Genomic DNA, 55732 nt, shown 5'->3' on the forward strand with positions numbered 1-55732 from the left:
CTCAACGACGACGGCTCGTTCAACCGCAATCGGCCGGCCAGCGAACTGCTTTTGGAACAGCCGGTGACGCTGTACCCCGGCGCGCCGACGCTGGAACGCTACCGCTCCGCCAAGCTGGTCCGGCTGCGCTCCTTCACCATCGACGCGCAGGTGGAGCTAGCAGCCGGCGACGGCGGCGTGCTGGTGGCGCACGGAGACCAGGGCGGCGGCTATGTGCTGTTCATCGAGCACGGCAAGCTGGTCCTGGCCTACAACGAGTACGGCGAGGTCAAGCGCATCGGCGCCCCGATCGAACCCGGGCTCCGCGATATCCGGGTGGAGTTTGCCGCGCTGCCGGACTTCAAGTGGGCCATCAGCCTGCATATCGATGGGCGCCAGCTGGCCGTCCTGCCGGACGTCTTCCAGCTGACCGGGATGGCACCGTTCGCCGGAATCAGCGTGGGGCTGGACCGCGGCGGCCCGGTGGACTGGGAGCTGTCCCGGCGCCACGGCTGCTACCGGTACACCGGACGGCTGCGCCACGTCCGCTACACCCCCGGCGACAAAGCCGACTACAACCCGGAACAGATCGTGGAACTGGACCGCGCCATGGCCGCTGCCTTCGAATAACGACGGCGATGCGCACCCTTCGGAGCGCGTCACCTGCCGGCTCGCTCAAACTGCGACGGTGCGGAAGCCGATGTTGCTGGCCGCGGAGTCCGGGGTGTTCTTGGAACGGGCCGCCACCCGGTAGCGGTTGCAGTACGAATCGTGGCAGAGGAACGAGCCGCCGCGCATGACCCGGCCCTGCCCGATGGTGGGGCCGGGCGGGTTGTCCGCCGGGGACTTGCGGTAGTACTTCGGCAGGAACCAGTCCGCGCACCATTCCCACACGTTGCCGCTGGTCTCGTAAAGCCCAAAGCCGTTCGGCGGGAAACTGCGCACCGGGGCCGGGCCGAGGAAACCATCGTCCAGCGTATTGTCCGTGGGGAAGATGCCCTGCCAGATGTTGCAGCGGTGCGTTCCGCCCGGTTCCACCAGCTCGTTGCCCCAGGGGTAGCGCGCCTGCGCCAGGCCCCCGCGGGCGGCGTACTCCCACTGCGCCTCGGTCGGCAGCGCCCGGCCTGCCCACCGGCAGTAGGCCACGGCGTCGTTCCACGAGACCTGGACCACGGGGTGGTCCGGAACGTCCTGCCACGAGGATTTGGGTCCATGGGGATGGGCCCAATCGGCACCCCGGACCGTGACCCACCACTGCAGCGATTCGGGCCGGCCCAAAATGTCAGCGGCATCGGCGGCGATCAGCAGGTGGAACACACCCGAGTAGCCGTAGACCTCGGACTCGGTTCGGTAGCCGGTGGCGGCGACGAAACGCTGGAACTCTGCGTTGGTCACTGCCGTGGTGTCCACCGTGAACGGGGACAGTGCCACCTCGTGCACCGGCCCTTCGCCGTCCTCCGGATAGCCCTCGTCGAACGCGTCGCCCATCAGGAAGCTACCGCCCGGCAGGGAGACCTGCTCGATAACACGGTCCTGGGCGGCAGGACTGACAGCCGGCGCGGCACCGTTAGCCGGGCCAGTTTCGGTTCCGGCAACAGTTGCAGGCGTGGTGGCAGAGGTGGCGGCGCCTTCACGCTCCGGCCCATGGCAGCAAGACATACGACTCCTTCGCGGGCACTGTCCTTTCAGGATAGTGCGGTGCCGGGCCGGGCAAGCACACGGCGGATACGATCGCAGCATGAGTTTCAGGCCGACCACGAAGGGGCACCTGACGCCGGGCTCCGGGTCCGTGGTGACCAGGTTTCCGGCGCGGGCGGATGTGGCTGCGTTTGTCCGCCAGGTGTGGATCCCGGAGTGGGTTCTGGTGGCGGGGGAGCGGGCTGAGCAGTTGGTGCTTGGCTATCCGGCGAGCAATGTGGTGGTGGAGCCCAACGGCGTCGCGATCTATGGGCCGACCAGCCGGGCGTCCACCAAGGTGCTGTCCGGCAGCGGGTGGGCGGTTGGCGCATTGCTGAAGCCCGCCGGCGTGTGGTTGTTCACCGAACGGCCGGCGGAACTGTTGGACGCGGAAGCCCCGGTGGAGGCTACTGCCCTGCACGAGTCGATCTGCGAGGTGATGGGAAGGTCTGGGGTGACGGACCGCTCCGGGGCCGCAGATTCCGGGCCGGCGGATCCCGGGTCGTCCGATGCCATTGCTGCGGATCGTGCCCGCGCCGCCGATCTGCTCCAAGATTACGTGCAGGCGCTCGCCGCTCAACGGTCCGACGGCGGAATGTCGAGTGACGCCGCCCTTGCCAATCAGATGGTGGACCTGATCGATGAGGGCGACATCCGGTCAGTGCCGCAGCTGGCCGGAGCGCTGCACTTGTCCGAGCGCACCCTGCAGCGGTTGGCGGCCCGCTACGTGGGGATGTCGCCGGTGCTGATGTTGCGCCGCCGTCGGTTGCAGGACGCCGCCGAGCGCGTCCGGGCCGAGCCCGCAACGAACCTCGGCGAACTCGCTGCCGAGCTGGGTTTTTCCGATCAGGCACATCTGACCCGGGAGTTCCGCCAGGTGCTTGGCTTTACCCCGCGCCAGTACCCGGGCGCGCCCGGGGATAAGGCGATGCAGGGTTAGGCCTCTCCGGACGCCATCGAATCCGCCCACTCGGCCACGCGGCGGCTGCTCTCTTCCGGCGACAGGTCCTCCACACGGGTCATGATGGACCACCGGACGCCGAAGGGATCGCGGATGCTGCCGTACCGGTCGCCGGACACGAAGGTGTTCACGTCTTCGCGCACGCTGGCGCCCGCAGCCACGGCACGCTCCACGGTGGCATCTACATCCGGCACATAGAGGCCCAGCGAGTAGCAGTCGTCGTCGCCCTCGGGCGGGCTGACCAGGTGGTAGGCCGGGTTGACCTCACCCAACTGCAGGCAGCCCGCGCCGAAATCGAGCGTCGCATGGACGACGACGGGGCTGCCGTCCGGGCCAGGCATGTCGGTCCGGTCCAGCAGTTTGGCCCCGAGGACCCGGGTGTAGAAGTCGATGGCGCCCGCGGCGTCGGTGAGCGCAATGAACGGTGTCAAGGACGTCATGCCGTGCGGGACTCCGCGGTCGGTGTATTCGCCGTGGGCTGGCTGGGTGGTATTAGTCATCATGCCTCCAAGCTAGGTGCGCGGCCGGCGTCCGGTCTTGAAGATTTCCGCCAAGGCGCGGCAATCGGTAGCCGGGCACCGCCGTCGTTATTGAAAGCAGTGGCTGTAGGGGCAGCGGTGCCCGGCTGGGTGGCTGGCCGGATTACTGCCGCGGCATGGCCTGGGCGACCAGGAACGTGGCGCCGGTCGGGTCGGTCAGCGTGGCCATGCGGCCGAACGGCGTGTCGTCGGCGGGCTGGGCCACGCTGCCGCCCAGGGCGGTGGCTTTCTCGACGGTGGCATCGGTGTTCTCCACCGTGAAGTAGACGCGCCAGTGCGCGGGGACGCCCTCGGGCAGCCAGGCTGTGGCGTCCATGATGCCGGCCGTGGCGTTTTCGCCGGAGCCGAGCGTGGTGTAGCGGAAGTCGTCGGTGTCGCTCATGACCTCGGTGTCCCAGCCGAAGACGTCCTGGTAGAACTTCACGGTGGCGGGGTAGTCACGGGTGAAGAGCTCGTGCCAGGCGGGGGAGCCGGGCTCGGCGGCTAGTTGGTAGCCGGTGTGCCCGGCGAACTCCCACAGGCCGACGGCGGCTCCGCCGGGATCGCCGATCATGGCCATCTTGCCCTGCTCCGGAACCTCCATCGGCGGCATATGGACCTGGCCACCGTTGGCTGCGGCCGCACGGGTAGCGGCGTCAATGTCCTCCACCCGCAGATAGGTGCTCCAGACGTCAGGGTAGCCGGAGTGCTGGCTCTGCATGATGCCGGCAACAGACTGGCCGTCCTTCAGTGCGGTGGTGTATCCGCCGTACTTTTCCTGGTCCCCGACCTCATACGTCCAGCCGAAAAGTTCGGTGTAGAACTGCTTGGCCTTCTCCGGGTCGGAGGTCATTAAGTCGACCCAGCAGGGTGCGCCGGGGCTGAAGGTGGGCTTGGGCATGGCGTGCTCCTATTCGGTGGGCGGGCGGTGGAGACATGCGCGAGCCTACTCGTGGCCAACCGCGGCGGCAATGGAAACCGGATGCCTCAGTCTTTGTGTTCCTGCCCGGCCAGGAAACGCTCCACCCTCCGGTCCGGAATCAGCCACAGGGACGCCACCACCGTGTAGGCCGCGATGCTGATCAAGGGCTGCAGCAACGCCGCCGCGATTCCGAAAACGTAGATGGGAGGGGAGATCTTTGCTTTCCAGTCCCGGCCCAGCGCCTGCGCCAGCGCGCCGTCGGGGCCCTGCTGGCGGATGAGGCAGGTTTCCAGAACGAAATAGGCGACCGCGGCCAGGAGCAGATTCACGCCATAAACAAGGACCGGCACGGTAACGAAGCCCGTTTCATCCATCCACCGGGTGGAAAACGGGAACAGGGACAGCCAGAAGAGCAGGTGCAGATTGGCCCAGAGGATGGTGCCGTTGATTTTCCCGGCCAGGTGAAGCATGTGGTGATGGTTGTTCCAGTAGATGCCCACGTAGACAAAGCTCAAAAGATAGCTGAAGAATCCGGGAGCCTGGCTGAACAGGGCCTGCCAGGTTGGCTCTTCGGGCGCATGCAGTTCCAGCACCATGATGGTGATGATGATGGCCATCACGCCGTCACTGAAGGCTTCCAGTCGGCCCTTGTTCATGACGAAACTTCCATGTTCTTCATGACCGAACATCCATGCACGAAATCATCGTCCTGCCGTCCGCCGATGGGAAGGGCCCGGCTTCGGCGGCTTCGCCGGGGTGACGAGTGTCTTGGGTCGGCGAGTTCGCTGGGGTTCTACCGTCACGGCAGTCTCGGGTTGGAGTGATCCGCCGCCCCGCTGTGCTCCCGAAGCCGACTCGCATTGCCACCGTGCAGCACCCTCCTCGCTCTGCTCCCCGAAGCCCCTTCGCGTTGCCACCGCGCAGCACCCTCACAGCCGGAGACATCTGAAACCAGAATTGTTGACAATCTGAGCGCGCCAGTGATTGACTTCACTCAGAACGGTCCGAGCCAAGGAGATTTCGTGAACAACACCGAACCGGCACTGCTGGTGGTCAGCGCCCACGCCGGCGACTTCGTCTGGCGGGCGGGCGGAGCGATCGCCGCCGCGGCGCAGCGGGGAGAGCGCGCCGTCGTCGTCTGCCTGTCCTATGGCGAGCGCGGTGAATCCGCCAAGGCCTGGCGCGAAGGCAAGGGGCTGGAGGAGATCAAGGCGATCCGCCGCGAGGAGGCGGAGAATGCGGCCGCGGCGCTGGGCGCGGAGGTCCGGTTCTTGGATGCCGGCGACTATCCGTTGGTACCCACCCGCGAACTGGTGGACCAACTGGTGCAGATCTACCGCGAGGTCAAGCCCACCGTGGTGCTGACCCATCCGCTGCTGGACCCCTACAACGGGGACCATCCGGCCGCCGCCCGGATGGCGCTGGACGCGCGGGTGCTGGCGCAGGCCATCGGCTACGACGCGCCGGGCGATCCGCTAGGCGCCCCGCCGGTGTTCTTTTTCGAACCGCACCAGCCCGAACAGTGCGACTTCAAGCCGAACGTGTTGCTGGACATCACCGAGGCCTTCGCCGCCAAACGCAAGGCGATGGAGTGCCTGGCGGCGCAGCAGCACATGTGGGACTACTACACGGACCTGGCCACCCGCCGCGGCGTGCAGGTCAAGCGCAACGCCGGCCCCAACCTCGGCTTCACCACTGACACCAAGGGCGAGGCCTATATGCGCTACTACCCGCAAGTGACCACCTCGCTGGCATGAAAAACGTCATTGTCACCAACCCGCCCCGGGCCGAGCTGGCCCACGTCGACGCGCTCGCCGGCTTCGGGGTGGCCACGGTGCACGAGGCTATGGGCCGCACCGGCCTGGCCGGCCCACAGTTCCGGCCCATCCAGTCCGGCGCCCGGGTGGCCGGCACCGCCGTGACGGTGCTCTGCTGGCCAGGCGACAACCTGATGATCCACGCGGCCATCGAACAGTGCCGCCCCGGGGACATCCTGGTGGTCACCACCACCTCCGAGTGCACCGACGGGCTGTTTGGCGAGCTGTTCGCCACCGCGCTGCGGTACCGCGGCGTGCGCGGCGTGGTCACCAGCACCGGCATCCGGGACCTCGCCGAACTTCAGGCGATGGGCTTCCCGGCTTGGTCGGCGGCTGTGCACGCGCAGGGCACGGTGAAGGCCACCGCCGGCGCCGTCAACATTCCCATCACGCTGGGTCGGATTACGGTGCGGCCCGGCGACGTGGTGGTGGCCGACGACGACGGCGTGGTCTGCGTGCCGCGGCTGGAGGTCCCGGCCGCGATCGAGGCATCGGAGGCGCGCGAGGCCAAGGAAGCGAAGACCCGGTCGCTGTTCCAGGAGGGCACGCTGGGCCTGGACTACTACGGCCTGCGCCCGCTGCTGGAAAAGCTCGGGGTGCAGTATGTGGCGGCCGAGGACTATGACAGCTGAGCGCGGCGGTGCCCGGGTTCCGGCCGCGGGGGCGGCTTCCGGCGGGGCGGGGAACTACGACGACGGCGTGCGCTGCCTGCTGATGCGCGGCGGCACCTCCAAGGGCGCCTACTTCCTGGCCGGCGACCTGCCGTCCGATCCGGCCGAACGCGACGACTTGCTGCTGCGCATCATGGGCAGCCCGGATGCCCGGCAAATCGACGGCGTTGGCGGCGCACATCCGCTGACCAGCAAGGTGGCGGTTGTCTCGCGCTCGGCCGACGGCGCCAGCGACGTGGACTACCTGTTCCTGCAGGTGGCCGTCGACGAGGCCGTGGTCTCAGACAGCCAGAACTGCGGCAACATCCTCGCCGGGATCGGGCCCTTCGCCGTCGAGCGCGGCCTGGTCCCGGCGCAGGAAAGCACGACGTCGGTGCGCATCCGGATGGTGAATTCGGACAGCATTGCAACGGCTACTTTCGCGACGCCCGGCGGCCGCGTGGACTACCGCGGTGACGCGGCGATCGACGGCGTGCCCGGTACGGCAGCGCCGATCACGCTGGACTTTGCGGACACCGCGGGCTCCTCGACCGGCGCCCTGCTGCCCACCGGCAACACCAAGGACGTGGTGGACAGTGTGGAGGTCACCTGCGTGGACAACGGCATGCCGTCGGTGCTGATGCGGGCCGCGGAGCTCGGAGTCAGCGGCTATGAGGAGCCTGCCGAACTGGAAGCCAACGCTGAACTGGCGGCCCGGCTGGCCCGGATCAGGCTGGCAGCCGCGGAGCTGATGGGCATGGGCGACGTCTCCGGCAAGACGGTGCCCAAGCTGGTGCTGCTCGCCCCGCCGCGCAACGGCGGGGCGGTGACCACCCGCAGCTTCCTGCCGGTGCGCTGCCACACCTCCATCGGCGTGCTCGGCGGCACCACAGTGGCGGCCGGCATCCAGCTTCCGGACGCCGTCGGGCATGAATTCGCGCAGTTGCCCGCGGACGGTGGGCCGCTGCGGCTGGAACATCCCACCGGCTACCTAGATGTTGGCGCCGCCCTGGAACAGGGGCCAACCGGCATGACCACCACGTCCTCCACGGTGCTGCGGACAGCGCGGAAGCTGCTCGACGGCACTGTCTTTCCCCGCGAACAAACACCAGCAACCACCTAAAGGATGAGCATGACACCCCATCACCGCGATATCGCCCATCTCGGCAACATCGAGCTCTTTACGGACAAATTCGACGAGAGCTACTGGTTCTTCAACGACCTGCTGGCCATGCGGGAAGTCGGCCGCGCCGGCGATTCGGTCTTCCTCCGCACCTGGGACGACTACGAGAACTGGAGCATCAAGCTCACCCCGCGGGCGGCCTCCGGGGCCGGGCTCGTCGCGCACCGGGCAGCGTCACCCGAGGCACTGGAACGGCTTGTCGCCTCGATCCAGGCGGCCGGACTCGGTGGAGGCTGGCGGGACGGTGAATTCGGCGTCGGCCCGTCGTTCCACTTCACCGACCCGGACGGGCACCCGATGTCCGTCTACTACGAAACCGAGTGGTACCAGGCCTCGGACGACAAGCCGGCGCTGAAGAACCAGGCCTCCCGCTTCCCGGGCCACGGCGTCAACGCGCGCCGGCTGGACCACATCAACTACCTGGCGGCCAACGTGGAGGAGAATGCCCAGTTCTCCGCCGAGGTGCTGGGGCTGAAGGACAGCGAACTCATCCGGCTGGACAACGGACGCACCGCGGCCCACTGGTTCCGGTTCGGTCAGAAGTCCTACGATCTGGTCTACTCCGCGGACAATCTGGGCGCCTCCGGGCGGCTGCACCACATCGCCTTCGCGCCGGACACTCGGGAAGACATCCTCAAGGCCGCGGACATCTTTTTGGAGAACGGCATCCACATCGAGTCCGGCCCGCACAAGCACGCCATCAACCAGACCTTCTTCCTCTACGTCTACGAGCCGGGCGGCAACCGCATCGAGTTCGCCAACGCCGGGGCACGGTTGCTGCTGGCGCCGGACTGGGAGCCGGTGGTGTGGAGCGAGGCGGAACGCAAGAAGGGCCAGGCCTGGGGAATGCAGACCATCTCCACCTTTCACACCCACGGCACGCCGCCCATCGATGCTCCCGACGAGCACTGAGCCCGACTGGGCTAGGTTATTGGCAACAACTTTGTCAGCACACGATTCAGCATGGAGCAGCCTCCCGTGAGCACCACCCCAACCGCCGTTCCGAAGTCCACCGACTCAGCCGCCGTCGTCGCCGGGCTGAAGAAGGCGATTGACCGCGGCGAACTGGTCCCCAACCAGCGGTTGGTGGAGGCGGACATCAGTGCGGAGTTCAATGCCAGCCGCGCCACCGTCCGGGCCGCGCTGGCGGAACTGACGCTGGAGGGCCTGGTAGAGCGGATCCAAAACCGGGGCGCCCGGGTGCGGGCCGTTTCGGTGGAGGAAGCCGTGGAGATCACCGAAGTCCGCGCCGCGCTGGAGGCCATCTGCGCCGCGAAGGCAGCAGAACACGTCACCGACGAGGACGTGCAGGAACTGCAGGCTTTGGGCCGGACCATGAGCCAGGCAGTGGAGACCGGGGACCTGCTGAAGTACTCGGACTGCAACAAGACGCTGCACCGCCGGGTCATCGAACTGGGCGGGCACCACACGGCGGCAGCCCTGATCGCGCGGCTGCGCGGCCAGAGCGTCCGGTTCCAGTTCCGGCTGGCCATGCAGCCGGGGCGGCCCTCGGTCTCCCTGCCCGAACACCTGGAGATTGTGGACGCGGTCTGCGCCAAGGATCCGGAACGGGCCGCGGCAGCCATGGAGAAGCATCTGAAGAGCGTTGCCACGGCCATCATGCGGGCAGCCGAGGATCCCGGCAGCTGACACACGCCGGTTCCCCTGCCACCCGCAATCGAACAGCATGCCCCGGGAACGGAGCATGGAGAAGATACGCCGGCTGCGGCCGGCGGGGAGAGGGGAATCATGAGTGCACAGAACCTGCAGCAGGTCCTGGACCAGGCCGGCAATACCGTCGAACTGCTGCGCAATTCGCAGATCGGCGCCTATATCTATCCGGTGGTGGCGCCGGAATTCACCAACTGGCGCAGCGAGGTGCGGGCCTGGCGGGACACCGCGGTGCTGTACGACCAGACGCACCACATGGACAACCTGTTCATCAAGGGCCCGGACGCGCTAAAGCTCATCTCCGACACCGCGGTCAACTCGGTGGCCAATTTCCCGGTGAACAGGGCAAAGCAGTATGTGCCGACGACGCCGTCCGGGCACGTGATCGGCGACGGCATCCTGTTCCACGAAGCCGAGGACCAGTTCGTCTACGTGGGGCGCTCGCCGGCGGCCAACTGGCTGCTCTTCCACGGGCAGACCGGCGGGTACAACGTGGAACTGGAGGTGGACCGCCGGTCGCCGTCGCGGCCGATGGGCAAGCCGGTGCAGCGCAAGTACTGGCGCTTCCAGATCCAAGGGCCGAACGCCTGGCAGATCATCGAAAAGATCAACGGCGGCCCGGTGGAGCAGTTGAAGTTCTTCAGCATGGACCACATGCAGGTGGCCGGAGCGCAGGTGCGCACGTTGCGGCACGGCATGGCGGGAGCTCCGGGGCTGGAACTGTGGGGGCCGTACGAATCCTACGACCGGGTCCGCGAAGCCATCTTGGCGGCCGGGCAGGAGTTCGGCATGCTCGCCGTCGGCGCCCGGGCCTATTCGTCCAACACGCTGGAATCCGGCTGGATCCCGTCGCCGTTGCCGGCCATCTACACCGGCGAGGAGCTCCGCCCCTACCGGGAATGGCTCGGCGCCGACAGCTACGAAGCCGTCAATGCCGTGGCCGGCAGTTTCGTTTCCGACAAGATCGAGGACTACTACCTGAATCCGTGGGAGCTGGGTTATGGCTCCTTCGTCAAATTCGACCACGACTTCATTGGCCGCGAGGCGCTGGAGAAGATCGACCCGGCTGAGCAGCGGAAGAAGGTGACGCTGGCCTGGAACGCGGAAGACATGACCAAGATCTTCGCCTCGCTGTTCGACGTCGAAGGCACGCCGTACAAATACTTCGACCTGCCCAACGCCAACTACGGGTCCTCGAACTACGACTCAATCGTGGACGCCGGCGGCACGAACGTGGGCCTGTCCCTGTTCACCGGCTACAGCGCCAACGAGAAGCGGGCGCTGTCCCTGGCCACCGTCAACCCGGACGTGGAAATCGGCACCGAGGTGAAGGTGGTGTGGGGAGAGCCCGACGGCGGCACGCGCAAGACCACCGTTGAGCCGCACCAACAGCTTGAGGTCCGCGCGGTGGTCAGCCCGGCACCCTACTCGGTCACCGCCCGGAACGAATACCGGGGCGGCTGGCGGACGGCGCAGGCGGTCTGACCCGCAGCGCTGAGCGCACGGGCCGGTTCCCTGCTGAGGGGATCCGGCCTGTTCCATTCATAGGGGCAGGTGAGGCAGGTCAGACGGTCGAGACGGCTGAAACGGCGTGTGGCCGGACTCTGAGAAAGGCCGACCACACGCCGTCGTCGTTGTTATTAGTGGCCCGCTGCCGCCGCCGCTTCGTCCAAGTGCGCGACGGAGCGGGTGTCCTGGAACGCACGGACGCCTTCGATGCCCTGCTCGCGGCCGAAGCCGGAGTGCTTCATGCCGCCGAACGGTGCGCGCAGGTCCAGCCGGGTGGCGCCGTGGTCGTTGACCCAGACGTAGCCGCAGACCAGCTGCGCTGCGAGAGCGTTGGCCTTGTCCTTGTCCGCGGTCCATACCGATCCGCAGAGGCCCGCCCAGGTGTCGTTCGCGGCCGCCACCGCTTCCTCTTCGGTATCAAAGGGGATGATCGGGATGACCGGGCCGAACTGTTCCTGGGTGACCACGCGCAGGGACGGATCGGGGTCCACGACCAGTGCGGGCTTGAGGAAGTTGCCGCTCTGCAGTTCGGGGTCGGAGGGCAGTTCGCCGAACTCGCGGACGTCGGCGCCGGCGGCCTTGGCTTCCGCGATGAGCTCCTCGACGAACTTCTTCTGGGCGGGCTGGTGCAACGGGCCCATGGTGGTGCCCTCGTCCAGGCCGTAGCCGATCACGGCTTTCTCCAACCGGGTGGACAGCCCGGCCACCAGTTCGTCCATCCTCGACCGGTGCACGTAGACCCGTTTGGCGTTCATGCAGATCTGCCCGGTGGTATCGAAGATCGCCGCATACAGCCGGTCCAGATGCGTGTCGTCCAGAATGGCGTCGTCGAGGAAGACGGCGGGGTCGTTGCCGCCGAGTTCAAGCGTGACGCGGGTCAGGCTCTTGGACGCCATCTCCATCATCTTCTTGCCGCCGCCGACGCTGCCGGTGAAGCAGACTTTGGCCACGTCGTCGTTCTGGATCAGGCCGCCCATCTCGGTGTCGTGGCCGGTGACGATGTTCAGCACGCCCGGCGGCAGTTTCTCCGCCACGCGCTGCACTACCCGGGTAATGGCCAGCGGGGTGGTGGGCGGCGGCTTCACGATGGCGGTGTTGCCGGCCAGCAGGGCGTGCGGCAGCGAGGCGCCGAGGATGGCGATGGGCCAGTTGAAGGGGACGATGACGGTCACCACGCCCAGCGGCTGGTAGGCCACGGAGGTGGTCACAGGAATGCCGGGTGCCGGTTCCAGGACCTTGCCCTGGTCCACTTCGTCGGCGAGCGAAAGCGCCAACTGGAAGCGGATGTCGAAGACCAGGGCGTCGATCCAGGCCTCCATCCGGATCTTGCCGTTTTCCTGCGACAGGATGGCCGCGTCCTCGTCCCGCAGATCCGCGAGGCCTTCGATCGCTGCGGCAAGCTGGGCCGCCCGCTCTTTCGCGCCGAGGGCAGCCCAAGCCGGGAAGGCGGATTTCGCGGCAGCTACGGCGTCGGCCACATCCTGTTTGGACGCGGCAGCGGCATAGCCCACCACGGCGTCCGGCTTGCCCGGGTCCGCCACGGCGTACCTCTCGCCGCTGTCCCGGACTTCACCCCCAATGTAGAGCCCCGTAGTGATTTCGGTGGTTTGGCCTGTGCTTGCCAAATCAGTCATCTCACAACACCTCTCTGTGTTTGTCATCCGGTCCCATGCCGGAAGCAGGAGCTGGTCAGGCCGAGGCCGTCCCGGGCGCCGTCGGAGAACAGCTTGGCATCGGGTGGGCAAGGCCCTGACTCCCCTCCCGTCAGCTTTACCTATATCCGGAGGGAGTGCTAGGGGTTGGAGCCGCTGAATCCGCTGCCTTCGTGACGCCGGCAGACCATTTCTGAGTGGATCACCCAGATTGGCTCGGTAGGATGGGCCGCAGGCAACAACTACCGCCGCCTTGGAAGGGTGATCCCTTGCTGAAAGCCATTAGCTACAACCTCCGGAAGCACAGTGCGAGCGAGGAACTCGAAGACCTGACCGACCGCTACGATGTAGACGTCATGTGCCTGCAGGAAGCGGACACTGAGAAGCTCCCGGACAAGGTTGGCCATCTGCAGTTGGCCGATTCGACCAAGGGGAACAGGCTCGGACTGGCCGTCTATTACGACGCAAAAAGATTCTCCGCCGTCGATACCAACACCTTTGAATTGAAGAAATCGCTGCACGATTACGTGTTGGCGCCGGCCCATGAGCGGCTGCTCGGAGTCAAGATGGTGGACAACGAAACCAAGCACGAAGTTGTCATCGGCGACTTCCACGCTGCCCCCTTGACGGCTACCAACTCCTTACGTCGGCATCAGATCAAGGCCGGCCACGAGGCTTTATTGGAAATGGGCGGCGACGGCCTACAGATGACGTTGATGGTGGGAGATTTCAACTACCCGTTCTTCACCAAGAACCTGGTTGAGCACCTGAAAGAAACCGGCTACGCGCTGACCTTGAGCAACCGCAGGACCTACACCCGCTACAAGCTCTTCCGCGGCCACTTCGATTTCGCCACGTCATTGGGGCTGGATATCCAGAGCGTGGAAACGCTGCCGCGCGGCCAGTCGGACCATTTGCCGATCCTGGTGACCGCTGAGTACGTCGACGAGAACTACCACGCCCGCGCCAGCTAGCAGGGCAGCCTGGACGGGAGCTTCACGGGACTGGTGATGACCGAGCCTTTATTGTCCTTGCCTCGATAGGCCCGGCACACCTTGAGGTCGCGGTCGGCCAGTCTGGATTTGATCTTGCTGATGGCATCCGGATTGAAGCCGTTCCACTGCATGTGCATCAGGATGGTGCCGCCCTTGGTGGCAACCTTCGCCACCGTTGAGACCACCTGCGCTTTGGACTTGCCGGTGGTGTCGTAGCTGCCTCTGGTCCACAGCCATGGCTTCATGCCGGCCTTTCGGTAGCCGCAGCGGACCGAGTCATCGATCCGGCCAAACGGCGGGCGGCCGTAATTGGTCACCACACCGGGGGCACGCAGTTCCCGGGCCACCGCAGCGCAGCTGAGCTTTTTCATATCTCCGCGGTGGTTGATGCTGTGGTTGATGACGTACTGGCCGTATGAGCGGGCCAGCTTCGCCAGATCGACGTCGTATTTCTTCTTGTACTTCTGTAAGCATTTGCCGGTAGGCGCGATGACGAGTCCGATGTTTTTCTTTTTGGCGTACTTGACGACCTTCTTGAAGGAGGTCAATGTCTTGGGACAGTCGTCATAGCTCAGCACCACGCGGCTGGTGTGGTTGGGCCCCCGCGCCTCGCTTTGAGTCCAATGAATAGCGGCCTGCGCGCTGGGCACGAACCCGGCGATGCTGAGCCCCAAGACAGTAACCAAGATGATCAGAATCCGGCGGGTACGCATAGCGCCACCGTCCTTCCCCCAAACACCGTACGGCCGGAACTGAGGTGGCCAGTTCGTGGGGCACGCGCGGCTACGCGCCATTTTGGGGCAAATACGCGCGAAGGGGCAAGAGGGTAGACCTACCCTATTTTCCGGGCTTTTCCGGAGGGCTTCCCGCCTGGCTGGTTGACAGCCCGGGAAGAGTCGGCTGGAGTCGTCAGCCGTGCCGCCGGGCGGGAAACTGCCAGCGCCGGCTCCGCCGTCGTCCTTCGGGGCAGGTTGGCGGCGACCAGAGTGCCCAAGATCAGCAGGGCGCCGGCGGTCTGGCCCGGGGAGAGTTGTTGGTGCAGGATCAGCCAGCCCGTGGCGGTGGCGACTACTGGACTCAACAACCCCAGCAGCGATGCGCTGAACGCGGGCAACAGTTGCAGTCCGCGGAACCACAGGGCGTAGGCCAAGGCCGTGCCCACGAGGGAAAGATACGCGTAGCCGGTCAGGTTCAGCGCCGAAAGCTGCGTGGGCAGCGGGCCATCCGCGAACAGCGCCAGCGGGACCAGCAGCAGCCCACCAGCGGTCAGTTGCCAGGAGGTGACTGCCAGCGAGGTGGCCGGCTGGCCCCACTTCTTGGCCAGCACCACACCGGCCGCCATCGAGGCAGTCCCGCCCAAAGCCGCCGCCACACCGACGGCATCCAACCTGGCCTGGGACTGCAGCACCAGCAGGGCCACTCCGGCCAGTCCCACGGCGGCGGCAACAATCTTGGCGGACGTCAGGCGCTCGCCGATCCAGCGCGACGCCATGGCTGCCACAAGCAAAGGCTGCACGGCGCCGATGGTCGCCGCCACACCACCGGGAAGCCGGTGGGCGGCAATGAAGAGCAGGGCGAAAAACATGCCGATATTCAGCGCCCCGAGGAGGGCTGCTTTCCACCACCACGCGCCCTGCGGCAGTTGGCGCGTGACAGCGAACAGCAGCAGCCCGGCCGGCAGCGCGCGGATGGCTGCGGCCAAAAACGGCTTGTCCGGCGGCAGTAGCTCGGTGGTCACCGCGTAGGTGGTGCCCCAGGTCAGCGGGGCGACGGCTGTCATTGTCAGAAGAACCCATTTATTCCTAAGCACTTAGACAATATAGCTAAGCGCTTAGGAATCGTCTATGCTGTGCGGCATGGAAGATCAGGTAACCCGGATTCTTAACCAGTGGGCTGTTGAGCGGCCCGACCTGGACGTCTCGCCGATGGCGGTGGTGGGCCGGATTTCCCGGACGGCCCGAAAAATCGACGCGGTGCTTGCCGCCACTTTCGCCCGGCACGATTTGGATTCGGCGAGTTTCGATGTGCTGGCCACGCTGCGGCGGTCCGGGAAGCCTTACGCGCTCAGCCCCCGTGAACTGACCGAGACCGCCATGGTGACCTCGGCAGCCATCGCCCAGCGCCTGAACCGGCTGGAAGAAAAGCAACTGGTCACGCGCACCAAGGACGTGCAGGACGGCCGAGGGAAACAGGTCACGCTCACCCCGGCCGGACTTGATCTGGTCAACAGGGTGTTGCCGGACCACGTGGAAACCGAGCACTCGCTGCTGGCCGGCCTGAGCAAGCAAGAGCGCGGCCAGCTCGCGGAACTGTTGGCCAAAGTGGAGCAAACCGCCACCGAAATCCGCGGGTAGTGCGGGGGCATTTCGCCGTGGGCTGGCACTGTTGCCGTACCTAGCGGTGATCCACTTCATGCTGCATCTTCAGGCCGCTTGGCGGTCCTTGCGATGGCGCGGGGGTAGTGATGGCACCGCCCGTCTGGCAGTGTTGGGAGCAAGCCGGTCTGGATTATTCCAGCAGTCGAGCATGAAGGAGATGACGCCATGAACGATTCGGTTCCTGGGCCCGAGCCCGTCCTGGACAGCACTACCCTTGACGACGGCGGCGACCCCTCCACCACCGGCGGCGGTGCAGCCGCCAGCGACGGCGGCAGCATCGCCGTCGAGCCCGAGGCCGAACCGCAGGTTCCGGAAATCACGTTCGACGAGCAGTTCTACCCGGCCCGCCCGCGCTCGCTGCGGCCGACCGCCCGGCGCCGGCACTTTATGCCTGGCCGGCCGCCATTCGACCCGGATGCGCGCAACAGCGTTTACGTGGAGTGGCTGCGCAATCAGTCCATGTTGGGTGATGCGAAGGTGCTGGCGCGGCAGCTGTCGGGGCAGGCCAGCATGTGGCAAAACCCCTATGCCTACCCTGACCCGCGGGCCGCGGTGGAGAAGGCGTCGGTCTGGTTCACGGCCTACCCGCTGTCACTGATCACCCGGCCGGGCCAGACGTTCCTGGCGGCGCTGGGGGACTCGGATCTGTGGGAAGCGTTCCAGCAGATCGGGATCAAGGCCATCCACATTGGCCCGGTGAAGCTGGCCGGCGGCGTGACCGGCTGGGACCACACGCCCAGCGTGGACGGGCATTTCGACCGGATCAGCATGGCAATCGACCCGCTGTTCGGCACCGAGGACGAGTTCCGGAGCATGTGCGAAGTCGCCACCGAGCACGGCGGCACCATCGTGGACGACATTGTGCCTGGCCATACCGGCAAGGGCGCCGACTTCCGCTTGGCGGAGATGAACTTCCGCGACTACCCGGGCATTTACCACATGATCGACATTCCCGAATCGGACTGGGACCTGCTGCCCGACGTGCCGGAGGGCGAGGACTCGGTCAATATCGATGTGGCCACCGAGCGCGCCCTCCAGCGGGCCGGCTACATCATCGGCGAGCTGCAGCGGGTCATCTTCTACGAGCCCGGCGTGAAGGAAACCAACTGGAGCGCCACGCCGCCGGTCCTGGACACGCACGGCAAGCCCCATCGCTGGGTGTACCTGCACTATTTCAAGGCGGGCCAGCCGTCCATCAACTGGCTGGACCCCACCTTTTCCGGCATGCGGTTGGTGATGGGCGACGCGCTGCATTCGCTGGTGGATCTGGGCACCGGGGCGCTGCGGCTGGACGCCAACGGGTTCCTGGGCGTGGAGAAAAGCGCGGAGGAAACGCCGGGCTGGTCGGAAGGGCATCCGCTGTCCGCGGCAGCCAACCAGATCATCGGCAGCATGGTCCGCAAGGTCGGCGCCTTCACGTTCCAGGAACTGAACCTCAGCATCGACGACATCAAAGCCACCTCCGAAACCGGCCCGGACCTGTCCTACGACTTTGTCACCCGTCCGGCCTACCACCACTCACTGGTCACCGCGGATACCGAGTTCCTCCGGCTGACGCTGCGGCTGGCGATGGAGATCGGCATCGACCAGGCGTCGCTGGTCCACGCGCTGCAGAATCACGACGAGCTGACCTACGAACTGGTGCACTTCACCACCAAGCACAAAGACGACCTCTACGAGCTCGACGGCGAGGAGCTCACCGGCGCGGAGCTCGCCTCCAAGGTCCAGCAGACGCTGCGGGACGGGATCACCGGGGAGGCCGCGCCGTACAACCTGGTCTTCACCGCCAACGGCATCGCCTGCACCACCGCCAGTGTGATCACCGCGGTACTGGGCATCACCGAGCTGGACTCGATCACCGAGGAACAGGCGGCGGAGGTCCGGCGGGTGCACCTGCTGCTGGCCATGTACAACGCCCTGCAGCCTGGCGTATTTGCGCTCTCCGGCTGGGACCTGTGCGGGATCCTTCCGCTGGATCGCAGCAAGGTGGGGCGGCTGATGTCGCGCGGGGACACCCGCTGGATCAACCGCGGCGCGCACGATCTGATGGGATTCGACCAGTCGGCGCAGACCTCAACGGCGGGCATGCCGATGGCGCGGGCGCTGTACGGCACGCTGCCCGAGCAGCTCAACGACGAGTCTTCCTTCGCGCGGCAGCTGACGCGGATCTTGGAGGTCCGGGATCGGTACGGCATTGCCAAGAGCGCACTCATCGATGTCCCCGACGTCTCCCAGCGCGGCATGCTGGTGATGGTGCACCAGTTGGTCGACGGCGGACAGGAAGTCACGGTGCTGAACTTCTCCGGCCAGGAGATGGCCGGCACGGTCCGCTCCGAAGCGCTGCAACTGGGCTCGGAAGTGACCGACGCGTTCAGCAGCGAGGCCATCGGCACGGTGGACGACCTGCACAGTTTCTACCTGCAGCTGGGGCCTTACGAAGGGACGGCGCTGCTCGTCACCCCGCCGCCTGTGGAGGAGAACGACGACGGCGGCGCCGCCGAGGCGATCGACGCCTCCGACGAGCCGGGGCCGGAGACATACGACTGAGCTATCGGACTGAGCGGCCCGAAACAATTGATGCCCCTGAACCGGTAAGGTTCAGGGGCATCAATCGATCCAAGCGGGATTGGCGGGCTATTTTTCACTGTCGGGGTCGCCGATGTGGCCCTGGGCGTTGACGTCCAGCACCCGTTCCACGAAGGCGCCGTACTCCTCCATGTAGTGGCTCAGGAAGCCCTTGGTCGATTCGTCCTTGACCTCGCCGTCCTCCCCATAGGCCTCCGGTTTGAACGCGATATAGACCTCCGGGGCGTTCAGCTGCGGGGCATCGAGGAAGCTCAGGACACCGCGCATCGAGGACTGCATCACGGCGGTGCCGATGCCGCCGGGGGAGGCGCCGACGATGCCGGTGGGTTTCCGGGCGAAGGAGTTGGTGCCCCAGGGCCGCGACCCCCAGTCGATGGCGTTCTTCAGTGCGCCCGGAATAGAGCGGTTGTACTCGGGGCTGACGAACAAGATGCCGTCGGAGGCCTCGATGGCTTCCTTCAGCGCCCGGCCCTCGGGCGGAAAGTTATTGTCAAAGTCCTGGCTGTACAGCGGCAGGTCCTTGATGGGGATTTCGTTGAACTCCAGGTTGTCCGGGGCGAGTTTGATCAGCGCTTTCGCGAGCGTTCGGTTGATGGATGTGCTGGACAAGCTGCCGACGAAATAGCCGATCTTGTACGTGGGCATGGGATTCTTCCTTCCCGGCGGCCGACGCGCGGGCCGGCCCGTTGCGGTTGATCCATTGGGCGCGGGCGCCGGAGGAGGCAACCCGACACCCGCAAGGCTACTGCGAACCGAAACCCGTGGTAACCCTGCCCGCCCTCAGCGGCCGGTCGACGGCGTAGTTAGATTTCCCAGTCGCCAAGGCCCCCGCCGTCGCCAAAGAAGCCACCGGCGCCATCACCGAAGAGGCCGCCGAGGCCTGCGTTGTCTGCGAAGCCTTCCCCGGCGGACGCAACGCTGTCGCCGATTCCTTCCGCCGCGCCGGTAATCCCGTCGCCGATTCCGGAGAACCCGTCCAGCAGGGGGCCCGCGATGGCCGAACCGACGAAGCCGGCGGCCACTCCGGCCAGCAGACCGGCGCCCAACCCGCCGGCGGCACCGGCCGCTCCTGCTGCCAGCCGGCCACCGCCGCGACCCGATCCGCTCCGGCCGAGGATCTTTTCCATGAAGCCGGGGCGGGCCACCTCGGCGCGGGTGGCGGTCCGGGCCAGGGCTTCCGGCTGATCGGAGGCGGCGTGCTCCGAGGCCGGGAGTTGGCTGTTGAGGTCGTCCCGGAGCATGGCACGCTGCTGCGGGGTCAGCCGGGCGAAGGCCTCGGCATGGGCGCGCTCCATGTCCTGCGGCGGCGCCGTGTGGAGCATGTATTTGTACTTGGCGATGGCCGCCTGGTCGGCGTCACGTCCGGCGGCGTGGCCGGGCCTGTCGCCGTGGGGCCGCGGCGCGGACGGGTACCGCTGCCCGTCGTAACCGCCGCGGTTGTAGCCGCCGTCGTCGTATCCGCGGCGCTGCCCTCCGCGCTCCTGTCCGTATCCGTATTCGGGCTGCTGGCCGTAGCCGGGCCCGGAGTCCTGCGGTCGGTTCTGGCGCTGTTGCCCGGTGCGCTGGGCCAGCTGCTCTTTGGCATACTGGACCGCCATGGTTTTGCCCTTCTTGACCAGCTTGTCGAACATTCCCACGTCGTGCTCCTTGCCTGCCCGGGTTCAAAGCCGGACACGTGACCATCTCTCGCCTTAACAACTGGCGGGCACCGGAGGGAGTTCCGTCGGGTCCGCATAATGGAACGAACGGTACGGGGATCAAGCGCGGAGATCCGTGTACGCGTGGCGGCGTCAGCTGGAGAGCTCGGTGACCGCCTGGAGGTGCTGCGGGCGGATGGGAACGGTGTTCGGCTGGTATTCCGGGTGCTTTTCCACGTAGGACTTGAAATAGGGGCACACGGTGACCACCGCCAAGCCGGCGGCAATGGTGTCGTCGAGCGAGTACCGGGCCAAGCGTCCGGCGAGCCCTTGGCCGGAGTATTCCTCCTTGACGGTGGTGTGGAAGAAGATCCGTTCCGGACCCGTGCTGCCCTCGAATGGCAGCCAGTGGGCCTTGCCGATGACCTTGTCGCCATCAACCAGTTCGTAGCGGTGGCGTTCGGCATTGAGCCGGACGGTAATGGTCGATTCGGATTCCACGCTGGCTCCTAGAGGTGTCGGCCGGGGTCTGGTGATTGTCAGCTGCCGGTGGCTCGCGGGGTCAGCCGCGGGGGCGGAGTTGGACGGTCGGCAGCGTTGGCGCCGGGAGCGGGGCCGGCATCCCGTCCGGGTACGGCCCGAACCGGGGATAAGGGGCGCCGTCCGGGTACGTTCCCCCGACTGGATCCGGGGCCGGTTCGACGTCGATCTCGGCCTGCCAGGCGGCACGGTAGGCAACAATCTCGTCGTGGCTGCGCGCCACGAAGTTCCACCACATGATGATCTGCTCACCCAGCGGCTCGCCGCCGATCAGGAGCACCCGTGCCGGGACGTCGCCCGCCTCCAGCACTACCCGGCCGCGGCCGGGGGAGAGGTAGACGAGGTGGTCTACGGGTACCTCATCCCCGTCCAGCCGAAGGTCCCCGGTATCCAGCAGGATGCCGTGCTCAAAACCAGGGTCCAGCTCGAGTTCCAGCCGCGATCCGGCCCGAAGCAACGCTTCGGCGCCAAGCAACGGCGGGGTGCGCGTATTGATCGGCGAGGTGGAACCGGACAGGGACCCGATGAATACCCGCAGTTCGGTTCCGTCGCCGACGACGGGTTCCGGCACATAGTGCTCGAACGTCGGCGGCATGTGCCGGGTGGAGTCCGGAAGGGCGAACCACAGCTGAGCGCCGTGCAGGAAGGTGGTATCCGGCGTCGAGAATTCCTGATGGGAGATGCCGCGGCCGGCAATCATCAGGTTCACCTCCCCCGGACGCACGATCGCCTCAAACCCGGCGGAGTCACGGTGCGCGATCTTTCCGGAGAAGAGCCAGCTGACCGTGGCCAGGCCGGTGTGCGGGTGGCGGGGGACCTGCATGCCGCCGCTCTGTGAGACAAGATCCGGTCCGTAGTGATCGAGGAAGCACCAGGCGCCGATCAGGCTGCGCCGTTTCTGCGGCAGGGTCCGGCGAACGTTCATGGCGCGAATCCCGCCGAGCGGCACATCCCGTGGAGTCAGGACCTCCACGGTGGCGGTGTCGGCTTCCAACGTGCAGACGACTTCCTCCGGCGCGGTCTCCATGTTGCTCATGGGCTAAGTCTAGGCACGAGGGGCGCCGAATCACCCGTGCAGATACGTCCGAACGTGCACGTCGCGTACTTCGGGCAGGATGGAGGGATGGATGAACTCGGCGAACTGTTGCGCAGCCTGGATTACTGGTGGATCTACCTCGTTGGCACGTTATTCGTGACCGTCTCCGCCATGGTTCCTCCGGTGCCCAGCACCACGCTGTTTGTGGCGCTGGGATCACTATCGGTGCATACGGACCAGCTCAACCCCTACCTGCTGGCGGCGGCCATGCTGGCCGGGGCGGTGGCAGGTGACGCTGCCACCTTCGTGTTGGTGCGCCACTTCAAGCTCGCGGAGCGCAGGATCTTCGCCGGAGAACACCGGCAGTCCGCCTTCCGCGCGGCCCGGACCAGGCTGGGGCGCAAAGGCCTGCCGCTGGTGATGACCTCCCGGTTCGTTCCCTTGGGGCGGTTGACGCTCAATGTGGCTGCTGGGATGATTCCCCAGCCCGGCCGACGGTTCCTGGCGCATTCCGTCATTGCCGGTGTGCTGTGGTCCGCCTACTGCGTGGGCGTCGGCGCGCTCTCCGGTGCCTGGCCCCAGCTGTCCACAGAGTTCGCCGTGCTGCTGGCCATCGCCATGTCACTGGTGCTCGGCTGGCTGATCAATCAAGCGATCAGCTGGTGGGAAGGCCGGAAGCTGCCGGAGTTTGTCCGGAAACGGGCCAGCTAGCCGGCTGCCGCCGACGCCGGCCGCCGACGCCTGCCGCCCACGCCGACGCCGGCCGGAACCGCGGTCCTATCCCCGCTCTTGCACCCCGCACCAGTCGGCGATGAACAGCGCGATGCTTTGGGTGATCCGGCGGACCGATTCAACCGACACCCGCTCGTCGAAGCCATGGATCGCTTCGGAGACCGGCCCGTAGACCAGCGTGGGAGTATCCGCGTAGAGCGTGAAGACGCGTCCGTCGAGGTAGCCGGGGGTGGTGAAGCTGCCCAGCCCGGTGCCGAAGGCCCGCAGGTGCGTGCTCTCCAGCAGGTCTTCGGCCTCGCTTCCGGGTTCCAGGACGTATCCCTCGGAAAAGAATCCGGTCCGGGTGGCGACGGCGTGGATGGCAGCCGGCCCGGTGCCGAGCCGGGCGAGGCATTCCTGCAGTTCGGTCCAAGCTTGTTCGGCCGGAATACCGGGGTAAATGGCCGCCCGGACATCGAATTCGCACCACGCGGGAACGCTGGAGGGCCAGTCGCCGCCGGCAATCTGACCGAAATTGAAGTTGATCGGGTGCTCCAGGTCCTCGAAAAAGCGGTGCTGGCCGCGGTCGGCGTTCCACTTTTCCTCGACCTCGCGCAGTGCGGTCATGGCGGTATAGGCGGCGTCAATGGCGTTGAACCCGGTGCCCATCTCGCGCGGATGGGTGGGGCTGCCGGTGACGCGCACTTTGAACCAGATCACCCCGACGTTGGCCCGGACCAGCATGTCCTCTTCGGGCTCCGGGATGATCACGGCGTCCGCCCGGTAGCCGCGCATGAGAGCGGAGAGGGAACCATTGCCGGTGCATTCTTCCTCGACGACGGACTGGAAGTGGATGCGCCCGGCCGGTTCAAGACCGGCGGCCCGGACGGCGTCGAACGCGAAGAGGTTGGCGGCCAGTCCGGCCTTCATATCGCCGGCACCGCGGCCGTACATCCAGCCGTCGATGATGGGGGCGTCCCAGGGGGAGCGGGACCAGGCCTCTTCCGGCCCCTCCGGAACCACATCGACGTGTCCGTTTAGGATGAGCGAACGGCCGGCCTCGGCGGCGGGGAGGTAGGTGCCGACGACGTTCGTCACGTCTTCGTAGGAGACGGTGACCGGGCCGAAGCCTTCATGCGTGGCGAGCTCCTCGGGATCGAGCTGCCAGCGATCCATCTGCAGCCCGCGTGCGGCCATCGCCGAGTGCAGCAAGTCCTGGGCACTGCCTTCCTGGGTGCGCAGCGACGGATGTTTCACCAGCTCTTGGGTAAAAGCGAGCTGTGCGTCGAAAGCGGCGTCGACTGCCTCAAGGATGCGCCGGGACTGTTCTTCGGTGATCATGCAAAGCTCCTTGGATATGGCGTGGGGGAGCCGCCGGGTTGGGCGGCTCCCCCACGGGTTGTTGGAGAGTGCTGCGTTCGACGGCGGCGCTCGCCGGCCGTCGGGCTCCGCCCCATCAGGGGCGGAGAGCATCGGTTCTAGACGTCCGCCACGATCCGCTTGTCCTGGACGCGCATCCGCTCGCCGAGGAATCCGCCGAGGGCGGTCAGCAGCGCGATGATGGCCAGGATCGTCGCCGCGCCCCAGGACGCGTTGCCGGAGACGCCGAGCATGGCGGTGGCGATCATCGGCATGAAGCCGCTGGTGGCACCGGCGATGTTGTAGCCCAGTGCCACACCGGAGTAGCGCAGCTTCGGGGGGAACAGTTCGGTCAGCAGGGCGCCGTTGACAGCATAGGCCACGGCAATGAGCATGATGCCCAAGGTGATGGCCAGGGTGATCAGCAGCGGCGATTTGGTGTCGATCATCGCGAAGATCGGGAAGGCCAGCACGGCAGTGAGGAGCCCGCCCCAGACGGTGACCTTGCCCGGGCCGACCTTCTCGGCCAGCCGGCCCATCAGGATGGTGACGATGATCTGCGCGACGGCGGCGACCAGGGTGGCGTTGACCATCACGTTGCGGTCCACGCCCAAGGTGTTGGCACCGTAGCTGACAGCAAAGGTGGTGATCATGTAGAACCCGCCCACGCCCAGCAGTGCGGCGAGTACGGCAACCACCAGTCGCCCGCCGGCACTGCGGAAGACCTCGAACGCCGGCACCTTGACGGTGTCTTCCTGGGCAAGCAGGTCCTTGAAGATCGGGGATTCCTCAACCTTGAGCCGGATCCAGAGCGCGACGAGAAGCATCGGAATGGCCAGCAGGAACGGAATGCGCCAGCCCCAGGCATCGAAGCTCTCGGACGGGAGCAGCAGCACCAGGGTGAATGCGGCGGAGGCCAGCAGGGTAGCGACCGGGGAACCAATCTGGACCAAGGCGGCGTAGCGGCCGCGCTTTTCGGCCGGGGCGTGTTCGACGGCCATGGTCACGGCGCCGCCCCATTCGCCGCCGACGGCCAGACCCTGGACCAGACGCAGCACGGCGAGCAGGATCGGTGCGGCCAAGCCAATGGTGGAGAAGTCCGGCAGCAGGCCGATCAGGGCGGTGGCGACGCCAATCAGGACGATCGTCGTCAGCAGGGCCGGACGGCGCCCGTAACGGTCGCCGATGTAGCCGAAAATGATCGCGCCAATCGGGCGGGCAGCGAAGCCGACGCCGAAGGTGGCGAAGGAGGCCAGCAGGGCCGCGGTGGGGTCCAGATCCGTAAAGAAGAGGCGGTTGAACACCAGGGCCGCGGCAGTGCCGAAGAGGTAGTAGTCGTACCACTCCAGGGCAGTCCCGACGAAGGCAGCGCGGGCAATTTTGCCCGCGTCCTTGCCGGAAACTGTCGGCGGGGCGCCGGGAGTATTGAGCGATTGCGGCGTCGTCACGTGGTTGCCTTTCAAGCTGTTCGGGGCCCGCGGCGTTGATGGAGCGGCGGCAGCCCGATAATTTCTATGGCCCTGAACGGAGGACATCCCGCGGTAGAGCTGTGAAGTACCTCTCGACTGTAGAGGAGTGCCAATACCCTAAACAATGACATTACACACCGACTTGACAGCTCATTCTTGTGCATTTTCACAAGACAGTATCGCTTTTGTAGTCGGCCAACGCCACGAGCGCCAGGGCAGCCTGTGCCGGAACCGTCATATCGAGCCCGATGACCTCTTCCAGAGAATGCAGCCGGTTGACCACCGTGTTCCGGTGGCAGTACAGTTCCTCCGCTGTTTCCTTGATGGACCCGGTGCGGCCGTAGCTGCGTGCCACTTGCAGCAGCCGTTGGCGTTCGTGCGGCGTGCAGTGATCCAGGGCGGTGGTTACCGGAAGGGAGAACCCGGGGAGAGTGTTTTCCAGAAGGTCCCGGGCAATCGTCATCCAGGTGCCCGGGATGGTGGCCAGTCCCGTGTCCTCCCCGTGCTTGGCGGCCAGCACCAGGGCAGACGCCGCAGCTTGGGGAATCGCCGCTAGGCCTTCAACGCCGGGGACGTAACCTGCCGGAAATTCGGGCAGCTCATCCTGCCACGTCCGTCCGGCGCGCACTACGCGGAAAAGATACAGTGCCCCTGCACGTTCATAACTGAAGGTCTGGCGGTCCGGCGCAGGCTGGCGCTGAAGCTTGGCCGTGGTCTCCCGGGTGAGCGCCATCAGCTCGAACACGTCCGAGCTCTGAACTTCCAGCCCGGCGGCGATGTCGGAGATCTCGCCAGTGTTTCTTGTGTCGGTATTAAAGAGCCGCGAAAGCAGCCGTTGCCGGTGCAACTGTTTGTCGCGGGCGAGCAGGGCTTCTTCTTCGGAAAAGGCCTGCTGGATGCTGCTGACATAGCTCTCCACCGTGTCCAGGACGCGGTCCATGTTGGCAACGAGGATCTCGGTACCGTGCCCGCGCGCCACCCGCTCGAGCCCTTTCCATAAGACCCGGAAGTCATTGCGGACAGCGCTGAGGAAGGCCTCCATCGGAACCCCCTGGCGCGCCCGGCGCGCGGCGACGTCACGGGGCAGGGACTGAAGATCAGCGGGTAGTTCCAGTCCGGCCAACAGGTAGAGGAACATCTCCATGGTGTCTGCGGCTGTCCGGCGGACATCCTCGTCCGGGACCAACGCTCCCTCGTAGGAGATGGTGGCGAAGCGCTCCAGGAAGTCGTTGACCAGGGAATCACGTTCCTGCCACAGGCGCTCGATTAGTTCCATCCAGTGCGGCTCCCCGGACGGGTCGGGTTTGAAGTCCCGGGGCAGGCCCGCGTCGGGCGGAAGGACGTCTACTCGCGACTCGCTCATGAATCCATCTTAGGCAATCGCCCAATTTTCTCAGAGCTTATGGCGTCATTTAGCCATTGAGTGCGGCAATACTCCAGTGTTGAATGGGGGGATGGCCGCGGGGTCTTTCCCGGTTCGCCATGATCGCTCCGGGCACGCCGCAGCGAAAGCACGAAGAGGACTCATGCTCGTCGATCTCTTGATCCGCAATGCCCGCATCCTGACCCAAGATCCCGGACAGCCGGTGGCCGAAAGCCTGCTGATCCACGACGGCAAGGTGCTGGCGCTCGACATCGATCAGCAAAGCGTTCCCCATGCGCGAAGGGTTGTCGATGCCGAAGGCGCCGTGATTGTCCCCGGTTTCAATGACGTGCACGCCCATAGCGTTTGGTTCGGCCTGGGCCTGATGGAAGCAAACCTTGGAACCGTTGCGAGCCTCGAAGAAGCCTATGCGGTGATAGCCGAAGCCGCCGCCCCGCTGGCGGAGGATGAGTGGGTGGTGGCCTCCGGCTACAGCCCGCTGCTGCACAACGGTGCCCAGCCTGACCGCGACCGGCTCGATGCGGCCTCCGGCGGCCGGCCGGTCTGGATCAAGCACTCGTCCGGCCACGCCTGCAACGTCAACGGCATTGCACTCGACCTGATCGTGGCACGCGGGGCAGACCTCGCCGCACCGATCGACGGCGGCCTCGTGGCCAGAGATGCCGAGGGCCGGCCCACCGGACTGCTGGAAGAGAACGCCATGCGGCTGGTGCAGGACATCATGCTGCCCTACCCGCTGGCCACCATCGAGCGCGCGCTGGATTTGGCCACTTCCCACTACCTGAGCGAGGGCATCACCAGTGTCACCGACGCCGGCATCGCGGGCGGGTGGATCGGCTACTCACCGCGCGAGTTCGGTGCCTACCAGGCGGCGCGCGACAAGGGGCTGTTGAGCGTGCGCATGCAGCCGATGATGGTCTTGGATGCTCTGCATCGGGTTCCCGGGCACGACGCAGACCCGGACTCCCGCGGTCTCGACGCCGGCATCCGCACCGGTTTGGGTGACGATTGGCTCCGGCTGGGCCCGGTGAAGATTTTCAGCGACGGCTCGCTGCTGGGCAGCACCGCGTATGTCACCGAGGAATACGTCGGCTGCCCGCATAACCATGGCTACCTGCAGATGGACGCCCAGGAGCTGCGCTCCTCCGCGCTCGAGGCGTACCGGGCCGGCTGGACCATCGCGATGCACGCGATCGGCGACCATGCCGTGGACCACGCGATCGACATCATCACGGAAGCCCAGGAAACCTACGGCCGCAGGCCGCTGCCCAACCGGATCGAGCACGGCGGCGTCATCCGGCCCGAGCAGCTGGACCGGATTGCTGCGGCCGGGATCGTCCTGGTCCCGCAGCCGCATTTCATCACCGAGTTCGGCGATGGCATGGCCAAGCTGCTTGGTCCGGAACGGACAGCGACGTCCTACCCGGCCAATAGCCTGTTGAAGCGCGGCGCCACGCTGCCGGGAAGCTCGGACCGCCCGGTCTCCAACGGTCGGCCGCTTGATGTAATGCAGTCGTTCGTCCAGCGGCTGACCCCGTCCGGCGAAATTTATGGTCCCGACGAGAGAATCACCGGGGCCGAGGCGCTGTACGCCTACACCGCCGGTTCCGCGGCCGCCACCGGAACCGAAGGGACCAGGGGCCGGCTGGTGCCGGGACTGCTGGCCGATCTGGTGTTCCTGGACCAGGACCCCACCGCCGTCGAGCCCTCGCAGATCGGCGCCACCCAGGTGCTGGCCACCATGGTGGGCGGCGAGATCCGCTTCGGCGCAGATAATTTCCCGGCGCAGGAAGGCCGGGATCCGGCAATGGCATCGACCGGGGAGGAAACCCGATGAGCACCAGCAACCAGGAATTTCTTTCCGACTTCGCCACCATGTCCGGCTTCGGCGCTACCGCCGGCGGCGGCGTGGACCGGCAGGCGGGCACGACGGCGGACCACGCCACCCGCGGCTGGTTCGGCGAGTGGCTGGCCCAGCATGGCTTCACCGAAAAAGTGGATGCGGCGGGAAACCAGTTCGGCACCCTCGACGTTGTTCCCGGCGCCCCGTATGTCCTGCTCGGATCGCACTTGGACTCCCAGCCGCTGGCCGGCCGATACGACGGCGCCTACGGTGTGCTGGCGGGGGCCCATGCGGCGGCCCGTGTAGCGGCCGAGGTTGCTGCCGGCGGGCTCGATCCGATGTACAACCTCGCAGTGGTCAACTGGTTCAACGAGGAAGGCAGTCGCTTCACACCCAGCATGATGGGCAGCTCGGTGTTCACCGGGAAGCTCTCCTTGGAGCAGGCGCTGGCCACCGCTGACCCGGCAGGGATAACGGTTGCCGAGGCCCTGGCTGCAGGCGACCGCGGCGCCGGAGCCGACGCTCCGGTGCTGGCGGATGTGGCACGGTACGCCGAAATCCACATCGAACAGGGCAAAAACCTTGAGGAAACCGGAACCCAGGTCGGAATCGTGGACCGCACCTGGGCGGCCAGCAAGTACCGCGTCACGGTTGACGGAGCGCAGTCGCATACCGGTTCCACCCGGATGGAGGACCGCCGCGACGCCCTCTACGGAGCTGCGCTGGTGATTGCCGCCGCCCGCGACCTGGCCGCAGAGTTTGCACCCGGTCAGCTGCACACGTCGGTGTCCGAAATGTACGTGCTCCCTAACTCGCCGGTGACCATCGCGCGGCAGGCAATGATGAACCTGGACCTGCGTTCGCCGGACGAGGAGGTCCTCGCCCGGGCCATGGATCTGCTGGACAAGCGCATCGCCGACGCCGAGGCCCTCTCCCGGACGGACATCTCGCTGCTGCAGACGCACCGCTGGGGCTTGGTGTCCTACCAGCCCGCGGGAGTCGCATTGGGTGCCGCCAGTGCGGAACAGCTCGGCTTCAGCCACACCGAGATCATGACGGTGGCGGGGCACGACTCCACCAACATGAAGGACGTGGTCCCCACGGTGATGCTCTTTGTGCCCAGCGTCGACGGCGTTTCCCACAACGAAGCGGAATTCACCCACGATGAGGACGCCGTACGAGGCGTGGACCTGCTAACCGAGGTCACCCGGCGGCTGGTCCGCGGCGAGCTCGCCGCCGACTAACAGTCCGCCGGCGACTGCTGGGAGCTGTCCGAGTCGCGGCAGAGGACCCAGACGTTGTCCTCGCCGTGACGCTCGAAGGTGACGGTGCTGACCAGGGCGTGGATCAGGTTCATCCCCCGGCCGGACTCGGATTCGTCATCGATGTCTGACGGATTCGACATCTCGGGGTCGGAGGGGGCCGCGCCGATTTCGGAAATGCGTGCCTCCAGCCGGCGGGACCAGATGGTGATGTCGACGCCGAGCTGGAGCGGCGTCTCGGAAGCCGGGACGGCGTGCTGGACCACGTTGCTGGCGGCCTCGATGACCGCCGTGGAGAAGGCCATGCGGTCCATCTCCGGAACGAAGCCGGCCTCCAGCCACAGAGCCTCGAAATCGTCGTGCAGGGCATCCACAGTGGCCGCCGTCGCCAGGCCCTGGCGCGAGCTCCGGGCCAGGACCTCAGTCATTGGAGAAGGCCGCATCGACGCTCTCATACGGGGTCAACACGCGGTGCATGCTGGTCAGCTCCAGCACCATCTTGACCTGAGGCTGCACGTTCGCAATGCGGAGATCACCGCCGGCCTGGCGGGCTATCTTCAGGCACCCGATCAAGGCCCCGAGGCCGGAGGAGTCCATGAACTCCGTGCCCTCCATGTTCACCACCACATGATGGCTTCCTTCGGCCACGACTGCTGCCACCACCTCGCGGAGCAGGGGAGCCGCGACCATGTTCAGCCTGCCGCTGCCGTTGACTTCGGCATAGGCGGGCGTGGTCTCAACGGTGAACTGCATCAACGTTCCTTTCATCGGGCGTGAACCCTTTGTACCTGACGGCTTTGACCAGCACGCTCAGGATCAACAAATCGAAAATAACCCAAGCCACGTTCACCAGCGTGCCAACCGGTTCGTTAAGGCCTGCGGCGAGTCGCACCGCTCCGGCAATCAGCGCGGCAACCAACAGCGCGATGGCGACCAGTTGGGGCACGATCAGGTTCCAGCTGCTCCCTTCGGAATGGCGGGCCTTGGGGGTGACGGCAAAGCCGAGGGGGCGTCCGAGCCAGACGTTGCGCGCCGCCGTCGTGCACGCCTTGATCCAGGTGGGGAAGAGCGCGAGGCTGTACTGCTGTCCGCGCCACGTGCTCACCCCCTTGCCCACCACAGCGAACAGCAGTTGGTTGACCACCATGAACGGGATGAAACGGATGAAGAAGTCGGTGCTCAGGCTGCTGACCGGCAGGATGCCCAGGGTGAGGTAAATGACCGGGGCGGCGAAGTAGACCACGGCGGCGAAACCGCTGAGGTAGCTCCACATGGTGGAGAAGTACATCAGCCGCTGGCCGAGTTTCAGCCCGCGCTGCACCAGCGGGTTCTCCCGCAGCATGACCTGGATAGTGCCTTGGGCCCAGCGCAAGCGCTGGATGAGCATGGTTTTGAGGTCCTCCGGAGCCAAACCGTAGGCGAGGACCTCGTGGTGGTAGACGCTTTCCCAGCCCATCGAATGCAGCCGCATCGAGGTGGCCATGTCCTCGGTCACCGAGATGGTGGCCAGCGGCATGACCGGCTGGGCCTCGTCCGGCCGTTCCACGGAGACCGCGTCCAGCACCGCCTGCACCGAGCCCAGCGCCCCCAGCGGAGACCAGTCCCGCTGCGCCATCCGTTCCACCGCGCCGTCCAGCTGGTCGGGGTCGGGCGCGCCGGAGGTGCCGCCCAGATCCATGGCGGCGATCTCGGCCAGGTCGGCTTCCAGCGCTGCGAAGTTCTCGGCCACCAGGGACCGCACGGCGCCCTCAACCTTGGTCCGCAGGTCGTAGGTGATCTCGCTCAGCGAACCGCCGCTCCGGAGCTTCTCACGGGCCGTGCCAGTGGCCGCTTCCACGCCGTCGAGCAGGGCCGCCACCTGCGGATCGGCTGCTTCCGGGGAACGGCGGGCCTTGCGGATGGCGCTGCGCGCGCCGGCCAGTGCGCGGTGGACGCCGCTCTCCACCTCGGTCACATAGCCGGCCAGGCCCAGTTGCATCAGGGCCTCGCGCCGGAGCAGCGCGTTGGAGCCGCAGAAGAACGCGGCGTTCCACCCGTCCTTGCCCTGCTGGATGGGCCCGTAGAAAAGCGGCGCCTGGCTGCCCAGCGGATCGTCTGCCGGAACATTGCTGAAGTACTGCGGGGTTTGGACCAGGGCCACCCGGCGCTGGTTGAAGTACCCCAGCGTTTTGTCGAGGATGTCCGGCTGGGGGATCTGGTCGGCGTCGAGGATCAGGAGGAATTCGCCCTGGGTCATCATCAGCGCATTGTTCAAGTTGCCGGCCTTGGCGTGCCGCGGCTTGTCCGCCCAATCGCCGCTGCGGGTCAAGTAGCCCAGCCCGTGGCGGGCGGCCAGTTCGCTTAATTCCGGCCTGGCCCCGTCGTCCAGAATCCAGGTGCTGTGGGGATAACGGATGTCCCTCGCGGCCAGCGCCGTGATCATGACCAGGTCCAGCGGCTCGTCGTAGGTGGTGATGAAGACATCCACCGTGGCGTCCGACGGCGGTGGCGGCGGCGTCTTGCGTTCGCGAATCCTCCACACCGCCAGGCCGAAGAGGCCAACGTCAATCAGGCTGTAGGTCTCGGCCAGCACCAGGGGGACGGCGATCCACCAGGCGGACCAGTTGAGCGAGTCCAGCCACCGCCAGGCCAGGTAGTTGGTCCCCAAGATGACGGTCAGGACGACGAGCAGGCGGATGGCGAAAGGTTTCACAGCGCGCCGTCCTCGGTGATGTCCAGCGGGCAGCGGCGCAGCATCACCGCTGTGACATCGTCCGCCAGAGCGCTGCCGGCCAGATCCAATACGGCCTCGCACACGTCCTGCGCCGAGTCGCGCCCGGCCGCGACGGCGGCCACCGCAGCCATGGCCGCATCCACTGAATCGAAGGCGTCGAGGAGTCCGTCGCTGAGAACCAGGAGGGAGTCCCCGGGAGCCAGCGACAGGCTGCCAGCCGTCCAGCCGCTGCCCGGCACGGCCCCGACGGGCGGACCGCCCGACGGCAGGCGGCGCAGGCCGCCGTCGTACAGGTGCAGCCCCAGCCCGTGCCCGGCATCCACATAGTCAACAGAACCGCTGCCGGCGTCCAGCCGGGCATGGAAGATGGTCACGAAGGAGGACGACTGTGCCAAGTCCCACTCCAGCGCCTGGCTGGCCGCTTCGAAGGCCCGGGTGAGGTCGGTGTGCCGGTTGGAGGAACGCAGCACCGCGCGCACCGTGGCGGCGATGAGCGCGGCGCCCATGCCCTTGCCCATCGCATCCGCGACGGTGATTTGCACGCCGTCTTCGGTGGCGGACCAGTCGAAGAAGTCCCCGCCCACGCTACGGGTGGGGCGGCAGCGGCCGCCGATCTCATAGTCCTGAAGCCTCAGGGGTTCGGCCGGCAGCAGGCTGCGCTGAACCTCGGCCGCGCGTTCCTGGTCGGCGCTGGGAACCGGATCTACCGGCTGGGAGCGTGGACGGCGGAACAGCGCCCCGATTCGTGACTGGAGCTCCCGCGGGCTGAACGGCTTGCTGATGTAGTCGTCGGCGCCGGTGTCCAACCCGCTGAGCCGGTCTACCTCGTCGGCGCGAGCGGTAATCATCAGGATGTAGGCGTCCGAGAACGTCCTGACCTGCCGGCAGATTTCGATGCCGTCCAGATCAGGCAGATTGAGGTCCAAGGTGATCAGGTCGGCGCCGCCGGCCCGGATCAACTCAAGACCTTCCTGCCCGGTTTCCGCCTCCGCCACCGTGAAGCCTTGATCCGAGACGATTTGGGCCAGCAGCCTGCGAATGTCGGCGTTGTCCTCGACTATGACGGCGCGGCGGTTGTTGGGGACTGCAGGCATGCTTTCATTAAGGCGGCAAACCTCCCATTTGTCACATCTGTCACTGCAGAAACCCGTCCGCGACCACCACATTGGAGTTCCGTCGCCGTGGATAAAGTCCTCGACCTGTTCACCTTGAACCGGGTGAAGTTCCACGCCCTTTCACTGCGCGGGCGCGTCGTGATGAGCCAACTGCCGCTGTCGATCACGATGTTGTTCCTGTGCGTGGGAACGTGGATCCTTTATCCACCGCTCGTCTGGGACCCGCAGTTCGGCCTCAGCATGGTGCTCAACGCCGTGCTCCTCGCGGCCTGTTTCCTCGTGCCCTGGGACAAGCTGCCCTACCCGTCCTTCCTGCTCATCCCCCTGTTGGACTTTGTTCCGATCGCCCTGCTGCGCGAAGGTACCGGATCAGTCCTGACCGGGGTGGGGCTGCTGGCTGCCTTCCCGGTGATCTGGCTGGCTGCCTCGGGCCAGTTTCCCCGGCTCTCGGTGATCGCCGGCGCGCTAGCCTCGCTGGCGATGGTCTGGATCCCGGTGTTCCTCGAGGACTCCGCCGTCACGCTCAAAGCGTTGACGCACCCGCTGCTCGTCCCGTTCATGATGCTGGCCATCGGAATCACGGTCCGGGTGATGACCGCGAGCATGATGGAACAGCAGCGGGTGGTCGAGGCCAAGGATGCGGAGCTCCGCACGCTGCTGGAGGCCAGCGGCAGGCGCGAACGGCTGCTGTCCGCGGTGATGAGCGCAGTGGACGTGGGGGTCCTGGCCGTGGATGAAGAGGGCAGTCCGATTCTGCGAAACCGCCGGCAGGAAGAACTCCGCCGGCTGGCGCTCCCGCCGGGCGACGAGGACGCGCCGGAGTCCCGGCTGGAGCTCTATTCCGACGGCGGCAGTACGGTCATGCCGGTCCAGGACCGGCCGATCCGCCGGGCGGTGCGGGGCGAGTCGTTTTCCGAGTACCTCATGTGGATGGGCCGGAAACCCGGGCAACGAGTCCTCTCTACGTCCGCCCAGGCGATGTGTGACGACAGCGGCCGGCGGGAAGGCACGGTGCTGGCCTTTAGCGACGTCACTGAACTGGTGGCCGCGGTGGAGGCCAAGAATGATTTCCTCTCCAGCGTGTCCCACGAGCTGCGGACCCCGCTGACTTCCATTCAGGGGTACGCCGAGCTGCTGGCGATGACGCCGGACCTGTCGCCGAACATGGCCTCGGGTTTGGACACCATCCTCCGGAATTCGGACCAGCTGCTCACCCTGGTCAAGGACCTGCTGGGCACGGCCGCCGGCTTCTCGGAGTTGCAGCCGGTCCAAGCGGATCTGGCGGAGATTGCCGCCCAGGCCGTGGCTGCGGCCGAACCGAGGGCCGCCGCCGGGGGAGTCGCGCTCACCGCGCGCGCACAGGGGGATCTGGGAGTGGTCTGCGACCCGGCGCGTGTCCGGCAGGTGCTGGACAACCTGGTCTCCAACGCCATCAAGTACTCCCCGCAGGGCGGGGACGTCACGGTCAGCTGCACCGGAGGCGGCGGAGTCGTGGAATGCCGGGTAGCGGATCAGGGAATGGGGATGGGTCCCGATGAGATCAGGAACGTGTTCACGCGGTTTTTCCGTAGTCCCGCGGCCCGCCGTAGTTCCATCCCGGGGCTGGGCCTGGGACTTGCCCTGTCCAAGGACATTGTGGAGCGGCACGGCGGCAGCATGAGCTGCGAGAGCGAGCCCGGCGCCGGCAGCGTCTTCACCTTCAGCCTGCCGATGGCGGGGCCGCCCCGGGAAAATGAGGCTGACGGCGCCAGCAACCGGGTTGTCCCGGTCGGTGCACAGCCGAAGCCGTGAAAGCGCGGGACTAACAGCCGCGCTGTTTCCTTCGGCGGGCCCGTTCAGACTTCCCGCACCACCCGGGCCGGGCTGCCCACAGCCACCACATTGGCCGGAATGTTGCCGGTGACCACCGAACCGGCGCCGATCACGCTGTTGTCGCCGATGGTCACGCCGGGGCAGACAATCACGCCGCCGCCCAGCCACACGTTGTCGCCGAGGATGATCGGCGGGGCCGCCTCCAACTTGTCCCTGCGCGGCTGGGATTCGATCGGGTGCGTGGGCGTCAGGAGTTGGACGCCGGGTCCGATCTGGCAGTCGGCACCGATGGTAATGGCCGCGACATCAAGGGCGGTGAAGTTGTAGTTGATGAAGGTGCGGGGACCAATAAAGATGTGTTCTCCGTAGTCGACGAATAAGGGCGGCTTTACGTAGGCATCGTCGCCGAGTCCGCCCAGCAGTTCGGCCAGAATCGACCGCGCATCGTCCGCGCCGGCCACCACCGCGCGGTGGTAGTCGTCGGCCAGTCGGAGGGCACGCTTGGCCCGGCGTTCACTCTCGGGATCGGCAGCAATGTACAGGTCGCCGGCCAGCATCCGTTCGCGGTTGGTGCGGGCGTCCCCGGCGAAGTAGTCAGTTTCCATAGCTTTGACCGTATCGCCGCAGACGCGGCGCGAAAAGGCGTCAACGACGTTGGCTTGTGGTCTTCAGCCCTTGGCGGCCGCCGCGGCAGGAGCGGCGACCTGCTCATCCCCGGGGGAGCCGCCGCCGCTCTCAGCGGCCCAGTGGTGCCGCAGGGCCACGAGGGTTTCCGTCACCAAGGCACTCCGGGCCACGCCCGCCGGCAGAGCGGCCACCACCGAGTTGCTGTGCATCCGTCCCTCCACAGGCCGGAACAGCAGCGGCCTGCCCTCCGGACTGTGCCGGGCCGGCTGCATCAACAGGGAGTAGGCGAGGTTGCGGCCCACCACATTCTGGATCACCTGCACGCTGGCCGACCGCCACCGCACCGTCGGCGTGACGCCGGCACGGTCGAACTCGGCCAGGGTCCGCTGGAGCGCCGGTTCCTCGTTGACCAGTATGGCCGGATACGTTGCCAGGTCGGCCAAACTGATCTTCTCCCTTCCGGCCAGCGGATGTTCCGGGCTGAGTGCCACCTGCCGCATGGTCGGGCGCAGGATCTCGGCCTCGCAGTCCGGCAGCAGCTGTGCCTCGTAGGCAGCGGCGAGTTGCGCCCGGCCTTCCAGCACCGCTTCCTGAACCTCCGGCCCGGCCCCCTCGATGAAGTCGAGTTCCACTTGCGGGTGGCGGCTGGTGAACCAATCGATCAGGGGCGGGATGACGTGCAGGGCCAACGTGCGGAAGACCCCAACAACCAGCCGGCCGGACAGTTCGCCGTGGACCTGGTTGACGGCGGCGGACATCCCATCGATCTGGTCGGCCACTTGCCTGGCCCGGACGGCCACGGCCTGTCCCTCTGCCGTCAGCGCCACGCCCTTGCCCCGGCGCCGGATGGCCAAGGTGGCTCCCAGCGCTTCCTCCAGCTGTCCCAGCGCCAGGCTGACCGCCGCCTGGGAGACGTGGCAGCGTTGCGCGGCCTCGGTGACGGAGCGCGTCTCCGCGATCGCCGCGAAGTACTCCAACTGCCGCAGCGTGGCTTCCTTCATAAGTTCTCCTTGTAGGTCTCCCCAATTATTGTAGTTAGACAAATGTGATGACTGCCACCATGCTCGATGAAAGACCGTTAGATTTTCGGAGAGAGGAGCGGCCGCATGGAACTTTCGGGCCCTCACGTCATCACGTTGGGAACGGCCGGCGGTCCTCGCTGGTGGAAGGACCAGCACGGAACGCCGCGCTTCGGCATCGCCACTGCCGTGGTGGTGAACGGAACGTGGTACATGGTGGACTGCGGCCAGGGAGCCGGGCGTCAAGCCAACGCCGCCGGACTGGACATGGCCGATCTGGGCGGCATCTTCATCACGCACATGCACTCGGATCACACCGTGGACCTGCCCTCGCTGTTGCTCTTTGGGGCCTTCGAGTTGAAGAATTCGTCCCGCGGGCCCATCCCCGTGGTGGGACCGGGGGACCGTGGGAAACTGCCGCCACTCTCACCTCGCGCCACCTCTGTCCCCGTTCCGGTGGCGCCGCACCGGCCCACGCCGGGAGTCGCGGGGCTGGTGGAAGGTCTGTTGGCTGCATACGCCACTGACTGCAACGACCGGATCTTCGATTCGCTGGCCAAGAGCCCGCTGGACCAGTTTGATCCGCGCGAAATTGTGCTGCCGGCCGGCACCGGCTTCGATCCGGACACCAACGTTGCTCCGGACATGGAGCCGTTCGAGATCTTCCGGGACGCCAACGTCACGGTCAGCGCCATCCTCGTTTCACACCACCCGACGGCCCCTGCGTATGCCTTCCGATTCGATACGGACGCCGGATCCGTGACGATTTCAGGCGACACAGCCCCCTGCGCCAATATGGTGCGGCTGGCCACCGGCACGGACCTGCTGCTGCATGAGGCCATCAATCTGGACCTCCTCGCCCGCCAGTACTCTGACGCGCAGATGCTCCAGGCGACCATGGACCACCACCGCCGCGCCCATACCACCGCGGCTGAGGCGGGAAAGATCGCCTACGACGCCGGTGCCCGCCACCTGGCCCTCCACCATCTGGTTCCCACGTACTCACCGCCGGAAGCCTGGTCGGAGGCCCGCAGCACCTACAGCGGTCCGCTGAGCATTCCGGACGATCTAGATGTGATCAGTTTCAGCAGGACTTCCACCTCAGACTCTTTGTCCGTTTCCGTCGCTGGCAACGCCGCCGGATAATCTAACTCAAGGACACCCCCATGAGCACCACTTCCCAGACCGCTGCGTCCGCCGGCGCCTATCACGCCAGTCCGCGCGACATGCGCCGGATCCTGTTCTCCAGCTTCCTCGGAACCGCAGTCGAATATTACGACTTCATTCTGTACGCCACGGCCGCCGGCATCGTCTTCAACCACGTGTTCTTCGCTGGAATGGACCCGAACCTGGCCATCTTCGTCTCCTTCGGCACGCTGGCCATGGGCTACATTGCCCGGCCGCTCGGCGGCTTCCTCTTCGGGCACCTCGGCGACCTGGTGGGTCGCAAGACTATCCTGATCAGCACGGTGCTGATGATGGGCATTGCCTCCACGCTGATCGGCCTGCTTCCCACTACCGACCAGATCGGGGTCTGGGCGCCGATCCTGTTGGTGTCGCTCCGCCTGTTCCAAGGCATCGCCGTCGGCGGTGAATGGGGCGGCGCCATGCTGCTGGCTTTTGAGAACTCCAAGAAGGAATCACGCGGCTTCGCGGCGTCCTTCGCCTACATGGGGGCCCCGGCCGGAACGATCATCGGCACGCTGATGCTCTCGGCCATGACTATGCTTCCCGATGGCCAGTTCCTGGAGTGGGGCTGGCGCGTGCCGTTCATTCTTTCCGCGGTCCTGATGGCCTTGGCGATCTTCATTCGGATGCGTGTTTCGGAATCCCGCGTTTTCAAGGAAATCTCCGCCAAGAGCGAGGCGAAGAAACGGCGTGTTCCCGCAGCCGAGCTGTTCCGCGAGCACCCGAAGTCGCTCCTGATCGCTGTCGCGTCGGGACTGTCCGGCCAGATGGCCCAGGGGCTGATGGGGGCGTGGGCCATCTCTTACGCCGTGCAGCAGGCCGTGCTGGCACAGACCGAGGTGCTGAACCTGAAGGCCTTGGGCGGGGTGGCCACCATCGTGATGATCATCGTCGCGTCGAAGCTGTCCGACCGCTTGGGGCGCCGGAAGGTGCTGATCGCCGGCAATATCGGTGCCATGGTGCTGGCTTTCCCGGTGATGGGGCTGCTGGAGATGGGGTCGACAGTGGCGTTCATGCTGGCGATCTTCCTGGGCCTCTCCACGGTGCAGGGCTTCACATCCGGCCCGTATGGCGCCTTCGTGGGTGAACTGTTCCCGACGTCGGTGCGATACTCCGGCACGTCGATCGGCTATCAACTGGCCTCCACTCTCGGTGCCGGTTTCACTCCGATGATTGCCACCGCGCTGGTGATGGCAGGCGGGGGATCGCTCTGGCTGGTGGCCTGCCTCTGGATCGCGTTCTCCGGCATGAGCCTGGCGTCGCTGCTGGCTGCCAAAGACCGCTCGGACCAGGACATCGAGGAGTTGGATGGCCCGGCTGCGGCCCCGGAGCCGGGCGCGGTTCCGTCCGAGGCCGGACGGGACGCGGTGTCGGCCCGCGCCTAGCGGCAGGATTCCTCGCACCCATCACAACGACGGCGGAGCCCACCTGCGCAGGTTGGCTCCGCCGTCGTACGTGGGCTTGGCAGAGGTGCCGGTTCAGTCCTTGGGTGTCTCCTTGCTGGGATCGAAGAAGGGCTTCTGCACCACCGTGCCGTTGCGGACTCCCTCCGGCGTGTGGATGGACAACGACGTGCCCTCTTCGCTGAGGTCGAACGGCACCATGGCCAGGCCGATGTTGCGTTCCAGCCGAGGGGAGTTGCAGGCGCTGGTGACTTCGCCGATGTGTCCGCCGCCGCCGACCGAGACCGGGAAGGGTTCGATCATGGAGCCGTCGTTGTAGCTGCCCAGCGGTTCGCCGTCGATGTCCACGCCCACCAGCAGCCGGTCGATGCCCTTCTCTCGGATGCGGCCCAGGGCTTCCTTGCCGACGAAGTCCGCCTCCTGGTCCAGATCCACCATCCAGTTGTAGTCGTAGCCGACCTCCAGCGGGTTGGTTTTCAGCGTGATGTCGCAGCCGTAGGCGAGCATACCGGCCTCGATCCGGCGGATGTGGCAGGGGCCGATGACGCGCAGGTCGTGCGGTTGGCCTGCCTCCCAGACGGTGTCCCAGAGGCGGCCGGCGTTCTGGGTGGCGTTGTAGAGGTAGATCTCGTAGCCGATTTCGCCGGTGTAGCCGGTCCGGCTGACCACCACGTCCATGCCGTTCAGCTTGTGGTGCTGCATGTAGTAGTAAGGCATGTCCAGGATCTGCGGGCCGAACAGGTCGGACATCAGTCCCTTGGCCTTGGGGCCCTGGACCTGGACCGGGGCCACGTCCACTTCTTCCACCGTGACGTCCCAGCCGCCGGCGTGCGCCAGGCCCATGGCCCACAGGTGGACGTCGCTGTCCGCCAGCGACAGCCAGAACTTGTTCTCCTCCACGCGCAGGATAATCGGGTCGTTGATGATCCCGCCGTCGGCCGCGGTGATGAAGGCGTATTTGCACTGGCCCACCTCGCACTTGGTCAGGTCGCGCGGGGTCAGCATGTTGGTGAAATCAAAGGCCTGCGGACCGCTGATCTGCAGTTGCCTCTCCACGCCCACATCCCACAGGGTGACGTCGTTCAGCAACGACCAGTACTCGCTGACCGGATCGCCGTAATGGCGCGGATGGTAGGTGTGGTTGTAGACGCTGTAGGCCGCGACGCCGTGCTCCCGCGACTTCCAAAAGTACGGGGACTTGCGCAGCCGAGTATAAAGCGTGACCGCCGGGTGGGGATTGACGCGTGAATCGGTGCCGTTGAACGGGGCGGAGCCCGAATCGAGAATCTCCGACATGGATGCTTCCTCCTTCGAGGTTCTGGCGCCAGCCGGACCTGAAGTAGTTGCGCATGATGCGCAGCTCTGCGCCATGTGAGACATCGTGACAGTTGGGTAACGAAGGAGTCAAGGGTTCCGGCTGGCCGTTGGTGGAGCACCGCTACGGCGGCTCCAGATGGCGCCGGTGATATGTGCTCGCTGCCCCTTGCGGCCCGGTATTCCAGGGAACATAGACCCGCGGGGTGAGATAATGGAGGTAGCCAAGCTCGCGGGCTTCGGGCGTTTCCATCCGTGTGGAGACGATCAGGTCCGCGCGCTCACCGTACCGATTCCGGGCACTTGCACCGGGGTTCCGTTGGTGGGACGACCGTCTGGCGTGAGGGCCCTGGGGCACTCCGTCCACTCATGTCGAGTGTGGCGCTCGTGCAGAATCAGAGGACTCTTGAATGCAGTTTGCTGAAGGTCAAACCCTTGTCCACCCCCACCATGGTCCGACCGTTGTCCGCGGCATCAGGACCCGGCACTCTCGGCAGAACGCCGAATGCCGCTACGTCATACTTGAGGTCAAGGACTCGAACCTGACCGTCGGCGTCCCGGTCGAGAGCGCCGAAGAAGTGGGCCTGCGGACCGTCTTCGACGAGGCGCAGATGGAGGCCCTGTTCGAGGTGCTCCGTGCGCCCTCCATCGAGGAGGACCCGCAGTGGTCCCGGCGTTTCAAGGGCAACCAGGAGCGCTTGCGCACCGGGGACATCTTCGTCATCGCCGGACTGGTCCGCGATCTGTCCCGGCGCCTGCAGGCCAAGGGCAGCATGTCCCACGCCGAGAAGGACATGCTGCAGTACGCCAAGAAGCCGCTGGTGACGGAGATTGCCCTCTCCAAAGGCATAGGCCTGCAGGAGGCGGAAGCGATCCTGGACGCTGAGGCGGCCCCGCCGGCTCCCGCAGACGCGCGGCTGCTCAGCGCCTAGAAAAAGTACGACGGCGGGCCGCACCTGGCCCTTTTCCCTCAACTCCGGGTGCGGCCCACCATCGTCAGCACGGCGCCGGCCGGGAAGATTCAGTTCGCTTCCCGGCCGGCACCGTTCAGGCTCAGGCTGGAGTCAACTGGGACGCCGGGGCCAGATCGCGGCTGTTGTGGTCGTACGCGATGGTGACCGCGCCGCCGTCGTGTTGGAATTCGTGGTTGGCTCCGTCGAGGAGGCCGAAGGCGCCGTAGTTTTCCTCCCACGATCCGTTCAGCGCGAACTTGAAGGCGTAGCGCCCAGCCGGGAGCTCGCCGTCCAACCGCCACAGCCCGTCAGCGGGCTCGAAGCGCATCTGCACCGCGTTGGCGGCCGGATCCCAGTCCCGGTCGGCGCCGAGCAGGACACCGAAGTCGCCGACTACGGCTACGGACGCCGGTTGGTCGCCCGGCTGGCCGTGCTCCGCCACCGGGGAGGCTGCTTCCGCTACCCGGGCGGGCACTTCCGCAACCGACGCCGGCGCTTCCGGCGCAGCGGGATGCTGCGCATCCGGCACCGGGGCCGGCGCTTCCGGCAGCGGGGTTCCTGCGTCGAGCGCTTCTGCCAGCTCGGACGGGCTGGCGAAAGCGGCGATGGCCCGCAGCCCGTCTTCGGTGACGGCCCAACCGCCGCGGCCCTTGGACATCCAGCCAGCCTTGACCAGCCGGGCGGTCGCCGTCGTCAGGTTCTTGAAGCCGCGCGGCACTCCGCCGCTCAGCAGTTCCTGTTCGTGGGCGGTCGGCGGTACCCGCCGCAGCGCTTCGCTAATGACCTCGCGGGCATCCGGGCGAGCGCCGTTGGCGGACGCATCAGCCAGGATCTCGAGGACGGGTCTGAGTCGCAGTTGGGCATTATTGGGCATAGCCGTGGCTCCTTCGCGGTGCAGCCGTAACGGGTGACGCTCCCAGTCTGGGACCCCGGCCGTGGTGTGCGCCACTGTTTGGCGTTGTGTGTCGGGGCACACCGATGCCATTTGTGTGCTGGTCCGGCGAGGAAGCCGGCCACTGGTCTAGACGATGATGACGGCTTTGCCCCGAACCTCTCCGGCGTCCAGGCGGCCGATTGCCACCGGCATCTGCTCCAGCGGGTAGGTCCGGTCGATGCTCGGCGCCACCTTGCCCGAGACGATCAGTTCACCCAGCCGCTCGAACTCCTTGGCGTTCTCGCGTGCCATGAACATGACGAAGCGCTGCCGGCTAAAGAGGGACAGGAGCATGCCGCCAATCGGCCTGAACAAGCCACCCGTCCAGCGGTCGCCGCCCTCGCCGCCAACTATGACTGCCGTACCGCCAGGGGCCAGCGCCCGGCGCAGGCGCTTCAAGGACGGGTTGCCGGCCACGTCGATGATCACGTCGTAGCGGCGGCCGCCGGCGGCGAAGTCCTCGCGGGCGTAGTCGATGACGGTTTCGGCGCCGAGTCCGCGCACCAGGTCCGCCTTGGCGGCACTGCACACGCCAGTGACGGTCGCGCCCATGGCGGTGGCGATCTGCACGGCGTAGGTGCCCACGCCTCCGGAGGCGCCGGTGATCAGCACCTGCTGGCCGGCCTGAAGTTTGCCGGCGTCGCGCAGGGCCTGCAGGGCAGTCGTGCCGGACACCGGCACCGCGGCCGCCTGCTCGAAGGTCAAAGCGGCCGGCTTCAGGGCCAGCATTTTCTCCGAGGCCACCGCGTATTCCGCGAAGGAGCCCTTGCCGTAGCCGAAGACCTCATCTCCGACGGCAAACCGCGTGACGGCAGCGCCCACCGCGGCTACGGTTCCCGCAACGTCAAGCCCCAAAATCGGATTCTTGGGAGTGCGCCAGCCCGACACTGCGCGGACCGGGTAGGGCAGCCCGGTGGCCATGTGCCATGCCCCGCGATCCAACCCGGCCGCGCGGACTCGGATGAGCACCTGGTTGTCGGCGATGTGCGGCACTGCGACGGTGTCCAACTGCAGCGCATCGGTTAATCCGTACTTGTACTGCACAATGGCGCGCATCGTTCGTCCCGCTGGGGCCGCGCTGCGCTCCGCTGGGGTCTCTTTTACCGCGGGGAATTCTTTGGGTTCCATGGTGGCTTCCTTCTCGAGCTTTTGTGCGTCGGGTCTCTCGTACTTTGTACGAACATATCGTACAAAGTACGAGAATGCTATAGTCGCGGGAAGAATGAATGAAAAATCCTCCGGCCGCTCCGCAGAACGCGTTCCCCTCAGCCGCGAACGCGTACTCCAGTCCGCCATGGCCATCGCCGATGACGGCGGGCTTGCCGGGCTGACCATCCGCTCGCTGGCCAGGTCCCTGGAAACCAAGCCGATGTCCCTGTACCACTACGTGCGCAACAAGGACGAGATTCTGGATGGCATTGTGGATGCCATCTTCAACGAGATCGAGCTGCCGGCAGCGGGCGGCGAATGGAAGGCAGAGCTGAAGCGGCGGGCGACCTCCGCCCGGAATGTGCTGCGCCGCCACCCGTGGGCGATCGCGCTGATGGAATCCCGGACCGTGCCGGGGCCGGCGAACCTCCGCCACCATGACGCGGTCCTCGGGACGCTCCGCGCGGCCGGCTTTTCGCTTGCCCTGGCGGCGCACACCTACGCCCTGCTGGACGCCTACGTCTACGGCTCGGCGCTGCAGGAGGCGTCGCTCCCGTTCGACGGGCCGGAGAGCCTGGCGGAAGTCGCCGGGCCGATGGTGGAAATGTTCAGCGCGGGGGACTATCCGCACCTGCGCGAGTTTGCGCTGCAGCACGTTCTGCAGCCCGGCTACGATTTTGGCGATGAGTTCGACTTCGGACTGGACCTGATCCTCGATGGCCTCGCCGCGCATCTGCCTAAGCCGGCCGACGGCGTCGACGCAGGGGCGGCATAGCCGGTACACAACGCCGAGGGCGGGACACTCCATAGACCAACTGGTCCAAGGGAGTGCCCCGCCCTCTGGATAAGCGGACCCGGTGCGGGCCTGCTAGGCGGCCGCGGCCATGCTGTCGGCCGTCACCCGGAGTCCGTCCCCTCCGGCGGTCACGTGGATCCGGCCGCCGTCCGCCACCGCTTCGGCCACGAGCAGGTCGGCAATCCTGTCGTCCAGCTCGCGCTGGATCACGCGGCGCAGCGGCCGGGCGCCGTATTCCGGTTCATAGCCGGTCTCGGCAATCCAGTCCACCGCTTCCTCGTCCACGGCCAGCGAGATGCCCTGGGCGGCCAGCCGGGCCTCGGACCGGCGCAGCTGCAGCCGCACAATGGAGCGCAGCTGCTCCTTCTCCAGCTTGCGGAACAGCACAATCTCGTCGATCCGGTTCAGGAACTCCGGCAGCATGGTCTCGCGCAGCCGGCCCATCACCCGAGCGCGCAGGTCCTGCTCGGACGCGAAGCCGTCCACGCCGTTATTGGAAGTGAAGCCCAACGCTCCGCCCTGGCTGGCCAGGAATTCCGACCCGAGGTTGGACGTCATGATCACCACGGTGTTCCGGAAGTCCACGGTGCGGCCCTGACCATCGGTGAGGCGTCCGTCGTCGAGCACCTGCAGCAGCAGGTTGAAAACGTCCGGGTGCGCCTTTTCCACCTCATCCAGCAGCACCACCGAGTACGGGTGCCGGCGGACCCGCTCGGTCAGCTGGCCGGCTTCGCCGTAACCGACGTAGCCCGGAGGGGCGCCGACCAGCCGCGAGACGGTGTGGCGCTCGCCGTATTCGCTCATGTCGAAGCGCACCATGGCGTTCTCGTCACCGAACAGCGACTCCGCCAGCGCCTTGGCCAGTTCGGTTTTTCCCACCCCGGTGGGGCCCAGGAAGAGGAAGCTGCCGACAGGCCGGCCCTCGTCGCCCATGCCGGTGCGGTTGCGCCGCACGGACTTGGCGATCGCGGTCACCGCGTCGTCCTGCCCGATCACCCGGGCATGCAGGTCCTCCTCCAGGCGGGCCAGCCGCTGCCGGTCGCCCTGGGTCAGGCGGGCAGCCGGAATGCCGGTGGCACGGGCAATGATTTCGGCAATTTCCGCCTCGCCCACCACATCGGAGGGCACGACGCCGAGGCGCGCCCCGCCGTCGTTGTCCTCCGTCGTGTGGGTGGCTGGCTCGGCTGCGGAATCGATCGTGGCCTTTAGCTGCTCGATGTCATCGCGCAGCGTGGACGCATCCTCGTAGCGTTCCTCGGCGACGGCGGCGTTCTTGGCCAACTCCAGTTCCGCAAGCTGTCCGCGCAGTGCCGCCACGTCCACGCGGGGGCCGCGGCGCAGGCTCAGCCGGGCGCCGGCCTGGTCGATCAGGTCGATCGCCTTGTCCGGCAGGAAACGATCGGTGATGTACCGCGAGGACATCTCCACGGCGGCCCGGATGGCTCCGTCGGTGTAGGTCACCTGGTGGTGCTCCTCGTAGCGGTCCTTCAGCCCGGCCAGGATCTGCACGGCATCCTCGATCGAGGGTTCGCCCACCGTCACCGGCTGGAACCGGCGCTCCAGGGCCGGGTCTTTTTCCACCTTGCGGTATTCGCCCAGCGTGGTGGCGCCGACCAGGTGCAGCTCGCCGCGGGCCAGCCGCGGCTTGAGGATATTGCCCGCATCCATGCCGCCCTCGCCGCCTCCGCCGGCGCCGACCACGGAGTGCAGCTCGTCGATGAAGACGATCAGGTCGCCGCCAGCGGCACTGATCTCGTCCATGGTCTTGGTCAGCCGCTCCTCGAAGTCGCCGCGGTATTTGGTGCCGGCCAGCATGCCGGGCAGGTCCAGCGACAGCACGCGCTTGCCGCGCAGTTGCTCCGGGACGTCGCCGTCCACGATCGCCTGGGCCAGTCCTTCCACGATGGCGGTCTTGCCGACGCCGGCCTCGCCGATGAGCACCGGGTTGTTCTTGGTGCGGCGGGCCAGGATCTCGATGGTCTGCGATATCTCGTCGGCGCGGCCGATCACCGGGTCCAGCTGGTTCTCGCGGGCCCGGGCTGTCAGGTCAAGGCCGAACTGGTCCAGCATGGGTGTGGCGGAGTTGGGGTTTGGCGCCTGCCCGGTGGCGGTGCCGCCCGGGTTGCTTTGGACCGCTTGGGCCTGCGCTTGGGCCGCTTCCGCGGCATTGGCCTGCTGCAGCGCCTGCGGGGTGACCCCGGCGTCGGCCAAGATCTGGCCGGCAGCGGTTTCCTGGTTGAGGACGAACGCGGCGAACAGGTGCTCCGGGTCAATGTAGGTGGAGCCAAAGGCGCGGGCCACCTGGTGCGCATCCAGCAGGGCGCGCTGGGCCGAGGGGGTCAGGGACGGCGCCTCGCTGATGAGATCGGCCTTCTCCGGCAGGCGCTGCTCGGCGGCGCTGACAATGTCTTGCGGACCGGTGCCGGTGAGCTTGATCTGGCCGGCAGCCGGTTCCTGTTCGGCCATGACGCGCAGAATATGCAGCGCATCCACTTCCGTGTGGCCGAGTCCAGCGGCAAATGCGGCCGCCTGCGCCAGAACTTCGTGAGTACGGCGGCTGAGCAGCCGGGTGAGATCGACCGTGCGGCGGGACTGCGCCGCGCGTTGGCCCTGCAGGTAGCGGACCAGGAACTCGTCGAATGATCCGTTGCCGGATGCGGGTCCGAAGAACAGTGGCATTGATGATCCTCCTGTGGACTTGAGTGCCTTCGACTCATGTTAACGCTTCGTGCTCAAGAATATTCCAAACGATTCTTAAACTTGAGTCAAGGTGGCTCACTTCAAGTTTGGAGGGCGCCAATGGTGGCACTCCCTCTACACCTGTGGGCAACGACTTGTGGACGATGCAGAGCGATGGGGCGCCGGGTTTCCCTCACCAATCCGCCTCAGTGCAGAGGCGGTGCGGATGATCATTTGAAACGGCAGCCTGACCACGTTGCCCGGTGCTAACCTTGTCTTCGAAGGTTTGTTCGAAGATGGGGGCTTGTCATGTTCGGTCTGGAGCGGCCCTCCGGCGCGTCGGCGGGCCCTGAACTGGGGGACGGGACCCCCGAGGACGCGCGTGGTTTTCCCTCCCCGGCACGGGATTATTTCCACGGCGGCATCGACCTGAACCGGCATCTGATCCGGGACCGGACCAGTACCTTCGTGATGCGGGTGGCCGGTAACTCGATGGCAGCGGCCGGGATCTGTGACGGCGATGAGCTGATCGTGGACCGATCGCTGGAGCCACGCGACGGATCGGTGGTCATCGCGGTGCTGGACGGGGAGCTGGTGGTGCGGCGCTTGCACCTGGGCGCCGACGGTGTGCGCCTTCAGACCGACGACGGCGGTGTCCCCACCGAGGTGGGCGAACTTGGTGACTTGAGCATTTGGGGCGTGGCCACGCGCTGCCTGCACCATGTCTAGCCACGGACCCGCCGAATCGCAGCAGCTCCGTGAACGGATCGCGCTGGTGGACGTCAACAACTTCTACGTCTCCTGCGAGCGGGTGTTCGACCCGTCGCTCGAGGGACGCCCCGTCGTCGTGCTGTCCAACAACGACGGCTGCGTGGTGGCGCGCTCCGAGGAAGCCAAACAGCTGGGGCTGAAGACCGGCACGCCGTGGTTCCAGGTGGCGCCCCGCGCCAAGGCCTGGGGGCTGGTGGCGAAATCCAGCAATTACGAGCTCTACGGCGACCTCAGCGCCCGGGTGATGGAAGTGCTGGGCCGGTTCGGGGCTTGGCAGGAGGTCTACTCGATCGATGAGTCGTTCCTGGGCTTGCCCGGGGATGAGGCGCAGTTGCAGGAGACGGCGGCCCGGATCCGTGCCGCCGTGGTCAGGCAGGTGGGTGTTCCGGTCTCCGTCGGCGTAGCCGGGACCAAGACGCTGGCCAAGTTCGCCAACCACATTGCCAAACGGAATCCACAGATGGCGGGTGTCTGCTCGCTGGGCTCGATGCCGGAACCGGACATCGAATGGATCCAGTCGCGCGTTCCCGTGACCGGGCTCTGGGGTGTGGGCGGGCGGACCGGGAAACGGCTGAACGCCATCGGGATCGAGTCGATCGCCGATTTAAAGGCCGCGGATCCACAACTGATTCGCAAGAAGTTCTCCGTGGTGCTGCAGCGGACGGTGCTGGAGCTGAATGGCACGGCCTGTATTCCGCATACCGAGGAACGGGCCGACAAGCAGCAGATCATGTTTTCACGCAGCTTCTCCACGCCGGTGACCACGCTGGAGGAGATGGACCAGGTCATGGCTGTCTACGCCCAGCGCGGTGCGGCCCGGATGGCTGCCGAGGGGCTGCGCGCCTCGGTCCTGACGGTGACGGCCGGTACCAGCAGGTTCGCCGGGGGAGAGGCATCGTTTCCCGCAGCCAGCGTCCACCTCCCGGCACCCACGCAGGATCCGATCCAGTTGACCAAGGCCGCGGTGGCCGCCATGCGCGGCTGCCTCATTCCCGGCGCCCAGTATGTCCGCGCGGGCGTGCTGCTGTCCGGGCTGGAACCGGCGACCGGACAGGAGGCCTTCGACCCGTTCGTCAGCGACCTGGACCAGCGGAACATCGGCGACTTGCTCGGTGCCGTCCGGTCCAAGTTCGGCGAAGCCGCCATCGGGCTAGGCCAAGGCGGGCTGGCGGCGCCGGCGGCGTGGTCCATGAAACGCGAATTCTCCTCGCCGCGCTACACCACAGAGTGGGCAGAGCTTCCGGTGGTTAAGGCCTAGGCATCAGCTGCCGTAGGCGGAGTCTTGCCGCAGCGGCGGTACTCGGGTGTGGCAGATGCTTTCGAACGCGGTGGAGTCGGTTAGTTGGATGGGCAAGACCACCGCGGCGGCATGCCGGGGGCGCTCTGGCCGCGCCAACAGCGTCAAGGAAACGCAGGACGGCGCCCCGGCAAAGGGTGCCTCGCGGGCCAGCGCCCACCAGCCGTCGGCGGGATGGGAAATGCCCAGCAGCTGCCGCATCTCCGGCACCCGCAGCCACGCCAAGGGAGTTGTCCCTTCGGCGGGTCCGCCGCCAATGGCGTCCAGGTGTTGCCCGTCGGCTCCGGTGGCCAGCATCCCCACGAGTAGGGGTTCGCTGGCGGCGACCCGGGTCAGCAGGCCGATCCAGATGGCTTCTCCGTCCGGGGAAGGCACCGTCAGGCCCTCGGAACCGGCGCAGAACGGCAAGGCTCCCAGGCTAGTGGGGGCGGCGTAAACAATACCGTAATCGGGGTAACGGTAGCGCTGAAACGAGACCGACAAGTGCGGTGTCAGCTTGTACTCAAACACCGCGCTTGATCCACATCGATGCCGCCTGCTGCGCCGACCTGGCCACACACGCCGTCAAGAATGATGGGAAGGTTCTTGGCCACGGCTCACGCTTCTCTCCGCAGTTCCGAGCACCTCGTGACACGAGGGGCGCCTCCGCAAACGAGGGTGGCATCGGTCTAGTCCCGCCGGCGTTACTGAGGCGTTACGGCGACCCCAAGCGCCTCCTTGGGCGCGCCGGTGTACAGGCGTTGGTGGCCCACGGGACCGATATTAGCGTTAGCGACCAGTGGACCCGGAACAGCGTTAGCGGGCCAGTGGACCCGCAGGCCGCTGGCCCGCAGGGCTGCTGGCCCGCAGGGCTGCAGGCCGACAGGCCCACGGGCCCGGATCTAGCGTTAGCGGCCCGCGGGCCGCACCGCAAAGGTATGAGGACCTTGCCTTCCGGGCGAAAAATTCTTTCAGGGCGGGGTATATCGGTGAGGGCAGGGCCCGTGGACCCTGCCCTCACAGATATACCCCGCCCTTGCGCGACGACAACACGGTCACTACAAGCCGCGGCCGCCCTCGCGGGAATGCGGCAGCGACAACACGGTCGCCACAAGCTGCGGCCGCCGCCGAAGCTGCCACCGCCGAGACTGCGGCCGCTGCGGGAACTGCTTAGTCGCTGGGGCTGGTGTCCGTGGTCAGGCCGCGGTCGTCCGGCGTTTTCCGGTCTTTCTCTTCAGCCGGCCCGGGCGGTGCGCTCATGTCGTCTGTGTCCCCAGCCTTCGCCGCGGAGTCGGTTTGCGTCTCGTCTTCGGGGATGCGTACATCCTCCGAAGGGTCCTCTTGGCCGCGTGGCTTTTCGTCCTGGTTGCTTTCGGTCATGCCCGTCCTTCCGTCAGTTGCTCGTTGCATCCGGCTCGTGCCCGCTAGCTGCGTTCCGAGGAGTCAGACTCCGGGTCCCGGGGGCCGAAGGTCGTCGCTGCCGCCGGTGGCAGGCCGGCCCGGCATGGCACCGCCCTCGTCCGTCCAGTCCTGTCCCGTTTGGTCGTTGAGGGCCGGGTCCGAGACGGTGTCGGTGGTCGTGGTCCCGGGATAGGCCCCGCTGCCGTTCTTCCCGTGCTTGCCGGGCAACTTGGCGGCCGCGGCTGACCCGGCCTTCTTGGCAGCCTCGGTGAGTTGCTCGGCGACTTCCGGAGCCTTGTCCTTGACCGCGTCCGTTGCTTCGTGGACCTTATCCTGCACTGTTGGGTTGTGCCATAGCTCTTGGCTCTTGGTTTTCAGCGAATCATAAGCCGACCGTCCCGACTTCGAGCCCAGGACGAATCCTAGGGCCAGGCCGGCGCCGAACATGAGTTTCCCTTTCACAGGGTGCTCCTTTCATACGGTGGGTGATGGAGGTGTTGCCTGAGGTCTAGGGGAACGGCGCGTTGGGCGTATCGCCTTCGCCGTCGTGGTCCTTGTCGCCGTAGGCTTTCTTGGCCAGATCCTCGGCCAACTTCTCGTCGCCGTGGACCGGGATGTGCGCTTCATGGACGTCGTCGTGGTCGGCCGCGCCGGCGGGCCGGGCTTCGCCTTCCAGATCGTCCGGCTGATCCTGCCTGGGAGTCTCGCTGTGGTCCATCAGGTCCTCCTTCTCGAGTGTTTCGTTCTGGGGAGCGGACCGGACACCGTGTTTCCGCGCGGCGCCCTGGGGCTCAGACTACGCGCCGGTCCGCGGTTCCGCACGGGTCCAACGGCTCCGCGGGCGCATGGCCGGTGATTCCTGAACGCCTCCCGCGGCGGCCATGCCGTTGAGCACCTCCCGGATCGCCGAGACCGAATCAACCCGCGGTTTCCATCCGAGTTCCGTCCGCGCGCGGTTAGTGTCCATCACCGGTGCGGCGCGGGCCATGTCCACCCATCCCGGGTCGCTGGCCAGCAGCCGGACCGACCATGCCGCCCCCACCAGCAACCGGACCAGCGGTACGGGGACGGGGAGCCAGCGGCGGGCGCCGAACAGACCCGCGACCAGCCCTGGCGTGATGACCGGCTCTGCGGCCACGTTGAAGGCGCCCCGGGCACCTTGATCGAGCACGCGCCAATAAGCGTCCGCCACGTCATCCGCGTGCAGCGCCTGGAAGACGAATTCCTCCGGGAACGGGAACAGCGGCACCCGCAGCCGGTTGACAAAGAACTTCGGAATCCACGGCCCCACAAAGTAGCGGCCAATCTGGCTGCCTGCCTGGCTCTGGAAGATCAGGCCCGGCCGCAACCGTGCCACCTTGATCTCCGGATGGTCGTCGGCAAACTGGTCCAGCAGGTCTTCCTGCTGCCCCTTGAACCGGCTGTAGTGCGAGGTCGCGATGCCGCGGGCCGGCCAGTCTTCGTTAATGCGGGAGTCTTTCGGCCCCGGGCTGTACGCGCCCACCGACGAAGCGCACACCACATGCCCCACACCGGCGTTGACGGCCGCGGCGAGCACGTTCGCGGTGCCGTCCACATTCACCCGGCGCATCTGCTCTTCGTCGTGGTTCGGCTGCAGCACCCAAGCGAGATGGACGACGGCGTCGCACCCCTTGAAAGCTTCGGCGAGCCTTTGCCGCGCATCGGCTGCGCCCACGTCCAGCGCAACCCAGGTGACGCCGTCGTACGGTGCTTGGGTGGACTCCGGCACGCGCCGGGCAATGCCGACAATCTCCAGATCATCCGCACGTTCGCCCTGCGCGGCATGCAGGCGCCGCAAAAGCGCTGTTCCCACGTTTCCGCTGGCTCCGACCACCGCAATTCGCATGCTCCCGACGCTACCGCCGATGCCGGGGCTTGGCGAGGGCCGGACGCGGGCAGGGGCCGGCGGACTAGGTGCAGGTGCCAGTCGGTTCCACGGCATAACCGCAGGTCAGCACGTTGTTTATCCGGAACGTTGAACGTGTTCCCTAGAAGTTTCAGCCCTTTGTTTACCGGCAAGGGGCGGGCCACGGTGCGGCCGCTGAAGGAACCTGTGCGCTCAGCGTCAAGTCCTCGGCACGCAAAGTCTAAGTAGCCCCGCCGGGTCTGCGGCAAGCTGGAGGCAGTTGTCGTCAGAGACGGGGAGGAAAAAACCATGACCACCGAGACCACAGTCGAGGGTACGTTCGCTACCGCTGCGGATTTGCTCGCAGCAATCCAGCCGGCCGAGGGCGGGCGGGAGATCAAGGATCCGGCCACCGGTGAGCTGGTCGGCCGCGTGGCCGAGCCGGGTGTCGCCGAACTGGACGCCGCGGTCGAGGCCGCCCGCCGCGTGCAGCCGGAGTGGGCCGGCCGCGGCCATGCCGAGCGAAGCGCGTACCTGAACCGGGCCGCCGACGCGGTGGAGGCGAATGCCGAGGCGCTGGCCGAGCTGCTCTCGCGCGAGCAGGGCAAGCCGCTGAACGGGCCGAACGCCCGGTTTGAGGTAGGTGCGTGCGCGGGCTGGCTGCGAGCCACCGCCGCCTTTGAACTGGAACCGGAAACGCTGGTGGAGGAAGACGGCAACCACGCCGAGCTGCACTACCGGCCGCTGGGCGTGGTAGGCGCCATCGGGCCGTGGAACTGGCCGATGATGATCAGCATCTGGCAGCTGGCTCCGGCGCTGCGGATGGGCAACACCGTGGTGATGAAGCCCTCCGAATACACACCGCTCTCCGTGCTGGCGCTGGCCGAGGTGCTCAACACCGTGCTGCCGGCGGACGTGCTGCACGTGGTTCCGGGCGGCCGCAACGTGGGCGAGGCGCTCTCCGCGCATACGGGCATCGACAAGGTCATGTTCACCGGTTCCACCGCCACCGGCAAGGCGATCATCCGTTCCTCCGCGGACACGGTAAAGCGCCTGACCCTGGAACTGGGTGGCAACGACGCGGGCATCGTGCTGCCGGACGCCGATCCGAAGGCCGCCGCGCAGGACCTGTTCTGGGGTGCGTTCATCAACACCGGCCAGACCTGTGCGGCGCTGAAGCGGCTGTACGTGCACGAGGACATTTACGACGACGTGTGCGCCGCGCTCACCGAGGTCGCGTCGCAGATGCCGATGGGCGTCGGGCTGGACGAGAACAACGTGTTGGGCCCGCTGCAGAACAAGGCCCAGTACGACATCGTCGCGAAGCTGGTGCAGGCGGCGAAGGATTCCGGCGCCCGCGTGCTCACCGGCGGCGACCCGGACGAGGGCCAGGCCGGCTACTTCTACCCGGCGACGCTGGTGGCGGATATCGACAACGACAACCCGCTGGTGGCCGAGGAGCAGTTCGGTCCGGCGCTGCCGATCATCAAGTACTCCACGGTGGACGAGGCGGTGGCGATGGCCAACGGGCTGAAGGTTGGCCTGGGCGCCTCGGTCTGGTCCTCCGACCCGGCCAAGGCCCGCGAGGTGGCGGCCCGGATCGAGGCCGGCACGGTCTGGATCAACAAGCACGGCGCCATCGATCCGCGGGTGCCGTTCGGCGGGGCCAAGCAGTCCGGCTACGGCCTGGAGTTCGGCGTCGAAGGTCTCAAGCAGCTCGGCTCCCCGCAGGTTATCGCTGGCTAACCACAGCAGCTGTCAGCGAAGCAGGCCCGGACGGAATCAATCCGTCCGGGCCTGCTTCGTCGGCTGGAGCCGTCGTCTACACGCGCGCGGCGGCTTCGAACTTGTCCTCGAGATAGCGCCCGCGCTTGGTCATCATCGCCGCGCCGAGCAGCATCAGGATGCCGGTCAGTGCGTAGGCGATCAGCGGGACGGTCCAGCCTCCGGTGACGGAGAACAGCGCGCCGCCCAGCAGCGGACCGAGCGTGCCGAACAGATAGCCGACGCCCATGGCGAAGCCGGAGATGGCCGCGGATCCGGACGCGGTCCGGGTGCGCAAGTTGAACATCGTGATGGCCAGCGGGAACGCGCCGCCGCCAATGCCAGTGATCAGGGCCCAGACCGGGGCCGCCTCCGGAGCGATGATCAGGCCCACGTAGCCGATCGGCGAGACCACCGTGACCAGCGCGGCCAGCGGGAACGGGTTCTTCAGCTTGCTGGCCAGGATCGGGGTGATGAACGCCATCGGCAGCGTCATGAACGTGAAGATGGAGAACGCCGCCGCGGCCGCGCCCAGATCCATGCCGGAGTCGGCGAACATGGTCGGCATCCAGGCCAGCATGCCGTACGTGTTCAGCGAAGCCATGGCGTAGAACAGTGCGGTTCCCGCGGCCACCGGGCTCTTGACCAGCTGGGCCAGGCCCAGCCGAGGGCCGGCGGCTGCCGCAGCGCCCGGGCCGGCGCTGGCCGGAGCCTTGTCCTTCAGCACCTTGAACAGCTGGATCAGCCAGGGGAGGGCCGCGACGACGGCGAGGATCGCCCAAGAGCCGATCGAGACCCGCCAGCCGGCGGCGTCGGCCATCGGGACCGCGGCCATGGCCGGAAGCGTGGCTCCTGCCTGCATCAGCAGGGCGAAAACGGTCAGCATGGGCGCCGGGCGGTCAGGGAAGTACTTCTTGACCAGCGGTGCGCCCACCACGTTGCCGAAGCCCATGCCCACCAGTGCCACGATGCTGAGCGCGAAGAACACCGGCACACTGTCGGTGAAGGCGCGCCCGGCGGTCCCGACCGCGGCGAGCAGCATGGCCGCAACCGCCGTGGCCTCGCCGCCCATCTTGCGGATCAGCACCGGGGCGATGAAGCCGGCGATGCCAAAGCTGAGCGTGGGCAGCATCCCCAGGAAGCTGGCACCGGCCACACCGATGCCCAGTTCTTCCCGGATGACGGGCAGCAGCGGGGACATTCCTGTCACTG

General features: G+C 66.7%; 52 protein-coding genes (2 of these 52 cut by a window edge). 22 read left to right on the forward strand and 30 right to left on the reverse strand.

From position 1 onward, the window contains the following. Positions 1 to 609: the end of an arylsulfatase gene (locus AB0N75_RS04115; RefSeq protein WP_364645510.1), read on the forward strand. It extends 1728 nt beyond the left edge of the window; 609 of the gene's 2337 nt are visible here — the last part of the coding sequence; its start codon lies beyond the left edge, outside the window; the stop codon is at positions 607 to 609. Positions 610 to 654: 45 nt separating this feature from the next. Here the strand turns inward: AB0N75_RS04115 and AB0N75_RS04120 are convergent, their stop codons facing one another. After that, on the reverse strand, positions 655 to 1638 hold the full coding sequence (locus tag AB0N75_RS04120) for a formylglycine-generating enzyme family protein (protein WP_364645513.1): 984 nt from the start codon (positions 1636 to 1638) through the stop codon (positions 655 to 657). Positions 1639 to 1717: 79 nt separating this feature from the next. Between AB0N75_RS04120 and AB0N75_RS04125 the strand changes: the two genes are divergently transcribed. After that, complete coding sequence (locus AB0N75_RS04125) at positions 1718 to 2596, forward strand: helix-turn-helix transcriptional regulator (RefSeq protein ID WP_364645516.1); 879 nt, start codon at positions 1718 to 1720, stop codon at positions 2594 to 2596. On the opposite strand, the gene AB0N75_RS04130 is transcribed toward AB0N75_RS04125, so the two are convergent. The 3 genes from AB0N75_RS04130 to AB0N75_RS04140 form a co-directional block, all read right to left on the reverse strand. Further along, positions 2593 to 3117 carry a VOC family protein gene (locus AB0N75_RS04130; RefSeq protein WP_364645986.1) on the reverse strand — a complete coding sequence of 175 codons (525 nt, stop codon included), beginning with the start codon at positions 3115 to 3117 and terminating at the stop codon, positions 2593 to 2595. The genes AB0N75_RS04125 and AB0N75_RS04130 overlap by 4 nt on opposite strands. 142 nt (positions 3118 to 3259) lie before the next feature. Continuing rightward, the gene (locus AB0N75_RS04135; RefSeq protein ID WP_364645519.1) at positions 3260 to 4036 is read right to left on the reverse strand and encodes a VOC family protein; all 777 of its coding nucleotides are present in this window, start codon (positions 4034 to 4036) and stop codon (positions 3260 to 3262) included. Between the two features lie 86 nt (positions 4037 to 4122). Further along, positions 4123 to 4713, reverse strand: a complete 591-nt coding sequence (locus tag AB0N75_RS04140; RefSeq protein WP_364645522.1) for a TMEM175 family protein — start codon at positions 4711 to 4713, stop codon at positions 4123 to 4125. Between the two features lie 366 nt (positions 4714 to 5079). On the opposite strand from AB0N75_RS04140, the gene AB0N75_RS04145 reads away from it, so the two are divergent. The 6 genes from AB0N75_RS04145 to AB0N75_RS04170 all read left to right on the forward strand — a co-directional run bounded on the left by AB0N75_RS04145 (position 5080) and on the right by AB0N75_RS04170 (position 10863). Next, positions 5080 to 5814, forward strand: coding sequence for a PIG-L deacetylase family protein (locus tag AB0N75_RS04145; RefSeq protein ID WP_364645525.1), 735 nt, complete (start codon positions 5080 to 5082; stop codon positions 5812 to 5814). Beyond that, positions 5811 to 6506, forward strand: coding sequence for a 4-carboxy-4-hydroxy-2-oxoadipate aldolase/oxaloacetate decarboxylase (locus AB0N75_RS04150; protein ID WP_364645527.1), 696 nt, complete (start codon positions 5811 to 5813; stop codon positions 6504 to 6506). The genes AB0N75_RS04145 and AB0N75_RS04150 overlap by 4 nt, the downstream gene beginning before the upstream one ends. After that, positions 6496 to 7647: a 4-oxalomesaconate tautomerase gene (locus tag AB0N75_RS04155; RefSeq protein WP_364645530.1), complete on the forward strand. Its 1152-nt coding sequence runs from the start codon at positions 6496 to 6498 to the stop codon at positions 7645 to 7647. Before AB0N75_RS04150 ends, AB0N75_RS04155 begins: the two co-directional genes overlap by 11 nt. A gap of 9 nt (positions 7648 to 7656) precedes the next feature. After that, the gene (locus AB0N75_RS04160) at positions 7657 to 8619 is read left to right on the forward strand and encodes a VOC family protein (RefSeq protein ID WP_364645533.1); all 963 of its coding nucleotides are present in this window, start codon (positions 7657 to 7659) and stop codon (positions 8617 to 8619) included. Between the two features lie 66 nt (positions 8620 to 8685). Next, positions 8686 to 9357 (forward strand): GntR family transcriptional regulator, encoded by a 672-nt coding sequence (locus AB0N75_RS04165; RefSeq protein ID WP_364645536.1) that lies wholly within the window; start codon positions 8686 to 8688, stop codon positions 9355 to 9357. 99 nt (positions 9358 to 9456) lie between these two features. After that, the gene (locus tag AB0N75_RS04170) at positions 9457 to 10863 is read left to right on the forward strand and encodes an aminomethyl transferase family protein (RefSeq protein WP_364645539.1); all 1407 of its coding nucleotides are present in this window, start codon (positions 9457 to 9459) and stop codon (positions 10861 to 10863) included. Positions 10864 to 11018: 155 nt separating this feature from the next. Here the strand turns inward: AB0N75_RS04170 and AB0N75_RS04175 are convergent, their stop codons facing one another. Then, positions 11019 to 12521, reverse strand: a complete 1503-nt coding sequence (locus tag AB0N75_RS04175) for an aldehyde dehydrogenase family protein (protein WP_364645542.1) — start codon at positions 12519 to 12521, stop codon at positions 11019 to 11021. 290 nt (positions 12522 to 12811) lie between these two features. Here AB0N75_RS04175 and AB0N75_RS04180 point away from each other — a divergent pair, with 290 nt between their 5' ends. Further along, a complete protein-coding gene (locus tag AB0N75_RS04180) occupies positions 12812 to 13513 on the forward strand; it encodes an endonuclease/exonuclease/phosphatase family protein (RefSeq protein WP_364645988.1) in 702 nt (233 codons plus the stop codon). On the opposite strand, the gene AB0N75_RS04185 is transcribed toward AB0N75_RS04180, so the two are convergent. After that, positions 13510 to 14247, reverse strand: coding sequence for a polysaccharide deacetylase family protein (locus AB0N75_RS04185; protein WP_364645545.1), 738 nt, complete (start codon positions 14245 to 14247; stop codon positions 13510 to 13512). The two genes, AB0N75_RS04180 and AB0N75_RS04185, sit on opposite strands and share 4 nt — an antisense overlap. Positions 14248 to 14366: 119 nt before the next feature. Beyond that, positions 14367 to 15314: an EamA family transporter gene (locus AB0N75_RS04190; RefSeq protein ID WP_364645548.1), complete on the reverse strand. Its 948-nt coding sequence runs from the start codon at positions 15312 to 15314 to the stop codon at positions 14367 to 14369. A gap of 76 nt (positions 15315 to 15390) precedes the next feature. Here AB0N75_RS04190 and AB0N75_RS04195 point away from each other — a divergent pair, with 76 nt between their 5' ends. Together AB0N75_RS04195 and treS are read left to right on the forward strand one after the other, a co-directional pair. Beyond that, complete coding sequence (locus tag AB0N75_RS04195) at positions 15391 to 15888, forward strand: MarR family transcriptional regulator (RefSeq protein WP_364645551.1); 498 nt, start codon at positions 15391 to 15393, stop codon at positions 15886 to 15888. Between the two features lie 189 nt (positions 15889 to 16077). Then, on the forward strand, positions 16078 to 18459 hold the full coding sequence (treS, locus tag AB0N75_RS04200; protein WP_364645554.1) for a maltose alpha-D-glucosyltransferase: 2382 nt from the start codon (positions 16078 to 16080) through the stop codon (positions 18457 to 18459). Positions 18460 to 18546: 87 nt separating this feature from the next. Here treS and AB0N75_RS04205 read toward each other — a convergent pair whose 3' ends face one another. The 4 genes from AB0N75_RS04205 to AB0N75_RS04220 form a co-directional block, all read right to left on the reverse strand. Then, complete coding sequence (locus AB0N75_RS04205; protein ID WP_364645557.1) at positions 18547 to 19143, reverse strand: NADPH-dependent FMN reductase; 597 nt, start codon at positions 19141 to 19143, stop codon at positions 18547 to 18549. 158 nt (positions 19144 to 19301) lie between these two features. Further along, the gene (locus AB0N75_RS04210; protein ID WP_364645990.1) at positions 19302 to 20129 is read right to left on the reverse strand and encodes a hypothetical protein; all 828 of its coding nucleotides are present in this window, start codon (positions 20127 to 20129) and stop codon (positions 19302 to 19304) included. Between the two features lie 159 nt (positions 20130 to 20288). Beyond that, a complete protein-coding gene (locus AB0N75_RS04215) occupies positions 20289 to 20636 on the reverse strand; it encodes a GNAT family N-acetyltransferase (RefSeq protein ID WP_364645560.1) in 348 nt (115 codons plus the stop codon). Between the two features lie 61 nt (positions 20637 to 20697). Beyond that, on the reverse strand, positions 20698 to 21711 hold the full coding sequence (locus AB0N75_RS04220) for a pirin family protein (RefSeq protein WP_364645563.1): 1014 nt from the start codon (positions 21709 to 21711) through the stop codon (positions 20698 to 20700). An 87-nt stretch (positions 21712 to 21798) separates the two neighbouring features. Here AB0N75_RS04220 and AB0N75_RS04225 point away from each other — a divergent pair, with 87 nt between their 5' ends. Then, positions 21799 to 22422, forward strand: a complete 624-nt coding sequence (locus tag AB0N75_RS04225) for a VTT domain-containing protein (RefSeq protein WP_364645566.1) — start codon at positions 21799 to 21801, stop codon at positions 22420 to 22422. Between the two features lie 66 nt (positions 22423 to 22488). Here the strand turns inward: AB0N75_RS04225 and AB0N75_RS04230 are convergent, their stop codons facing one another. The 3 genes from AB0N75_RS04230 to AB0N75_RS04240 form a co-directional block, all read right to left on the reverse strand. Next, a complete protein-coding gene (locus tag AB0N75_RS04230) occupies positions 22489 to 23763 on the reverse strand; it encodes an ArgE/DapE family deacylase (RefSeq protein ID WP_364645569.1) in 1275 nt (424 codons plus the stop codon). Between the two features lie 137 nt (positions 23764 to 23900). Beyond that, on the reverse strand, positions 23901 to 25229 hold the full coding sequence (locus AB0N75_RS04235) for an MFS transporter (RefSeq protein WP_364645572.1): 1329 nt from the start codon (positions 25227 to 25229) through the stop codon (positions 23901 to 23903). 187 nt (positions 25230 to 25416) lie between these two features. Then, positions 25417 to 26613 (reverse strand): helix-turn-helix domain-containing protein, encoded by a 1197-nt coding sequence (locus AB0N75_RS04240; protein ID WP_364645574.1) that lies wholly within the window; start codon positions 26611 to 26613, stop codon positions 25417 to 25419. A 163-nt stretch (positions 26614 to 26776) separates the two neighbouring features. Here AB0N75_RS04240 and AB0N75_RS04245 point away from each other — a divergent pair, with 163 nt between their 5' ends. Together AB0N75_RS04245 and AB0N75_RS04250 are read left to right on the forward strand one after the other, a co-directional pair. Beyond that, complete coding sequence (locus tag AB0N75_RS04245) at positions 26777 to 28471, forward strand: amidohydrolase (RefSeq protein ID WP_364645577.1); 1695 nt, start codon at positions 26777 to 26779, stop codon at positions 28469 to 28471. Next, positions 28468 to 29721: a M20 family metallo-hydrolase gene (locus AB0N75_RS04250; RefSeq protein WP_364645580.1), complete on the forward strand. Its 1254-nt coding sequence runs from the start codon at positions 28468 to 28470 to the stop codon at positions 29719 to 29721. Before AB0N75_RS04245 ends, AB0N75_RS04250 begins: the two co-directional genes overlap by 4 nt. On the opposite strand, the gene AB0N75_RS04255 is transcribed toward AB0N75_RS04250, so the two are convergent. The 4 genes from AB0N75_RS04255 to AB0N75_RS04270 are packed head-to-tail and all read right to left on the reverse strand — an operon-like array spanning position 29718 to position 33546. After that, the gene (locus AB0N75_RS04255) at positions 29718 to 30167 is read right to left on the reverse strand and encodes an ATP-binding protein (protein ID WP_364645583.1); all 450 of its coding nucleotides are present in this window, start codon (positions 30165 to 30167) and stop codon (positions 29718 to 29720) included. The two genes, AB0N75_RS04250 and AB0N75_RS04255, sit on opposite strands and share 4 nt — an antisense overlap. Further along, on the reverse strand, positions 30160 to 30492 hold the full coding sequence (locus tag AB0N75_RS04260) for an STAS domain-containing protein (RefSeq protein WP_364645585.1): 333 nt from the start codon (positions 30490 to 30492) through the stop codon (positions 30160 to 30162). The genes AB0N75_RS04255 and AB0N75_RS04260 overlap by 8 nt, the downstream gene beginning before the upstream one ends. After that, entirely contained in the window at positions 30476 to 32431 is a 1956-nt protein-coding gene (locus AB0N75_RS04265; RefSeq protein WP_364645588.1) for a glycosyltransferase family 2 protein, read from the reverse strand. Before AB0N75_RS04265 ends, AB0N75_RS04260 begins: the two co-directional genes overlap by 17 nt. Then, positions 32428 to 33546, reverse strand: a complete 1119-nt coding sequence (locus tag AB0N75_RS04270) for a SpoIIE family protein phosphatase (protein ID WP_364645591.1) — start codon at positions 33544 to 33546, stop codon at positions 32428 to 32430. Before AB0N75_RS04270 ends, AB0N75_RS04265 begins: the two co-directional genes overlap by 4 nt. Positions 33547 to 33633: 87 nt before the next feature. Between AB0N75_RS04270 and AB0N75_RS04275 the strand changes: the two genes are divergently transcribed. Further along, on the forward strand, positions 33634 to 35358 hold the full coding sequence (locus AB0N75_RS04275) for an ATP-binding protein (RefSeq protein WP_364645594.1): 1725 nt from the start codon (positions 33634 to 33636) through the stop codon (positions 35356 to 35358). A gap of 44 nt (positions 35359 to 35402) precedes the next feature. On the opposite strand, the gene AB0N75_RS04280 is transcribed toward AB0N75_RS04275, so the two are convergent. Both AB0N75_RS04280 and AB0N75_RS04285 read right to left on the reverse strand, forming a co-directional pair. Then, positions 35403 to 35984: a sugar O-acetyltransferase gene (locus tag AB0N75_RS04280; RefSeq protein WP_364645597.1), complete on the reverse strand. Its 582-nt coding sequence runs from the start codon at positions 35982 to 35984 to the stop codon at positions 35403 to 35405. 63 nt (positions 35985 to 36047) lie between these two features. Next, positions 36048 to 37007 (reverse strand): LysR family transcriptional regulator, encoded by a 960-nt coding sequence (locus AB0N75_RS04285; RefSeq protein ID WP_364645600.1) that lies wholly within the window; start codon positions 37005 to 37007, stop codon positions 36048 to 36050. Positions 37008 to 37112: 105 nt separating this feature from the next. On the opposite strand from AB0N75_RS04285, the gene AB0N75_RS04290 reads away from it, so the two are divergent. Both AB0N75_RS04290 and AB0N75_RS04295 read left to right on the forward strand, forming a co-directional pair. Further along, positions 37113 to 38171, forward strand: a complete 1059-nt coding sequence (locus AB0N75_RS04290; RefSeq protein WP_364645602.1) for an MBL fold metallo-hydrolase — start codon at positions 37113 to 37115, stop codon at positions 38169 to 38171. 20 nt (positions 38172 to 38191) lie between these two features. Further along, complete coding sequence (locus AB0N75_RS04295; RefSeq protein ID WP_364645605.1) at positions 38192 to 39598, forward strand: MFS transporter; 1407 nt, start codon at positions 38192 to 38194, stop codon at positions 39596 to 39598. A gap of 93 nt (positions 39599 to 39691) precedes the next feature. On the opposite strand, the gene AB0N75_RS04300 is transcribed toward AB0N75_RS04295, so the two are convergent. After that, entirely contained in the window at positions 39692 to 40912 is a 1221-nt protein-coding gene (locus AB0N75_RS04300) for a glycine cleavage T C-terminal barrel domain-containing protein (RefSeq protein ID WP_364645608.1), read from the reverse strand. Positions 40913 to 41340: 428 nt separating this feature from the next. Between AB0N75_RS04300 and AB0N75_RS04305 the strand changes: the two genes are divergently transcribed. Continuing rightward, positions 41341 to 41862, forward strand: coding sequence for a CarD family transcriptional regulator (locus AB0N75_RS04305; RefSeq protein WP_364645611.1), 522 nt, complete (start codon positions 41341 to 41343; stop codon positions 41860 to 41862). A 121-nt stretch (positions 41863 to 41983) separates the two neighbouring features. Here the strand turns inward: AB0N75_RS04305 and AB0N75_RS04310 are convergent, their stop codons facing one another. After that, positions 41984 to 42757 (reverse strand): glycosidase, encoded by a 774-nt coding sequence (locus AB0N75_RS04310; protein WP_364645614.1) that lies wholly within the window; start codon positions 42755 to 42757, stop codon positions 41984 to 41986. 147 nt (positions 42758 to 42904) lie between these two features. Beyond that, positions 42905 to 43945, reverse strand: a complete 1041-nt coding sequence (locus AB0N75_RS04315) for an NAD(P)-dependent alcohol dehydrogenase (RefSeq protein WP_364645617.1) — start codon at positions 43943 to 43945, stop codon at positions 42905 to 42907. 94 nt (positions 43946 to 44039) lie between these two features. Between AB0N75_RS04315 and AB0N75_RS04320 the strand changes: the two genes are divergently transcribed. Then, positions 44040 to 44741 (forward strand): TetR/AcrR family transcriptional regulator C-terminal domain-containing protein, encoded by a 702-nt coding sequence (locus tag AB0N75_RS04320; RefSeq protein ID WP_364645620.1) that lies wholly within the window; start codon positions 44040 to 44042, stop codon positions 44739 to 44741. A 93-nt stretch (positions 44742 to 44834) separates the two neighbouring features. Here AB0N75_RS04320 and AB0N75_RS04325 read toward each other — a convergent pair whose 3' ends face one another. Continuing rightward, positions 44835 to 47441 carry an ATP-dependent Clp protease ATP-binding subunit gene (locus tag AB0N75_RS04325; RefSeq protein ID WP_364645623.1) on the reverse strand — a complete coding sequence of 869 codons (2607 nt, stop codon included), beginning with the start codon at positions 47439 to 47441 and terminating at the stop codon, positions 44835 to 44837. A 309-nt stretch (positions 47442 to 47750) separates the two neighbouring features. Here AB0N75_RS04325 and umuD point away from each other — a divergent pair, with 309 nt between their 5' ends. Together umuD and AB0N75_RS04335 are read left to right on the forward strand one after the other, a co-directional pair. Beyond that, positions 47751 to 48170 carry a translesion error-prone DNA polymerase V autoproteolytic subunit gene (gene umuD / locus AB0N75_RS04330; RefSeq protein WP_136787022.1) on the forward strand — a complete coding sequence of 140 codons (420 nt, stop codon included), beginning with the start codon at positions 47751 to 47753 and terminating at the stop codon, positions 48168 to 48170. Continuing rightward, positions 48163 to 49470, forward strand: coding sequence for a Y-family DNA polymerase (locus AB0N75_RS04335; protein WP_364645627.1), 1308 nt, complete (start codon positions 48163 to 48165; stop codon positions 49468 to 49470). The genes umuD and AB0N75_RS04335 overlap by 8 nt, the downstream gene beginning before the upstream one ends. Before the next feature lie 3 nt (positions 49471 to 49473). Here the strand turns inward: AB0N75_RS04335 and AB0N75_RS04340 are convergent, their stop codons facing one another. The 5 genes from AB0N75_RS04340 to AB0N75_RS04360 form a co-directional block, all read right to left on the reverse strand. Next, on the reverse strand, positions 49474 to 50019 hold the full coding sequence (locus AB0N75_RS04340; protein ID WP_364645630.1) for a hypothetical protein: 546 nt from the start codon (positions 50017 to 50019) through the stop codon (positions 49474 to 49476). Positions 50020 to 50658: 639 nt separating this feature from the next. Then, a complete protein-coding gene (locus AB0N75_RS04345; RefSeq protein WP_364645632.1) occupies positions 50659 to 50868 on the reverse strand; it encodes a hypothetical protein in 210 nt (69 codons plus the stop codon). Positions 50869 to 50931: 63 nt separating this feature from the next. Next, a complete protein-coding gene (locus AB0N75_RS04350; RefSeq protein WP_364645635.1) occupies positions 50932 to 51351 on the reverse strand; it encodes a hypothetical protein in 420 nt (139 codons plus the stop codon). Between the two features lie 46 nt (positions 51352 to 51397). Further along, positions 51398 to 51607, reverse strand: coding sequence for a hypothetical protein (locus tag AB0N75_RS04355; RefSeq protein WP_364645638.1), 210 nt, complete (start codon positions 51605 to 51607; stop codon positions 51398 to 51400). Positions 51608 to 51685: 78 nt separating this feature from the next. Next, entirely contained in the window at positions 51686 to 52756 is a 1071-nt protein-coding gene (locus AB0N75_RS04360) for an NAD-dependent epimerase/dehydratase family protein (RefSeq protein ID WP_364645641.1), read from the reverse strand. Between the two features lie 309 nt (positions 52757 to 53065). Between AB0N75_RS04360 and AB0N75_RS04365 the strand changes: the two genes are divergently transcribed. Further along, entirely contained in the window at positions 53066 to 54502 is a 1437-nt protein-coding gene (locus AB0N75_RS04365) for an aldehyde dehydrogenase family protein (RefSeq protein ID WP_364645644.1), read from the forward strand. Between the two features lie 76 nt (positions 54503 to 54578). On the opposite strand, the gene AB0N75_RS04370 is transcribed toward AB0N75_RS04365, so the two are convergent. Continuing rightward, positions 54579 to 55732: the 3' portion of an MFS transporter gene (locus tag AB0N75_RS04370; RefSeq protein WP_364645647.1), read on the reverse strand. 145 nt of this gene lie beyond the right edge of the window; the window shows 1154 of its 1299 coding nt (coding positions 146-1299); the start codon falls outside the window, past its right edge — the gene reads right to left on this strand; the stop codon is at positions 54579 to 54581.

The sequence above is a fragment of the Arthrobacter sp. NPDC089319 genome, assembly GCF_040684925.1.
Classification (GTDB): Bacteria; Actinomycetota; Actinomycetes; order Actinomycetales; family Micrococcaceae; genus Crystallibacter.

Excerpts from the sequence above, each read along its gene's own strand:
- AB0N75_RS04280 (WP_364645597.1), bottom strand. The coding sequence starts at position 35,984 with ATGGAAACTGACTACTTCGCCGGGGACGCCCGCACCAACCGCGAACGG.
- AB0N75_RS04270 (WP_364645591.1), bottom strand. The coding sequence starts at position 33,546 with ATGCCTGCAGTCCCCAACAACCGCCGCGCCGTCATAGTCGAGGACAAC.
- AB0N75_RS04230 (WP_364645569.1), bottom strand. The coding sequence starts at position 23,763 with ATGATCACCGAAGAACAGTCCCGGCGCATCCTTGAGGCAGTCGACGCC.
- AB0N75_RS04300 (WP_364645608.1), bottom strand. The coding sequence starts at position 40,912 with ATGTCGGAGATTCTCGATTCGGGCTCCGCCCCGTTCAACGGCACCGAT.
- AB0N75_RS04240 (WP_364645574.1), bottom strand. The coding sequence starts at position 26,613 with ATGAGCGAGTCGCGAGTAGACGTCCTTCCGCCCGACGCGGGCCTGCCC.
- AB0N75_RS04125 (WP_364645516.1), top strand. The coding sequence starts at position 1,718 with ATGAGTTTCAGGCCGACCACGAAGGGGCACCTGACGCCGGGCTCCGGG.
- AB0N75_RS04160 (WP_364645533.1), top strand. The coding sequence starts at position 7,657 with ATGACACCCCATCACCGCGATATCGCCCATCTCGGCAACATCGAGCTC.
- AB0N75_RS04120 (WP_364645513.1), bottom strand. The coding sequence starts at position 1,638 with ATGTCTTGCTGCCATGGGCCGGAGCGTGAAGGCGCCGCCACCTCTGCC.
- AB0N75_RS04295 (WP_364645605.1), top strand. The coding sequence starts at position 38,192 with ATGAGCACCACTTCCCAGACCGCTGCGTCCGCCGGCGCCTATCACGCC.
- AB0N75_RS04190 (WP_364645548.1), bottom strand. The coding sequence starts at position 15,314 with ATGACAGCCGTCGCCCCGCTGACCTGGGGCACCACCTACGCGGTGACC.
- AB0N75_RS04220 (WP_364645563.1), bottom strand. The coding sequence starts at position 21,711 with ATGAGCAACATGGAGACCGCGCCGGAGGAAGTCGTCTGCACGTTGGAA.
- AB0N75_RS04345 (WP_364645632.1), bottom strand. The coding sequence starts at position 50,868 with ATGACCGAAAGCAACCAGGACGAAAAGCCACGCGGCCAAGAGGACCCT.
- AB0N75_RS04290 (WP_364645602.1), top strand. The coding sequence starts at position 37,113 with ATGGAACTTTCGGGCCCTCACGTCATCACGTTGGGAACGGCCGGCGGT.
- AB0N75_RS04285 (WP_364645600.1), bottom strand. The coding sequence starts at position 37,007 with ATGAAGGAAGCCACGCTGCGGCAGTTGGAGTACTTCGCGGCGATCGCG.
- AB0N75_RS04365 (WP_364645644.1), top strand. The coding sequence starts at position 53,066 with ATGACCACCGAGACCACAGTCGAGGGTACGTTCGCTACCGCTGCGGAT.
- AB0N75_RS04225 (WP_364645566.1), top strand. The coding sequence starts at position 21,799 with ATGGATGAACTCGGCGAACTGTTGCGCAGCCTGGATTACTGGTGGATC.
- AB0N75_RS04140 (WP_364645522.1), bottom strand. The coding sequence starts at position 4,713 with ATGAACAAGGGCCGACTGGAAGCCTTCAGTGACGGCGTGATGGCCATC.
- AB0N75_RS04170 (WP_364645539.1), top strand. The coding sequence starts at position 9,457 with ATGAGTGCACAGAACCTGCAGCAGGTCCTGGACCAGGCCGGCAATACC.
- AB0N75_RS04195 (WP_364645551.1), top strand. The coding sequence starts at position 15,391 with ATGGAAGATCAGGTAACCCGGATTCTTAACCAGTGGGCTGTTGAGCGG.
- AB0N75_RS04335 (WP_364645627.1), top strand. The coding sequence starts at position 48,163 with ATGTCTAGCCACGGACCCGCCGAATCGCAGCAGCTCCGTGAACGGATC.
- AB0N75_RS04135 (WP_364645519.1), bottom strand. The coding sequence starts at position 4,036 with ATGCCCAAGCCCACCTTCAGCCCCGGCGCACCCTGCTGGGTCGACTTA.
- AB0N75_RS04260 (WP_364645585.1), bottom strand. The coding sequence starts at position 30,492 with ATGCAGTTCACCGTTGAGACCACGCCCGCCTATGCCGAAGTCAACGGC.
- AB0N75_RS04360 (WP_364645641.1), bottom strand. The coding sequence starts at position 52,756 with ATGCGAATTGCGGTGGTCGGAGCCAGCGGAAACGTGGGAACAGCGCTT.
- AB0N75_RS04320 (WP_364645620.1), top strand. The coding sequence starts at position 44,040 with ATGAATGAAAAATCCTCCGGCCGCTCCGCAGAACGCGTTCCCCTCAGC.
- treS (WP_364645554.1), top strand. The coding sequence starts at position 16,078 with ATGAACGATTCGGTTCCTGGGCCCGAGCCCGTCCTGGACAGCACTACC.
- AB0N75_RS04155 (WP_364645530.1), top strand. The coding sequence starts at position 6,496 with ATGACAGCTGAGCGCGGCGGTGCCCGGGTTCCGGCCGCGGGGGCGGCT.
- umuD (WP_136787022.1), top strand. The coding sequence starts at position 47,751 with ATGTTCGGTCTGGAGCGGCCCTCCGGCGCGTCGGCGGGCCCTGAACTG.
- AB0N75_RS04310 (WP_364645614.1), bottom strand. The coding sequence starts at position 42,757 with ATGCCCAATAATGCCCAACTGCGACTCAGACCCGTCCTCGAGATCCTG.
- AB0N75_RS04210 (WP_364645990.1), bottom strand. The coding sequence starts at position 20,129 with ATGTTCGACAAGCTGGTCAAGAAGGGCAAAACCATGGCGGTCCAGTAT.
- AB0N75_RS04325 (WP_364645623.1), bottom strand. The coding sequence starts at position 47,441 with ATGCCACTGTTCTTCGGACCCGCATCCGGCAACGGATCATTCGACGAG.
- AB0N75_RS04305 (WP_364645611.1), top strand. The coding sequence starts at position 41,341 with ATGCAGTTTGCTGAAGGTCAAACCCTTGTCCACCCCCACCATGGTCCG.
- AB0N75_RS04185 (WP_364645545.1), bottom strand. The coding sequence starts at position 14,247 with ATGCGTACCCGCCGGATTCTGATCATCTTGGTTACTGTCTTGGGGCTC.
- AB0N75_RS04250 (WP_364645580.1), top strand. The coding sequence starts at position 28,468 with ATGAGCACCAGCAACCAGGAATTTCTTTCCGACTTCGCCACCATGTCC.
- AB0N75_RS04355 (WP_364645638.1), bottom strand. The coding sequence starts at position 51,607 with ATGGACCACAGCGAGACTCCCAGGCAGGATCAGCCGGACGATCTGGAA.
- AB0N75_RS04255 (WP_364645583.1), bottom strand. The coding sequence starts at position 30,167 with ATGACTGAGGTCCTGGCCCGGAGCTCGCGCCAGGGCCTGGCGACGGCG.
- AB0N75_RS04150 (WP_364645527.1), top strand. The coding sequence starts at position 5,811 with ATGAAAAACGTCATTGTCACCAACCCGCCCCGGGCCGAGCTGGCCCAC.
- AB0N75_RS04175 (WP_364645542.1), bottom strand. The coding sequence starts at position 12,521 with ATGACTGATTTGGCAAGCACAGGCCAAACCACCGAAATCACTACGGGG.
- AB0N75_RS04205 (WP_364645557.1), bottom strand. The coding sequence starts at position 19,143 with ATGCCCACGTACAAGATCGGCTATTTCGTCGGCAGCTTGTCCAGCACA.
- AB0N75_RS04315 (WP_364645617.1), bottom strand. The coding sequence starts at position 43,945 with ATGGAACCCAAAGAATTCCCCGCGGTAAAAGAGACCCCAGCGGAGCGC.
- AB0N75_RS04245 (WP_364645577.1), top strand. The coding sequence starts at position 26,777 with ATGCTCGTCGATCTCTTGATCCGCAATGCCCGCATCCTGACCCAAGAT.
- AB0N75_RS04130 (WP_364645986.1), bottom strand. The coding sequence starts at position 3,117 with ATGACTAATACCACCCAGCCAGCCCACGGCGAATACACCGACCGCGGA.